The organism is Actinophytocola sp. (assembly GCF_050699935.1).
Classification (GTDB): domain Bacteria; phylum Actinomycetota; class Actinomycetes; order Mycobacteriales; family Pseudonocardiaceae; genus Actinophytocola.
The window spans coordinates 1-51,144 of the sequence record NZ_JBOHGB010000036.1 but is presented as its reverse complement, the minus strand read 5'-3'; the positions used below and the strand labels follow the sequence as shown (position 1 = coordinate 51,144).

Here is a 51,144-nt window from a genome sequence, read left to right as displayed (position 1 = left end):
ACCTGGACCAGCACCGGCCAGCCGGCCGCGAGCGACGCGCGGGCCGCCTCGAACGCCACCGACGGGATCCGGGCCGCCCGCGCGGCCGGGTCCCTCGCCAGCTGGAAGTCCGACTCCCCCAGCGCCACGATCCGCGGCGCCGCGGCACGCAGCTCCTCGCGGGACGCGACGATCTCGGGCGCCCACCCCGAGTCCACGAGCAGCTGCGCCTCCGCCGTCCGCGCGAAGCCCGCCACCACCAGCGACGCACCGGCCGCGTGCGCGCGCTGGATCAGCACATCGCGCACGTGCGGGTAGGGCGCGTGCGGATCGGCGTGCAGGTCGTCGCCGTCGTCCCAGACCACGAACACAGCCGCGCGGTGCACGGGCGCGAACACGCTCGCCCGCGTGCCGACGACGATCCGCGCGCCACCTCGCAGCACCGACAGCCACCGCCGGTACCGGCGCGCGGGTCCGGCGTCCGCGGACAGCGCCACCACCGCGTCCGCCCCGGCCAGTGCCACGCACGCGGCGTGCAGCCGGGCCACGTCCCGGTAGTCCGGCACCACCAGGACCGCGCCCCGCTCACCCGCCGCGGCGGTCACCGCCAGCTCGGCGAGCCGCGCCGGCCAGTCCTCACCGGGCAGCGCCTGCCACACCGCGTGCGCCTGGCGACCGGCCCGGACCGCCTCCAGGAACGCCGGCCCGCGCGGGTACCGTCGCCAGTCCTGTGTGGACGGTGCGGCAGGGACCGGAGCCGGCGACGGCGGCGGCTCGGCCTCGACCTTGGCGTGCCGCGGCGGGATGGCCAGGCGCAGCACGTCGGTCACCGTGCCGGCGTAGCGGTCGGCCACGGCCCGGGCGAGCGCCGCGATCTCCGGAGTGAGAACGGGCTCCGGCGACACCACCTTGGCGAGGAACCCGAGCCGGCCGCCGAAGTCGGACTCCGCGACCCGCTCGGCGAGGAAGCCGTCCACCAGCTGGCCGGCGAACCGCACGCGCACGCGGCAGCCCGGCACCGCGGACTCGTCCAGCGAAGTCGGGACGAGGTAGTCGAACGGCCGGTCCAGGTGCGCGAGCGGGACGTCCACCAGCACCCGGGCGACCGGAAGCGTGGCCGCCGGCCGCTGCTCCCCCTTGCGCGCGGTCATGGGCGGTGTCTATCACGGCCCACCGACCCCCGCTCAGACCAGCCAGCTGCCGTCGCGCATGAGGTCACGCCCGGCGAGCTCGTTCGACTCGCGCCAGGCCTGGATCCGCTGTGGACGGATCCGGAAGTACGCGTGCGGCGTGCTCAGGGTCCGCGGGTCGAAGCCGGTCGCCGCCGCGAACGCGTCGCCGAGGATCGCCGGCACGTCGGCCGCGGCGATGACGACCTCGACCACGCCGTCGATCATGACGACGTCCCGGGTGTGCCCGAGGCCGACGCGGACCCGCCCGGCGCGCAGGTTGCGACCGGTCGGGCTCGCGGCCGGCGTGGCGACCACGAGGGTCGTGCCGTCCCAGCGGAACGACAGCGGCACCAGGTACGGGCCGCCCTCGCCGGCCGTCGCGAGCCAGGCGTCGACGTCGTTCTCGAGCCGCGCGAGCGTGTCGGTCCTGCGCTGCTCGCGGGTGCGTGCGGGAGGCGGGGTCATCCGGTCAGTCCTGGAGCGGGCCGACGACGTTGCCGTCGGCGTCCTTGACCGGGCCGGTCATGCCCTTGCGGTGGCCGTTCGGGTCGAGCCCGACGCCCTGACCGGCCAGCTTGTAGCCGACGTAGTAGGGCTGGTCCCGCTCCGGCTCGACGCCCAGCAGCGCGGAGAAGACGGCCTTCGCCTTCCCGAGGTCGCTCACCGGGAAGATGATCGTCTGGTAGCCGTGGGTCATGAGATCCTCCACTTCTCGCCTCTACTCGTCACATCGACGGGACTCCGTCGATCAGTTACCTGACAGGCCCCGGTCGGGAAATGTGACGAAGGACGTGACCGATGGACGACCAGGCGGAGGACGCCGTGCAGGAGGCCTGGCCGCGGGTCGCCGCGCCGGCGCCGACGACGTGGACAACCTGGGCGGCTGGCTGACGACGATCGTCGGGCGGATCTGCCTGAACCTGCTCCAGTCGCGCAAGTCCCGGCGCGAGGAGTCGCTCGAGAACCACGAGCGGCACGAGCCGGCGAGCCCGGCGGACCCGGAGCGCGACGCGGTGCTGTCGGACTCGGTCGGGCTGGCGCTGCTCGTCGTCCTCGACACGCTCGCGCCGGCCGAGCGGCTCGCGTTCGTCCCGCACGACATGTTCGGCATGCCGTTCGACGAGATCGCCCCCATCGTGGGGCGGACGCCGGCGGCGGCCCGCCAGCTCGCGAGCCGGGCCCGGCGCCGCGTCCATGGGGCGGACACGGCGCCGGACACGACCCGGCAGCGCGAGGTCGTCGACGCGTTTCTCGCGGCGTCCCGCGGCGGCGACTTCCAGGCGCTGCTGTCCCTCCTCGATCCGGACATCGTGCTTCGGGCGGGCTCCGCGACCGTCCGGATGGGCGCGGACGCCGAGGTGCGTGGCGCGGACGCGGTGGCCAGGACGTTCGCCGGCCGGGCGCGGGGCGCGCGGACGGCGCTCGTCGACGGGGAGCCCGGGGCGGTGTGGGCGGTGGGAGGCACACCGCGCGTGGTGTTCACCGTCCCGATCGCGCGGCACCGGATCATCGCGATCGAGACGCACGCCGACCCCGAGTTACTGGCCGAGCTGGAGCTCAGCCGCTGACGTGCACGTGGCCGGCGCCCCACACCGACCCCAGCACGGCGAGCGGCCAGATCACCAGCAGCGGCACGAACCCCGCCCCGGCGACGAGCAGCGTGACAGCGGTCAGCGCGGTGGCGACGAGCCCGGCGTTCGTCGAGACGTAACACATGCCGACCGGCCCGAACAGGACGCTGAGCACGAACGCGAGACCGACCGACCTCGTTGCCGGCTCGGCCGGTGGGACGCGACCGGGACCGGGCGCCTCGGCAGCGTGCCCGCGGTACCAGCCGCCGGAGAGCAGCGGCGGGTGCGGCGGGATGGCGACCGGAACCATGGCGGAGCTGCGCGTCCACTCCGCGTCGAAAACCGGGCTCAAGGTCGGGTTCGTGGCCATGTTCCGTCCCCTCGTCGTTCCGCATTCCGCTGCATTGCCATATTCGCGGCCCACGGGAACGGGTAACGTGTCAAATGGAACACCCGGGACGGGCTACTGGGGAGACCAAATCATGGTGCCGCTGGAAGTCAGCAGCGACGAACGCCGCGCGTGGCAGCGCCTGACCGACGAGGAGCAGGCCGCGCTCACCGCGTGCGGGCACGTTCGCACCTGGCAGCCTGGGGAAATCCTTGCCATGCAAGGCAGCCCGGCCAGCAGCATGTTCGTGATCCAGCGCGGCTGGGCGAAGATCACCGCGACGAACTACCGGGGCGACAACGCACCGCTGGCCGCCCGCGGCCCCGGCGAGATCGTCGGCGAGCTCGCGCCCATCAGCGGCCTTCCCCGCACGGCGACGATCCAGGCCATCGACGAGGTCCGCGCGCTCGTCATTCCAGGCGCCCGGCTCCGCGGCGTGCTGCAGCGTCGCCCACGCATCTCCGAGGAGCTGCTGCGCACCGCCGCGATCCGCCTCCAGCAGTCCGACCGGATGCGCCTGGAGTCCGGCGGCTCCGACTTCACCCAGCGGCTCGCGGCCGTGCTGCTCGAGCTGGCCCTGCAGTACGACCCGGACTGGCAGGCCCGCACGAGCGTCGACCTCAACGTCACCCAGGACGACCTGGCCAGCTATGCGCGGGTGTCCCGCAGCACCCTCATCCGTGGGCTGGACGAGCTGAAGCGCCGCCAGGTGGTCGGCACCGCCCGCCACCGGGTCACGATCCTCCGCCCCGCCGCGCTCCGCGACCTCGCCGCGGGCACTCCGCCGACCGAACCCCCGTAGTTCGGCCCTTTCGAAACGCCGTGCCGTAGGTCATCATGGAATTGAACGCGCGCACGGGCGGAGGGAAATCGACACATGAATTCGGCCGACATCGACCCCGGCATCAGATCCGAATTGCTCGACCTCGGCGCCGTCGGACTCCGCGAGCTCCGCACCCTCGACAGCACCCCCTTCCAGGACGCCCTCCAACACGTGGTCAACCGCACCCGCCGCGTCCGCATCCTCTCCCGCAGCGGCGGAGCTGGCGGCGGAGGAGGAGAGCGAGTCGACTGACCGGCCATGGTCGACAGCGAGATGACCGCAGCCGGCGACAATCCGGTGTTCCACCGGATCCCCTGGACGGATCTCGACGCGGTCGCCCGGGGTGAGGCGAGCCCGGAGACCATCCGGCGTCTCCGACGTGCGGAACGCAGTAGGCGCCTGCTGTTGCTGCGGGCCTTACTCGACGCGGTGGCGAAGTCACCGACGTTGTCCGGCCCGCTCCCCTCTCCGGAGGATGCCTGGGACCTGCTCGACCGTGTTCAGGTGCGCGCGCCAGCCGCTTTCGACGAAATACTCGCGCACCCGTACACCGGAAGTTGGGCCGGGTACACCATCAGGCTGCTCCGCAACGAGATCACCGGCACGTGGCCATTGTGGTTCCAGATAGGCCATATGCACGCCATAGCCACGGCCGCCGCCATTCGCGCGGGAATTCCTTTCCAGACGACGATTCCAGTATGGCACGGTGTGGCGACGCTCCCATCGCTCGGCGCGATACGACTTCCAGTCGACGGCACCTGGTCAACGGCCGAAATCCGCGGCGACGGAGAACAAGTGGAGGTGTCAGCGACAACCGGCCGGGTTCGGCTACCCATTGCCCTCGACGCTTCCTCGCCGGGATGGTTGCCGCTGCGCCGGGTCTCGACGACGGTCGGTGACCACACCTTCTCGGTGCGACTCGACGACCTGGACCCTTTCCGCAGCCTGTACGAGCCGGTCGCGCCGGAACGAATCGACGCCGTGGAAGTCGAGGCGTGGCAACGGCTTCTCGACCAGGCATGGCGTCTCATCACCGATCAGCTGCCCCACATCGCCGCAGCACTGGCGCTGGGTCTCGACTCGATCGTACCCAGGCCCGTGGTGCTGTTCCGCAACGCGAGTGCGTCGACCGGCGAGGCGTTCGGCAGCGCGATCATCGCGCGGCACTCGGACCCGGCGTCCCTGGCCGCCATCCTCGTGCACGAGTTCAACCACATCGTGCTCGGCGGTGTCCTGCACCTGATCCGGCTGCACGACGATGATCCGCGGATGCGCTTCTACGCGCCATGGCGAGACGACCCGCGCCCACTTGATCGAGTGCTGCAGGGCGTCTACGCGCACGTCGGCGTGGCCGAGTTCTGGCGCGCCATGTCCCATGTGGATGGTCGACCGGATCAACGGCGCGCCGCGACCGAGTTCGCCTTCTGGCGTGGTCAGACATGGCGCGCCCTCACCGCGATCCGAGGTGACGCCACGCTCACCGAGGCAGGACACCGATTCGTCGACGGGATCGCCGCACGCATCGGGCCGTGGCAGCACGAGCCGGTCCCGAAGCACGTCGCCGAGGCCGCCGACGCCTTGGCCACGGACCACTACGCCGGCTGGCGGATTCGTCACCTCCGTCCCCGACCCGAGCTGGTCGAGACGGTGGTCGAAGCCTGGCGCGCCGGGCGCCGCCAACCGCCCGTCATCGACGCGATGTCAGACCCCTTGCCCACTCCAGTGCCGGACGGGGACTGGTCGCACGCCCGCGCTGACCTCATTCGCTATCAACTCGGCACCGAGCCGACGATCGATCCGCTCGGTGCGGTGCCAGATGCGACCGCCGCCGACCTCGCCTACGCTGCCGGGCAACACGCCAGTGCCGCAGCCGGTTACCGCGCGGAACTGAGTGTCGATCCCGATCGACCCGACTCGCTCGTCGGGTTGGGCCTCGCCCTGACTGCTCGAGGCGTCAACCCGGCCGCTCGAGCGCTGCTGGGCCGCCCCGAACTGGTGCGAGCCGTCCACCGCAGACTCAGGGAGCACGCGGAATCAGTACCCTCACCGGAGCAACTGGCCAGCTGGATCGGCGCGATGGCCAACTGATTCCGTCATCCTGCGCCGATCACAGCAGGATCGGGTCGATGTCACAGTTGGCCCTGGCGTTGCCGGCCGCGGCGGCCGTCGCCGGATGCGCTTCACCGAAGGCTCTGCGGTACCGGTCCACCACGTCGGCGCACAGCGAGTCCGCTTCGTCGGCGCGGTCGTCGGCGCGCAGGTCATAGCCGAGATTCAGCATAGCGGCGAGGGTAGTCGGATGTTCCGCCCCCAACACGCTACGCGAACGCTCAAGCGTCTCGGTCCCCAACTCCAGGGCGGCGTGCCGGTCATCGTATGCGGCGTGATCACTCGCGAGGTTGACCGCCGTGACAAGGGAATAGGGATTGTCAGCGCCAACGGTCGCACGGAACTGTTCGAGAGCACGCTCATTCAGCTCCCGCGCCCCGGCTACGTCGCCGAGCAACCGGAGGGTCACCGCGAGGTCGACCGTCGTGGCGATCGTGTGCGGATGCTGCTCCCCGAGCACCTGGCGATAGCGCTCGAACACGAGTTCGCCTTGTTTGCGTGCCGCGACGAGATCCCCCTCGTGCCGGAGATCGATGGAATACGCCAGCAGGCACGCCATCGTATCCAAACTGGATTCCCCGGCATGTGTACGGAAGTAGTCGAAGGCGTTCTTCGAAAGCTCCAGGGCGCCCGCGTGATCGCCGTCCTTGCGCCTGGCCACCGCCAACTGGAACATCGACAACCAGCTGTCGGCCGCGTCCTCACCAAAACGTTCCCACCACGTCGCGGTGAGCTTTTCCTGCTCGACCCTTGCCCAGCTGTACTGACCGGCCTCGCGCCGGTCGATGATGCGCGCGACATTGGCGGCATAGGCACGCGGGTGATCCGGGCCGAGCACCTCGACCGACCTGCGGAAGGTGTCCTCGTCCAGTTCCGCGGCCGCGTGATAGTCGCCGGCGAGCCGAAGGCTGAGCGCATGGTGGTACGCCGCGTTGATCGTCACCGGATCGTCATCGCCGAACAGCTTCCGCGATTTCTGCAGAATCTCCTCGCTGAGCTTCCGACCAGCCGCGAACTCACCGCGTGACCGGTGATCGATCACGACGTTCGTTTGCACCGTGAGCGTCTGCTCGGCGTTCTCCCCGGACACCTCCAGCCGCAACCGCAGAGTGCGCTGGTTGAGTTCGGCCGCCTCGTCGAACCGGCCGAGCGACCAGAGGTAGCGCCCCAGACGGCCCGCTACCTCGAGGGCCTGGGGATCGCGCTCGCCGAGCATCTCCGTCCACCGGTCGAGCGCGCGCCGCGCGAGTTCCGCAGCCTCCTGGTTGTCGCCCCACTGCGACAGGAAGCCCATCAGGTTGATCACCAGTTGACGCACCCAAGCGTCATGGCAGTCCACTACGTCCGCCGAGTAGATATGGGGCAGAAGTTCTCGGTACTGACGCCAGGCCTTGCCGGAATCCGGATCGTTCGGATCCACCGCGGCAAGTAGCTGATGGGCGCCGTGGCGCATCTGCTGGGCGACCTGCTTCGGCATCAGACGAGTGCGCAGGACCAATTGCACCAGGCGGTGGAGTTGGATCGTGTTGTTGGCGTGGTCGATTTTGGCCAAACTGTACCGGTTGATGTCTCGAATCGCACGCGCAAGCTGAATTGGATCACGCAGTGCCACATCTATTTCGGGTTGAATAGAAACGCCACGAACACCCGAGAAAATGTCACGCGAGATTGGCTCTGGGGAGAAGAAAGCGCAGATCTGGAGGATCTGGTGGGCGGCCGCGTTCCTGTTTCGGAGCTCGTCGAAGGAGACGTTCCAGGCGGCGGTGACGGACACCTCGTCCGGGTTGGCCGGGGCGGACGCCTCGAGCATCTCGTTGACCTTTTCGTCAAGCAGGCGAAGGTACTCCGCCGGCGGCATGCCGGTCTCGGCGAGCCAGGCCGATGCCTGGGAGATCGCGAGCGGAAGGTCGCCGAGGCGCTCGGCGACCTCGTCGGCGGCCGCGTCGGCGATGTCCGGGCTGCGCCTGCGCATGAGCTCGCGGCTCTCCTCTCGTTTGAAGAGGGCTACTTCTAGTGGCCGGGCCACGCCTGCCCAGTCCGGGTTACGCGAGGTAATGAGAATCTCTCCTGGGCCATTGGTGGGGAAGAACGGTCGCACCTGGTCGGGGCTCTCGGCCGCGTCGAATACCAGCAGCCACCGACGATAGGGGCGGCCGGTCCGCAGCGCCTCTCGAACCGCTGGAATCGCGACTGAGGCGTCGTTTCCACCGGGAAGGTGCAGTTGCCGGGCCAGCTCGGTGAGCGCGGCCCTGATCTGTGTCGGGCGACCCGCCTCGATCCACCAGATCACGTCGTAGTCCTGCAGATGGCGATAGATGTATTCCATCGCCATCTGTGTTTTTCCGATCCCACCCATCCCGTGCAGGGCAGCGGGGAGAACGGCTGTCGTGCCACCCGCGGTGAGTCGTTGGTCCAGCTGATCGAGCAGGTCCGACCGGCCGGTGAAGCTCAGGTTCCGCTGCGGGACGTTTCCCCAGATCGGCGGCGCCTCGTCCGGCTGCCGTTCCCGAGATGTCCCGGTCGAATACAGCGGGGGATGGGTCAGCAGAGTGGTGACGGGTTGACGCGCATCGGGATCGTGGTGCCGAGCAGTCGTCGGCTCGGGGGCGGTGGACGGGATCCCCGTCCGCTCGTCCGTGTCGTTCGCGGAGAGGTCGTGTGGCTCAGGCCTGGGTGGCATGGTCTCACTCTCGTGGTCGACGGACGGTGTTTCAATATCGAGTTGGGCCAAACGGTTCGCGCGTACCAGGTACGGCCCGTTCAGCGCCCGGAGGACCACACGTTCCAGTGCGATCTCGTCGGCTGTTTCGGGTGTGGGTCGAGGGTCCGCCGCCGTATGGGGATTGTCCAGTGCGTCGCGCATTCGTTCAAGTACGCTCATGGACCGGCCGAAATGGTGGGCGACCGTTCGCACGACGCGCGCTGTTTCCGAGCGCCGCGCACCATCCAAAAGCGACTCGCGGACCGGAATCGGCAACTCGAACAGGGTCGTGTCCGAATCGGACTCCGCGTCCGCGCGGGGAGCGTACCGCAGTAACCCGGTCGCGATCAGTTCCCCCACGAATTCCGGGTGTCGCCCCTGCTGAAAGGCTTCTTGGACCAGTTGGGCGACCTGGAGGTCGACCGGGACGGCGGCGAGGAGTTGGGCGAGGTGCTGGGCCTGCGGAGAGGCGACGCTGCGGAAGGCGGCGACCCGTTGTGCGGCGGAGCCGGCGGCGCTGTCGTAGGTAGCGACGGTGGGGCGGGGTTTGTCGGTGGCGAGCAGGGCGGTGGCGTCGACGTCGTGCTGCCGGCCGCTGATCAGCCGGCTCCACCACCGTAGCCAGCGGGGCCCGAGTTCGAGGACGGGGATCGGGACGGCGTCGTCGGGCAGTATGGCGTCCGGGTCCGGCTCGGTCCACGCGTCCGGCAGTTCGACCCTCCATCGCCGGTTCGGCCGCAGGTCTGCCGGCGTGGTCAGCCTGGCGTGCCGCACGGCCAGCCCGGCACGGCTCCACAGCCACTGTGGCAACAGGTTGATCACCGCCAGCGGCATCACCCGGCCCCACCGCGCGAGCACCGGCCCGGTCAGGTCCGCCCGCCACGCGGGCGCCAGGCCGTCGGTCAGCACGAGCACGACCCGCCGACCGGAGTGGTCGAGGATCTCCGCCGGATCCCTCGGCAACGTGCCCCCGGTGCCGCCACGCAACACCGGTGCCAACGGGACACCGCCGCGCACACCGTCGGTCACCAGCCGCCGGACGCGAACGGTGCCGAACACACCCGACTTCTCGACCAGCGTCACGAACGCGGCGACCCGGGACCGCCACAACGCCATCGACGGCCCGTCGTCGACCACGACCGTCAGATCCAGCCAGCGCTCCCGGCGGCGCCGCACCACCGGCAACCACAACCCGTCCTGCGCCACCCGCTCCGCGGTCGCCTCCTCGTCGACCACGACGTCACCGTCCCGTGCGGACCGGACATACCGCTTGAGCGGACGCAGCGCGCGCAGCGCCTCCAGTGCCCGCGGCAGACTGGCGTGGGCGGAGGCCACCCGGCCGGTCGGCGGTTCACGCACCGGTGCCTCGATGTCGAAGGGCTCCGGCACGGCGGGTCCCGGCCCAACCATCGGATCGACCATTGGCTCGACCAGTAGCTCCGCCGGTAGCTCCGCCGATGGCTCCGCCCGTGACTCGGCCCGTGACTCGACCGGCTCGACCGGTTTCTCCGATGGCTCCCGACCGGCGGGCGGCGGGCGCACGACCGGCTCGACCGGGGCCGGCTCATCGACTTCGTCGACGCGGCCGGCCGGAGGTGGTTCGGTTGAGCCAGCACACGGCGACGGGCTCGCCGCGTCGATGGCCGACGCGAGCCAGACCGAGTCGGCGAGCTCCGACCACGTCAGGTCCGCCACCCCGAGCACCGAATCCGGCACGGCGTCAACCGGTCCCGCGGGCTCAGCGGGATCGGCGTCGAGTCGGGCGGCCGGCCCGCTCATATCAGGGATCCACACTCAAGCGCCGCCACAGCGCGTCCACCAGCCGGGGCCACGCCGGATCACCGTCCCGGTACGCCCCGGACGTCGCCAGATACACCGCCTCCAGCAACCGGTCCACCGGCAAGCCATCCGCCTCCGCCCGCCGCGCCACGAACTCCTCGATCAACCGGTCCCGATGCTCACCGTCCGCATCCAGCGTATGATTGGCCACGATCGCTGCCAGCTGGTCGACATCCGGATCCGGCATCTCCAAACGCATACACCGACGCAGGAACGCCGGCGGAAACTCCCGCTCCCCGTTCGACGTGATCACCACGACCGGGAACGCCCGGCACGCGACCCGACCATCCACCACCGTCGCCCGCCCGAGCGGATCATCCGTGTGCACCGACACCTCACGCGCACCGGCCAAAGCCCGCGCCAACTCCGGAACCGGGAAATCGCCGTCCTCGAAGATCCCCAACAAGTCATTGGGCAAATCCGCCTCGGACTTGTCCAACTCATCGATCAACAACACCCGCGGCAACCGCGTCGGCAGAAACGCCGTGCCCAACGGACCCAGCCGGACGAACTCACCGATCGACGGCTCCTCCGACGCCTCCGCTCGCTGCGCCGCGTTACGCGCCGCGGCCGCCTGCACCCGACCGATCGCGTCGTAGCGGTACAACCCCGTCGCGAGCGTCGTATGACTGGTGATCGCCCACCGCAACACCCGCCCCAACCGCAACTCACGCGCGATTCGATACGCGAGCGCCGACTTCCCCACGCCCGGCCGACCCGTCACCAGCAGCGGCCGACGCAGATACAGCGACGCGTTGACCATGTCCAACTCGGCCGCGCTCACATCACGCTCGGCCAGATGGAACTCCGAACCAAGCCGGCGCTCGGCGTCACCATCACCCGGCGGCGGCACGTCTGGCTCCGGCAGCGGACCCCCGTCGAATCGTCGCCACGGCGGCGGATCCGGCAACAACTCGCCGACGTCGATATCCGACAGCGGGCGGCCGGTACCGCGATAGATCCACCATGCAGGAGCGTCCGGGCCTGGTGTCCGCGCGTCGCGGGACCCGCCGGAGCCGTTCGTGGTCGTGTTCACCGCAAGCCCTTACATCGGTCGCGCGTCGAGTTCGACAAGACGCGTCGGATCGTCCCAGAGAATCACCACGTCCTTGGCGACACCGAGATCGATGGGAAGCTCGGTCGCTCCCAGTGCCGCCCGGCGGGACACCTGCGCACGCTGTGGCACCTCGATCAGTCCACCGCTTTCGGCCAACCAGTCGACGATCTCCCGCAGTTCCTCCGGCGGCAGATCAGGGTGCCAGATCAGTACCGGCAGACCCGACCGCAGCGCCGCGGTCAACTCGTCAGTCCCCGCACTCGCCGGCCGATCACCCGGCGCCTCCAGCACCATCGATACCCAATGCGGCTCACTCAACACCGCATCGACCCGCCGGCCATCCTCGCCCGACGCGAAATGAATCCGTGTCGGCGACGGGTCCTCGAGCATCGAATGCCAGCGATCCCGCCACACCCGATGCCAGTGCGCGGCCCGCATCCGCTCGAGCGAGCGCACCCGAATCTGATAGTCCAGGCACAACGGCCGCGGATCACCTGTGTCATGCTCCTTACGCCAGCGATGCACCGGCAGGCCCAGCAACCCACGCGGCAACAGGAACTCCAGCACCACCGCCGCGCGCTGGTCCGCCCACGCCCGCTCGGCCTCGACCACCACCGCGTCGACCACGCGTTCCAGCTCGGCGGAGCGAACCTCGCCGACCGCACCCCGCGCCGGCGGCCACTCGTCCACGATGTCCTGACGCCAGAACGACACCACGTACCGATCCCGGTCGACCGCATCCCGGTCCACCATGATCACCAGATGCAACCGCGGTTCGGCGACGGTTCGCGCCATGGCCGCCCGGCGCGCACGCAGCGCCGGCCCAATCGTCAAATGGCGTGCGCGAGCCTCGATCCAGTCGATCACCGTGCGGCCCATCTCGCCACCGATCTGGCGCGCCAAAACGTCGAGGAACAGCAAACTCGGTGGTACCGCATCCGGGCCGGCGTTGAAATCCGCCAGATGAGTGAAGGCGTGCCAGGGGTCGCGTAGTCGAGGAAGAGGAATGGCCGGTCCGGCCGCGCGCCGCGCGAGTTCCGCAAGGTTGGGGACCTCGATGTCGGTGAGCCAGTCGCGCACCCGCTTCCACTCCTGTTCCGGCAACACGTCATGCACGAACTCGTCGGTTTCCACAGGTTTCTCGCCGGTTCGCACCGGTCCGGGCGGAGCCGCCGGTGTCGCACCAATGCCCGGTATACGTAACCACACCTCGCTCGAGAACCCCTTGACCTGCGCCGAGATTACCTGGTAAGAATCCGGCTCCGCCGCCGGTTCATGTTTGATCACGTCACGGTAGAACTCCGTGGACGCGATCACCGCGAGCATTTCCCCCGAATCCTTCAACTCGGTTTTCGCGTCCTTGGTCTCCAGCATGCGGAACGCGTTGTTCAGCGCCTCCCCGTCCGCTTTCGGCGAATTCCGAGTGATTTCACCGAAATGCAGCACGACACGCATGGCGATCGACGCCTCGGCCACCCTGGTCGCGTTGTACCGGCGCAGGGCGGCCAGCAGTCGCGTCACGAACAGATCGGCCAGGACCTTCTTCGACACGTTCGCAGGCACCAGGACCATGGCGCCGTCGCCGCGGTCCTCGTGCTCACAGCTCGCCCAGCCGACACCGGACTCGTCGAACGCCTCCCGCAGGACGGTGTACATGCCGTGCTGGATCTCCTGGCGGTGGACGGCCGTCCGGCCAGGGTTGGTGAAGTCGGCGACGTCGACCAGGACGATCGACCAGTGCAACGTCGGTGCCCCGAGCGTCACGAGGCATCCCTCCCCAGAGTATGAGCCTCTCAAGTTATCCGGCAGCTCGGACCAGGGGAAGTGTCATATGGAACAGAGGGGAAGATCAACTCTTCTGGTAGTAGGCCGCGTACATGACCGCGAGGTCCGCCCGTTCCTCCACAGAGGACTCTTCACGGATGGTCCGGTTCAGTCCCGCCGGGAAGCCGTGCTTGACCAGGCGGCGCTCGCAGGCGTCCTCCATGAACGACAGCGAGAAGTAGACCGACAGCAGGTAGCCCAGGACCACCATCGAGATGCGCAGGGACCACGGGCCGGGCACGAGCAGGGCGAGCCACCACGCGGCGAACATCACCTGGACGCGGGCGAGGTGGCGGAACACCCAGGTGCGACAGGTCAGGTCGTAGAGGACCCAGCCGTGGTGCGCGGCCGGCAGCGTGCCGCCGACCGCGTACCACAGCCATCGTATGGGGCCGGGTCGCATCAGGCCCCGGCGAGGGCCTTCAGCTGCTCGGCGCGGTCGGTGCGCTCCCATGGCAGGTCCAGCTCAGGACGGCCGAAGTGGCCGTACGCGGCGGTTTGAGCATAGATCGGGCGCAGCAGGTCGAGGTCACGGATGATGGCGGCCGGCCGCAGGTCGAACACCTGGGTGATCGCCTGCTGGATCTTGATCGGGTCGACCGTCTCGGTGCCGAAGGTCTCGACGAACAGGCCCACCGGCGCCGCCTTGCCGATCGCGTACGCGACCTGGACCTCAATGCGCGACGCGAGCCCCGCGGCCACCGCGTTCTTCGCCACCCAGCGCATCGCGTAGGCAGCCGAGCGGTCCACCTTCGACGGGTCCTTGCCGGAGAACGCGCCGCCGCCGTGGCGGGCCATGCCGCCGTAGGTGTCGACGATGATCTTGCGCCCGGTCAGGCCGGCATCACCCATCGGCCCGCCGACCACGAACCGGCCGGTCGGGTTCACCAGCAGCTGCACGCCGTCCGAGTCCAGGTCGAGCGGCGCCAGCTCCGGCTTGACGACCTGCTCGAGCACGTCGACGGTGAGCAGCTTCTCGAGGTCGACGCCGTCGGCGTGCTGCGAGGAGACGACCACGGTGTCCAGCCGCACGGCCTGGTCGCCCGCGTACTCGATGGTCACCTGGGTCTTGCCGTCCGGGCGGAGGTAGGGCAGCGTGCCGCTCTTGCGCACTTCGGTGAGCCGCCGGGCCAGCCGGTGCGCCAGCGCGATGGGCAGCGGCATCAGCTCGGGCGTGTCGGTGCAGGCGTAGCCGAACATCAGGCCCTGGTCGCCGGCGCCCTGCTTGGCGATCTCGTCCTCTTCGTGCTCCACCCGCGACTCGTACGCGGTGTCCACGCCCTGCGCGATGTCCGGCGACTGCGAGCCGATCGCGATGTTCACCCCACAGGAGTTCCCGTCGAAGCCCTTGGCCGACGAGTCGTAGCCGATCCGCAGGATCGTCTCCCGCACGATGTTCGGGATGTCCGCGTACGCCTCGGTTGTCACCTCGCCCGCGACGTGCACCTGGCCCGTGGTGACCATGGTCTCCACCGCGACACGGGACCGTGGGTCCTTCGCGAGCAGCGCGTCCAGGATGGAGTCGCTGATCGCGTCACAGATCTTGTCCGGGTGCCCCTCCGTCACCGACTCGCTGGTGAACAGCCTGCTCGCGGAATCCGTCACGACGTGTACCTACCCAATTCTTCGCCTGGTTGTTGCGTGAGAGCGTACTGATGGCTTTGGAGAACGCGTCTCGACCGGATGAACCCCACCACGGCGTCCCATATATCGGACGCCATGCGCGATTTGCTACCGAGAGCGATCGTCCGCTCGGAGCCGTCCGCGGACAGCATCCACCCGGCGTTGTCCTCCATCTCGAACGCCTTGCCCTCGCCCACGGCGTTGACCACGAGCAGGTCGCAGCCCTTGCGCTTGAGCTTGGCGCGCGCGTGCTCGAGCACGTCGCCGGAGCTGTCGCCCGTCTCGGCGGCGAAGCCCACGATGACCTGCTCGTGCCTGCGCGCCGCGACCAGCTCGGCCAGCACGTCCGGGGTGCGGGTCAGCGCTACCGGGTCCGGGTCGCGGTCGGTCTTCTTGATCTTGTGCGTGGCTCTGTCGACGGGCCGGAAGTCTGCCACGGCGGCGGCCATGACCACGACGTCGGCGTCCTCGGCGGCCGCGTGCATGGCGTCCCGCAGCTCGTCGGTCGTGCCGACCCGGACGAACTCGGCGCCCGCGGGCTCGGCCAGCGCCACGGTGTGCGCGGAGACCAGCGTGACCCGGGCACCGCGCTGCACGGCGGTGCGGGCGAGCGCGTAGCCCTGCTTGCCCGAGGATCGGTTGCCGAGGTAGCGGACGGGGTCCAGCGGCTCGCGCGTGCCGCCCGCGGACACGACGACCCGCACGCCCTCGAGGTCGCGCGGGAGGGCGTCGGGCCGGGCGAGCAGCAGGCGGGCCAGATCGGTGATCTCGGCCGGGTCGGCGAGCCTGCCCTTGCCGGTGTCGGCGCCGGTGAGCCGACCACTCGCGGGCTCGGTGACGACGACCCCGCGGCGGCGCAACGTGGCGACGTTCTCGCGGGTCGCGGCGTGCTCCCACATCTCGGTGTGCATCGCGGGCGCCATGAGCACCGGGCAGCGGGCCGTGAGCAGCGTGTTGGTCAGCAGGTCGTCGGCCAGACCGTGCGCGGCCCGGGCGAGCAGGTCGGCCGTGGCGGGCACGACGAGCACGAGGTCCGCGGTCTGCCCGATGCGCACGTGCGGCACCTCGGGAACGTCGGTGAAGACGCCGGTGCGCACGGGGTTGCCGGACAGCGCCTCGAAGGTCGCGGTGCCGACGAACCGCAGCGCCGCCTCGGTGGGGATCACCCGGACGTCGTGCCCGGACTCGGTCAGCAGGCGCAGGACCTCACATGCCTTGTAGGCCGCCACTCCGCCGCCCACGCCGAGCACGACACGGAGGCGGCGATCGGCCCCGGACACGTCGGCCCCGTCACTCCCCTTCGGTGTGTTCGAGCAGGCCGGCGTGGATCTCGCGGAGTGCGATCGACAGCGGCTTCTCGCGCGGGCCCGGCTCGACCAGCGGACCGACGTACTCCAGCAGGCCCTCACCGAGCTGCGCGTAGTAGTCGTTGATCTGCCGAGCGCGCTTGGCCGCGTAGATCACCAGGGCGTACTTCGAGCTGACCTTGTCGAGCAAGTCGTCGATCGGGGGGTTGGTGATGCCTTCGAGCTGCGGGCTCGTCGGGTCACCCAGTGCGCCCAACTCGGTGGGGGTGATCACTCGTTTTTCTCCTGCTGGTCAGACGATTAGTCGAGTACCAAGGTTAGCAACTCGGCCGCGGCGGACTTCACGTCGGTGTTGACCACCACAGCGTCGAACTCGTCCTGAGCGGCCAACTCCTCGCGAGCGGTCCGCAATCGGCGCTCGACGATCCGCGGTGGCTCGGTGCCCCGGCCGACCAGGCGCTCGACCAGCGACTCCCAGCTCGGCGGGGCGAGGAAGACGAGGTAGGCCTCGGGCATCGTGCGGCGCAGCGTCCGGGCGCCCTGCAAGTCGACCTCGACGAGGGCGTGGCGACCGGCCGCCAGGCGCTCCTCGATGGGCGCGCGCGGGGTACCGGAGCGGTGCGTGCCGCGGTGGATGTCCGCCCACTCCAGCAGCTCGCCGTTCTCGATCATGCGGTCGAACTCGGCGGGCGTCACGAAGCGGTAGTCCACGCCGTCCCGCTCCCCCGGCCGCTGCTCCCGCGTCGTCGCCGAGACGCTGAACCACAGGTCGGGGTACTGAGCGCGGACCTCGCGCACCACGCTCGACTTACCGACGCCGGAGGGGCCGGCCAATACCACCAGCCGGCCCCTCCGGGTCTCATTCTGAGCGCGACTCACTCGCCGCTGAACTCGGCGAGCAACGCCTTGCGCTGGCGCTCACCGAGACCGCGCAGTCGGCGACTCGGGGCGATCTCCAGACGCTCGATGATCTGCTGGGCACGCACTTTGCCGACGCCCGGTAGGGCCTCGAGCAGTGCGGTGACCTTCATCTTGCCCAGGACCTCGTCTTTGTCAGCTTGGGCGAGCACCTCCTTGAGGGTGGTGCCACCTCGCTTCAGGCGCTCCTTGAGCTCAGCTCGGGCGCGACGGGCGGCAGCCGCCTTCTCCAGCGCTGCGGCCCGCTGCTCCTCGGTCAGCTGGGGAAGGGCCACGATTTCCTCCGGGGGGTGGGGTGTTTTCTGCGGATCGGTGCCGCGACGTTACCGAGGTCGGGGCGGTCACGACAACGCGGGTCCTCCTTAGTGCGCAACGTAGCGCTAATCAGAGCATAGATCTACTCTGTGTAGCGACCAAAGCCCGGACCTGCGGTAACCAGGCGCGTGATCTTGATCATTTCGATGTCGTGCGGTAAAAGGAGGGGCGAATTCGGACCTGCTGCGATGTATCGTCCCGACGACGGCAAATTGCCCCGCCGGGCTTTCGTGATGCGAAAATCCTCAATTCCAACCGCACGAACTTTGTCCGTTTCCCGCGCACAAGTGGAGCGCTGCCCCCACCCTCTCCGGGGGCACCCCATGGGCCAAGTCTATCAATAAATGGCCTGGTCAACGGGGGTGCCGCCAGGCTGTGGACAGCTTCGGGTCGCGAATGGCGGATCCGGTCGACCGAACGCCACGGATCGGCTACAGCGGGTGGACGACCGCGGGCGGCGCACCACGATCGACGTGTGCGTGGACGGCGGCCGGAGGCGCCGCGAGGGCGGGTTGGGGTGCGGTTGCCCGATACGCACAGGCTCGGTGGGTGAGAGCCGTGGTGCGCGGGGCGAGCGGCGCGCGGACTCAGAGCGGGTGGGCGACCGCCAGTGAGTCGCGTACTCGCAGAGCCGCGTCGCGTAGGGCTGTCACGTCCGGGCCGTGTCGCAGGATCTCCCGGGACGAGGACGGCAACACGTGCCGCAGGCTCGCGCCGAACACCGTGCGCAGATCGGCGAGCGTGCCGCCCTGTGCGCCGAAGCCCGGGGCCAGGATCGTTCCGTTGAGGTTCGACAGGTCCAGCTCGGTCGCGCCCACGGTGGCGCCGATGACCAGCCCCACCGGGCCGAGCGGACTCGCGCCGGCGTTGCGGGCGGCGGCCTCGTCGACGATCTCCTGCGCCACCGAGCGACCGTCGGGGCCGGTGGCGCGCTGGACCGACGCGCCCTCCTCGTTCGAGGTCAGCGCCAGCACGAACCCGCCCCGCCCCGTCTCGGCGGCGAGGCTCAGCGCCGGGTCGAGGGAGCCGAAGCCCAGGAACGGCGAGAGCGTCATCGCGTCGGCCGCCAGCGGCGCGCCCTCGGCGAGGTAGGCCGCCGCGTACGCGGCCATCGTCGAGCCGATGTCGCCGCGTTTGACGTCCAGCAGTACCAGCGCGCCGGCCCGCCGGGTGTCCGTGATCAGCCGCTCCAGCACCGCCGTGCCGGCCGACCCGTGGAGCTCGAAGAACGCCGACTGCGGCTTGAGCACCGCGATCTCACCCGCGAACGCCTCGACGCACGTCGCCGCGAAGCGCTCCAGGCCCTGGGCGTTCACCGGCAGGCCCCACGCCTCCAGCAGCGACGGGTGGGGGTCCACCCCGACGCACAGCGGCCCGCGCAGCGACACGGCCGTGGTGACCCGCGCGCCGAACGGCGCCCTCACCGCACCCCCCGAACGTCGCGCCCGGCGTCCGGCCGCGCCGACCGCCGGCCCCACACCGCCCCGAGGCGAGGCGAGCACCCCGCGGCGCGGAACCGATTGAACGGTCCATTCAATCGGCCCGGGGGGCCCCCGATTTCAACGCTACGCGAGGGGGCTGACAGTTCTGGGGCGGTCATCGGGTGCTCCGCAGCGTCGCCTGGAGGGACTGGAGGGACTCGACGCCGATGTCCTGGCGGATCAGCGCCTCGATGCCGTGCACCGCCGCCGCCGCGCCCTGGATCGTCGTCACGCACGGGATGTCGCGGGACACCGCCGCCGTACGGATCTCGTAGCCGTCCACGCGCGGTCCGGGGTTGCCGTACGGCGTGTTGATCACCATGTCCACGCCCCCGTCCTTGATGATCTCCACGATGTTGGGCTCGGCGTCACGCGGCGTCTCGAAGTGCTTGCGCACCTCCGTGCACGGGATTCCGTTGCGCCGCAACACCTCCGCCGTCCCAGCCGTCGCCAGTACCTCGAAGCCGAGGTCGGCCAGCCGCTTCACCGGGAACACCATTGCGCGCTTGTCCCGGTTCGCCACCGACACGAACACCCGCCCGGACGTCGGCAGCGAGCCGTAGGACGCCGTCTGCGACTTGGCGAACGCCTTGCCGAACGACGCGTCGATGCCCATCACCTCGCCGGTCGACTTCATCTCCGGGCCCAGCAGCGAGTCCACCCCGTGCCCCTCGGGCGTGCGGAACCGGTGGAACGGCAGCACCGCCTCCTTCACCGCGACCGGTGAGGTCGGCGGCAGGTCGGCACCGTCACCCGACGGCGGCAGCAGGCCCTCCGCTCGCAAGTCCGAAATGGACGCTCCCAGCATGATCCGCGCGGCCGCCTTCGCGAGGGGCACGGCGGTCGCCTTCGATACGAACGGCACGGTCCGCGACGCCCGCGGGTTCGCCTCCAGCACGTACAGCACGTCGTCCTTCAACGCGTACTGCACGTTCAGCAGCCCACGCACGCCGATGCCGTGCGCGATTGCGGCCGTGGAGCGGCGGATGGCGGTGAGGTCGGTGCGGCCCAGCGTGATCGGCGGCAGCGCGCAGGACGAGTCGCCGGAGTGGATGCCGGCCTCCTCGATGTGCTCCATCACGCCACCGAGGAACACGTCCGACCCGTCGCACAGCGCGTCCACGTCGATCTCGATCGCGTCGTCGAGGAACCGGTCGACCAGCACCGGGTGCTCGGGCGTCACCTCGGTGGCGCGGGCGATGTAGCCGGCCAGCGAGTCCTCGTCGTAGACGATCTCCATGCCGCGGCCACCGAGCACATAGGACGGCCGGACGAGGACCGGGTAGCCGATCTCGTCCGCGATCCGCTTGGCACCGGCGAACGACGTCGCCGTCCCGTACTTCGGCGCCGGCAGCCCCGCGCCCTGCAGCACCTCGCCGAACGCGCCACGGTCCTCCGCGAGGTGGATGGCCTCCGGCGGGGTGCCGACCACCGGCACACCGGCGTCCGCGAGCCGTTGGGCGAGACCGAGCGGGGTCTGGCCGCCCAGCTGGACGATCACCCCCGCCAGCGTCCCGGACCGCTGCTCCGCGTGCACCACCTCGAGCACGTCCTCGAACGTCAGCGGCTCGAAGTACAGCCGGTCGGACGTGTCGTAGTCGGTCGACACCGTCTCCGGGTTGCAGTTGACCATCACGGTCTCGAACCCGCCGGCGGGAGTCGGCGCGGTGCGCAGCGCCATCGCGGCGTGCACGCACGAGTAGTCGAACTCGATGCCCTGCCCGATCCGGTTCGGCCCCGAGCCGAGGATCAGCACCTTCGGCCGGTCGCGCTGCTCGGCCACCTCCGACTCCGAGGATTGCCAGTCGAGCTCGTAGGCCGAGTAGTGGTACGGCGTGCGCGCGGCGAACTCGGCCGCGCAGGTGTCGACGGTCTTGAACACCGGCCGGATACCGAGTCGGTGGCGCAGCGTCCGCACTCCGTCCTCGCCGGCCAGCTCCGGGCGCAGCGCGGCGACCTGCCGGTCGGAGAAACCGGCCCGCTTCGCCCGGCGCAGCAACGGCTCGACGAGCACGGGTGCCGAGCCGACCTCGGCCCGCAGCTCCACCAGCGAGGCGATCTGGTCGACGAACCACGGATCGATCCCCGACGCCTCGCTCACCTCCGCCACGCTCACGCCGAGCCTCAGCGCGCGCTCCACGGTGTAGAGCCGGCCGTCGTGCGGGACCCGCAGCGCCTCGGTCGCCGACTCGGCCGTGACCGCCGGCGGGTCGGCGACCGTCCAGAAGCCGCCGGCCTTGGTCTCCATCGAACGCAACGCCTTGCCGAGTGCCTCGACGAAGTTGCGGCCGATCGACATGGCCTCGCCGACCGACTTCATCGTGGTCGTCAGCGTCGGGTCGGCGCCGGGGAACTTCTCGAAGGCGAACCGCGGCACCTTCACGACCACGTAGTCGAGCGTGGGCTCGAACGAGGCCGGGGTCTCGCCGGTGATGTCGTTGCGGATCTCGTCGAGCGTGTAGCCGATCGCGAGCTTCGCGGCGATCTTGGCGATCGGGAACCCCGTGGCCTTCGAGGCGAGCGCGCTCGACCGGGACACCCGAGGGTTCATCTCGATCACGACCAGGCGGCCGGTCCGCGGGTGCACCGCGAACTGGATGTTGCAGCCGCCGGTGTCGACACCCACCGCGCGAAGCACGTCGATGCCCACGTCGCGCATGTGCTGGTACTCGCAGTCGGTCAGCGTCATCGACGGCGCGACGGTCACCGAGTCGCCGGTGTGCACGCCCATCGGGTCGATGTTCTCGATCGAGCAGACGACCACCACGTTGTCGTGGCGGTCGCGCATCAGCTCGAGCTCGTACTCCTTCCAGCCCAGCACGCTCTCCTCGATCAGCACCTCGTGCACCGGGCTCTCCGACAGGCCCGCCGAGGCCATCCGCTCGAGATCCTCCTTGGTGTGGGCCAGGCCCGAGCCGAGCCCGCCCATGGTGAACGAGGGCCGGATGACCACCGGCAGCCCCAGCTCGTCCACAGTGGACCGCACCTCGTCCATCGTGTGGCACACCGCGCTGCGCGGGGTCTCCGCGCCGACGGAGGCGCAGATGTCCTTGAACCGCTGGCGGTCCTCGCCGCGCTGGATCGCGTCGATGTCCGCGCCGATCAGCTCGACGCCGTACTTCTCGAGGACGCCACGCTCGTGCAGGGCGACCGCCGTGTTCAGCGCCGTCTGCCCGCCGAGCGTGGCGAGCAGCGCGTCCGGCCGCTCCTTCGCGATCACCTTCGCCACGAAGTCCGCGGTGATCGGCTCGATGTAGGTGGCGTCGGCGAACTCGGGGTCGGTCATGATCGTCGCCGGGTTCGAGTTGACCAGGCTGACGCGTAAGCCCTCCGCGCGCAGCACTCGGCAGGCCTGGGTACCGGAGTAGTCGAACTCGCAGGCCTGGCCGATGACGATCGGGCCGGACCCGATCACCAGGACGTGCCCGATGTCATCGCGTCTCGGCATCGGCGTCCTCCATCAGCCTGGTGAACTCGTCGAACAGCGGCGCGGCGTCGTGCGGGCCGGCCGCGGCCTCCGGGTGGTACTGCACCGAGAACGCGGGCACGTCCAGCGCGCGCACGCCCTCCACACAGCCGTCGTTGGGGCAGTAGTGGCTGATCCGCGCGGCGCCGAACGCGGTGTCGAACCGCTCCCCCGGCTCGCCCTCGAGCGCGAACCCGTGGTTCTGCGCGGTGATCGCCACCCGCCCGGTGTCCACGTCGATCACCGGGATGTTGATGCCGCGGTGGCCGTAGCGCAGCTTGTACGTGCCGCGGCCGAGCGCGCGGCCGAGGATCTGATGGCCGAAGCAGATGCCGAACAGCGGGATCCGACGTTCCAGCACGTCCCGGGTGAGCGCGACCGGACCGTCCGCGGTGGCCGGGTCGCCCGGGCCGTTGGCGAGGAACACGCCGTCCGGCTCGACCTCGAGCACGTCCTCGATCGTCGCGCCGACCGGCAGCACGTGGGTCTCGATCCCGCGGGCGGCCATCATCCGCGGCGTGTTGGTCTTGATGCCGAGGTCCAGCGCGGCCACCCGGAACCGGCGCTCGCCGTCGGCGGGGATGACGTAGGTCGCCTCCGTGGTGACCTGGCCGGCGAGGTCCGCGCCGGTCATCGGCGGGCTCGCGAGCACCCGGTCGACGAGCGTCTCGGTGTCCGCCAGTTCCGGACCGGAGAACACCCCGCCGCGCATCGCGCCGCGCTCGCGGATGTGCCGGGTCAGCGAGCGGGTGTCGACCCCGCTGATGCCCACCACGCCCTGCTCGGCGAGCACCTCGTCGAGCGGGCGGCGGGAGCGCCAGCTGGACGGCACGCGCGCCGGGTCGCGCACCACGTAGCCGGCGACCCAGATCCGGCGGGACTCGTCGTCCTCGTCGTTCCAGCCCGTGTTGCCGATCTGCGGGGCGGTCGCCACCACGATCTGGCGGTGGTAGGACGGGTCGGTCAAGGTCTCCTGGTAACCGGTCATGCCGGTGCAGAACACCACCTCGCCGAGGCTGGCCCCGGTCGCGCCGAACGCCTCGCCGCGGAACACCCGACCGTCCTCCAGGACCAGTGCGGCCGGCTCAGCCATGAAACACCTCACCATCGTGCGCGGTGACCCTGCCACGCAGCAGGGTCGTGACGACCCGCCCGGGCAGCTCCATGCCCTCGTACGGGGTGTTGGCGGCGATGCTGGCCAACTCCGTGCCACGCACCGTCCAGGTGGCGTCCGGGTCGACCAGCGTGAGCGTCGCCGGCTCGCCGGCCTCCAGCGGCCGGCCCTGGTCGGGCAGGCCGGCGATCTCGGCCGGCCGCTCGCTGAGTACCCGCGCCACACCGCGCCAGTCCAGCAGACCCGGTTCGACCATCGTGCGCACCACCACCGACAGCGCGGTCTGCAGCCCCAGCATGCCAGGCCGGGCGGCGGACCACTCGCAGTCCTTCTCCTGCACGGCGTGCGGCGCGTGGTCGGTGGCCACGCAGTCGAGCACGCCCGCCGCGAGCGCCTCGGCCAGCACCTTCGCGTCCGCGGCCGTGCGCAGCGGCGGATTGACCTTGTTGACCGGGTCGTAGGTGGCCAGCCGCTCGTCGTCGAGCAGCAGGTGGTGCGGGGCGACCTCGGCGGACACCTCGATGCCCTGCTGCTTCGCCCAGCCCAACAGCTCCGCGGAGCCGGCGGTGGAGACGTGGCAGACGTGCAGCCGCCCGCCGGTCTGTCGGGCCAGCAGACAGTCCCGGGCGATGATCGACTCCTCGGCCACCGCGGGCCAGCCGGCGAGGCCCAGCCGCGCGGCCAGCTCGCCCTCGTGGGCCTGGGCGCCCTCGGTCAGCCGCGGCTCCTCGGCGTGCTGGGCGATCACCGCGCCCAGCGCGGTGGAGTACTCCAGCGCGCGGCGCATCAGCAGCGGGTCGGCCACGCACTGACCGTCGTCGGAGAAGATCCGGACCCGGGCCAGCGAGCCGGCCATCGTGCCCAGCTCGGCCAGCTTCTCGCCGGCCAGCCCGACGGTGACCGCGCCGACCGGGTGCACGTCGACCAGGCCGACCTCGCGGCCGCGCCGCCACACGTGCTCGACGACAACCGCGTTGTCGGCCACCGGGTCGGTGTTGGCCATGGCGAACACCGCCGTGTAGCCGCCGAGCGCGGCGGCCGCGGAGCCGGTGGCGACGGTCTCGGTGTCCTCCCGGCCGGGCTCGCGCAGGTGCGTGTGCAGGTCGACGAACCCGGGCAGGGCCACCAGCCCACCCGCGTCGCGAACCTCCGCGCCGTCGGTGTCCACATCGGACCCGACGGCGGCGATCAGGCCGTCCCGGATCTCGACGTCGACCGGGTCCTCGCCATAGAGCCGGACCCCGCGCAGCACCAACGCGTTCACGGAGTCTCTGGTTCGCTTCGCTCGGTCGCTTGACCGCCGTCTTCCCTCCTCACGTGCTCGGCGCTGACGCGCCTGCGCGCGCTCGTCAGTCCAGACGGCGGACGCTCCCTCACTCCCGCTCACGTCACCCCCTCCTCGTGCGCGAGCAGGTGGTAGAGCACGGCCATCCGGACGTGCACCCCGTTCGCGACCTGCTGGGTAATCGCGGCGCGCGGCGAGTCGGCGACCGAGGACGCGATCTCCATGCCGCGCAGCATCGGGCCGGGGTGCAGCACGACCGCATGCTCTGGCAGCGCGGCGAGGCGGGCCTCGCTCATGCCGTAGGCGATCGAGTACTCGCGGGTGGACGGGAAGAACCCGCCGTGCATCCGCTCGGCCTGGACACGCAGCATCATCACGGCGTCGACGCCGGGCAGTTCGGCGTCGAACGTGTGCGACACGGTCACGGGCCAGCGGTCGACCTGGGCGGGCAGCAACGTCGGCGGGGCGACCAGCACGACATCGGCGCCGAGCGTGGTGAGCAGGTGCACGTTGGACCGGGCGACCCGGCTGTGCAGCACGTCGCCGACGATCGCGATCCGCCTGCCGTTCAGCTCGCCCAGGCGTTCCCGCAGGGTGGCGGCGTCGAGCAGGGCCTGTGTGGGGTGCTCGTGCATGCCGTCGCCGGCGTTGACCACCGACGTGCCGGCGTCGGCGAGCCAGCCGGCGATCCGGTGCGCGGCGCCGGACGCGGGGTGGCGGACGATCACGCAGTCGGCGCCGGCCGCGGCGAGCGTCAGCGCGGTGTCCCGCAGCGACTCGCCCTTGCCCACGCTGCTGCCCGTGCTCGACACGTTGACCACGTCGGCGCTCATCCACTTGCCGGCGATCTCGAAGGACACCCGGGTCCGCGTGGACGCCTCGTAGAACATCGTGATCACGGTGCGGCCGCGCAGGGTCGGGAGCTTGCGGACCTCCCGGCCGAGCAGGGTCCGCTTGAGCTCGTCGGCGGTGTCGAGGACGGCGGTGGCGGTGGCCGCGTCGAGCCCCTCGGTGGCGAGCAGGTGCCTCATGCGGGCGCTCCCTTCCACAGCAGCACCGCGTCGCGGCCGTCGGTCTCCGACAGCTGGACGTGCACCTCCTCGGCGCGGGAGGTGGGCACGTTCTTGCCGACGTAGTCCGCGCGAATCGGCAGCTCCCGGTGCCCGCGGTCGACCAGGACGGCGAGCTGCACGGCACGTGGGCGGCCGGCGTCGCGCAGGGCGTCGAGGGCGGCGCGGACGGTGCGGCCGGAGAACAGCACGTCGTCGACGAGGACCACCAGCCGGTCGTCGACCCCGCCCGCGGGTAGCTCGGTGGCGCCGAGCGGTCGCGTCGGCCGGCGGCGGAGGTCGTCGCGGTACAGCGTGACATCGAGCACACCGGTGGCGACCTCGGTGCCGGAGAACTCGGCGATCCGGTCGGCCAGCCTCGCGGCCAGCGGCGCGCCACGGGTCCGGATGCCCAGCAGGACCACGGGAGCGGCGTCGGTTGCGCCGAGCGAGGTCCGTTCGATGACCTGATGGGCCATTCGGGCGACGGTGCGCGCGACGTCCCCGGCGCTGAGCAGCTCCCGCTCGGCCGGTTCCGCCGCACCGCGGTTGCGCGGTGCCACGGGCTGACCTCCTTCCCCGCCTCGCTGGACGGGTCCTTAAAGGACGTCTGAACTGCGCCTATGCTGGGCGCGGTAGCACCGTACCAGGCGCAATGGATCCACCAGACGGGTGGTAATCCCGCAAATCAACCAACTATGTTCACAGATCAGCTTGACCTGGTGACAACTGTGGGTAACCATTACTCTGCGTGTTGACATGCGGCTACCCGCGGCAGCGAGTGATCGGCCAGCGGGGCGAATGAATGGAGAATCGCCATATGGGCGACTACGCCAAGGCGCTGGGGAGCAAGCTCCGCGGCATCCGCCAGCAGCAGGGCCTGTCCCTGCACGGCGTTGAGCAGAAGTCCGGCGGCCGGTGGAAGGCCGTCGTGGTCGGCTCGTACGAGCGGGGCGACCGGGCCGTTACCGTGCAGAAGCTGGCCGAACTGGCCGACTTCTACGGGGTACCGGTGGTCGAGCTGCTGCCCGAGGGCCGCGTGCCCTCCGGTGCCGAGCCGGCTACCAAGATCGTGATCAACCTGGAACGTCTGCAACAGCTGCCGGCAGAGAAGGTCGGACCGCTGGCCAGGTACGCGGCCACGATCCAGAGCCAGCGCGGTGACTACAACGGCAAGGTCCTGTCCATCCGTACCGAGGACCTGCGCTCGCTGGCGATCATCTACGACATGACCCCGGGCGAGCTCACCGAGCAGCTCATCGACTGGGGCGTCCTACCACCGGAGGCGCGCCCGTCCAAAGAAGACTGAGCCCAGGGCTCGACGGAGAAGGACGCCGGGATCGGAGCGATGCTCCCGCTCCGATCCCCTTCCATGTCAGGTCGCCGCCGAGGCGGTTGGCTCCGCCGGGGTGGCCGGGTCGGGCGCCGGAGTCCGCCTCCGGGAGCGCGCCCGGGTGATCGCGACACCGGCGAGGCACAAGGCGCCGCCCGCGAGCGTGAGCCAGCCCGGGACCTCGGACAGCAGCAACCACGACATCGCGATCACGATGGCCGGGACCACGTAGGTCGTCGCGCCCATCTTCGCCGCCGTCGTGCGCGCCAGCGCGTAGGCCCAGGTGACGAACGCGAGCGCGGTGGGGAACACGCCCAGGTAGATGACGTCCAGCGTCGCCGCCACCGGGGCCGTCGCCATCTCCGACACGAGCTGCCCGGCGAACGGCAGGCACGCGACGGCGCCCACCAGGCAGCCGAACGTCGTGACCTGCACGGCGGAGGCGTGGCGCAGGGCGGGCTTCTGGCAGGTCACGCCGATCGCGTAGGACGCCGCCGCGACCACGCACAGCAGGACGCCCAGCGCCGACGCCGACCCGCCGCCGGACGTCGAGAAGCCGACCACCACCGCGCCGGCGAACGACACTGCGATCCCGGCGAGCACCCGCCGCGGGAAGCCCTCCGCCAGCAGCCAGCCGGACAGCAGCGCGATCAGCACGGGTCCGACGTTCACCACCATCGCCGCCGTGCCCGCGTCGACCTCCCGCTCACCCCAGTTGAGCGCGACCATGTAGAGGCCGAACCAGAGCACTCCGGACGCGACGATGCCCGGCCACGCCGCGCGCGCCGGCCAGCCCTCGCGGCGGATCAGCAGCACGACCACGAGCACCACGGAGCCGGACAGCAGCCGCCCGAGCGCCAGCGCACCCGGCGAGTAGGCCGCCCCGGCATGCCGGATCGCGACGAACGCGGAGGCCCAGAACAGCACCGTGACCCCGACCGCGACCAGGCTGCGGCGATCAACCATGTCCATGGCCGCCAAGCTACGTCGCGGCACCGACATTCTCTCGCGAGTTTCGGACCGTGAGACGAGGCATTCGGTCTCCTCCGGCCTGCCGTGCCCGATATGTTCCCGACGGGAGGTCGACCGAGGGGGATCAGATGCTCACGCAGGGAAGCCGTCCCACGACCACCACCTCGGTGCCGACGGCGCCGCCCGTGGCCGACCCGCTGGAAGCCCGCCCGAGCCAACGGCGGACCCTCGGGATCACGAGCGCCGAACGAGTCAACATCGCCCGGGAAGGCGAGGAATGCCACTTCATACGCCGTCCGCAGACACCATCCTCGTGGTCTTCGCGTCCAATGTCGACAGTGGCCTTAGCCATGTGTACGCGCAGAACTCCGCGAACACGCCGACTCGAACCGCACAACCTCGAAACAGGTGGCATCCGGCGTATTGGCGACGATCAAGGCGACCAACTGGCTGTCGAGGTCACGCGATCCGAACGCCTTCTGCGTAGCGGCTGATGTGCTGGGCGGTGTCCTGCACACGTGGGTGGCTGTCCAGCACGAGGTTGGTTTCCTTGCCTGTCTTCACCGCCTCGCCAAGTGCCCCGATCGCCGCTGCCACCAGGGTGCGCGCAGTGGTCACTCCGCCCGTGATCACCGTCGTCGTCACGGCGACCACGGCGACGACCACGTACACACCGTTCTCTGTGTAGACCTCAACCAGTTCACGCCGGCCGGGTGCACCTCCGGGTGGCGGTGACCGGCGCCCGCGCCGGCAGCTCCTGCTCGGGTTGGGGAATGCCGTCGCTCGGCGCGGTGTCTGCGCACTCCTTGTTCCAGGTGAGGCAGCCCGTGGTGAGCTTGCCGTAGGTGGCCTGGATGATCGACGGAACGATGCCGCTGACGGCCTGCGCCGGACGGAGGAACACGTCGGGGTCCGCCGCGAGGCGGTCGAGGACGGACACGGTGTCGTAGAGGTGTCCTGCGCGTCCATGCCGTCCACGTGGCCAGCTCCCCGGCCGCGTCTCGTGGGTGGGCGAGATGCCGGGCACGGCTCGTTGCGGGTGAAGCCAGGGGGAAGCACCATGCCTACCGCCCCCGCTCGGCGAGCCGCTGAAGCTGCCAGGTCACCTCGTTGAGGAACGAGCTGCTGGCCGGCCGCACCTCGCCGTTCCCCTCCCCGCCGAACCAGCCGGCCGACGCGCCCGACCATGAGGCCAGGACCGGACGCGGTGCGTGGTGGGTTCGCCACACAACGAGCAAGCGCTACAGGGTGGCGCGAAGCTGCTCGGCGATCGTAGCCAGGCGGCCGAGGACGCCGTTGACGAAGCGTGGTGAGTCCTCTGTAGACAGAGTTCGGGCCAGCTGCACGGCCTCGTCGACCGCCACCGCGTCCGGGACGTCCGTGGCCCACAGCAGCTCGAACACGCCGAGCCGCAGGACCGCCAGGTCGACGAACGGCATGCGGTCGAGCGTCCAGCCCTCGGCGTGCTCGGTCAGCAGCTCGTCGATCCGTTCGCGGTGTGCCACCACACCCTCGACGAGCACCGTGGCGTAGTCGTTCGGGGGCGGGTGCTCGGCGGCCTCGGTGCGCTCGGCGTGCAGGGCCAACGGGTCGGCGTCACGCACCGCCGCCGCATACAGAACATCGACCGCGCGCTTGCGGGCCCTGCTGCGTGCGCCCATCCAGCGCTCCCGGTCGGCGGGCACTAGGAGCTGACGCGGCCGAGGTAGCGGCCGTCACGGGTGTCGACCTTGACCTTCTCACCGGTCGACAGGAACAGCGGCACCTGGATCTCGGCGCCGGTCTCCAGCGTGGCCGGCTTCGTGCCGCCGGTGGACCGGTCGCCCTGCAGGCCCGGGTCGGTCTGCCTGATCACCAGCTCGACCGACACCGGCAGCTCGACGAACAGCGGCGTGCCCTCGTGCGTGGCGACGACCGCGTTCCGGTTCTCCAGCAGGAACCGGGAGGAGTCGCCGACGACGTCGCCGTCGATGTGGATCTGCTCGTAGGTGTCGCCGTCCATGAAGACGAACTGGTTGCCGTCCTGGTACAGGTAGGTCATCTCGCGCCGGTCGACCGTGGCGGTGTCCACCTTGATGCCGGCGTTGAAGGTCTTGTCGACGACCTTGCCGGACAGCACGTGCTTGAGCTTCGTGCGCACGAACGCCGGCCCCTTGCCCGGCTTCACGTGCTGGAACTCGACGACGGCCCACAGCTGGCCGTCGAGGTTGAGCACCAGGCCGTTCTTCAGGTCGTTGGTGGAAGCCACGGGGTAGGTCTCTCCTGTACTCGCTGGCGGGGTCACACGACGACAAGCTGTTTGGTCGTCAGCGTGAGAAGCTCCGGATCGCCGTCCCGCACGACGAGCGTGTCCTCGATGCGGACCCCGCCCCTGCCGGACAGGTACACGCCCGGCTCCACGGTGACTGCCATACCGGCGGAGAGTCTACCTTCACCGGTCTTGGCCAGGGCCGGGGCCTCGTGGATCTCCAGCCCGACCCCGTGCCCGAGACCGTGCAGGAACTCCTCGCCCCACCCGGCACGCTCCACGACGTCGCGGGCCGCCGCGTCCACGCCGCGCACGTCCGCGTCCACGACCAGTGCCGCGCGGCCGGCCGCCTGCGCGGTGGCCACCAGGTCGTAGATCTCGCGCTGCCAGTCCGCCGGCTTGCCGAGCACGAACGTGCGCGTCATGTCCGAGTGGTACCCGTCGACCAGCGCGCCGAAGTCGAGCTTCACGAGGTCGCCGGCGTGCAGCACGGCGCCGGTCGGCCGGTGGTGCGGGACCGCGGAGTTCGCGCCGGCGGCCACGATCGTCTCGAACGACGGACCGGCCGCGCCGTGGTCGAGCATCCGGTTCTCCAGGTCCCGGGCGACCTCGCGCTCGGTGCGGCCGGCGCTCAGCCCGCCGTGCTCGATCAGGTCCGCGAGCGCCCGGTCCGCGGCCGCGCACGCCATCCGCAGCGCCTCGATCTCCGTGTCGTCCTTGACCATCCGGAGCTCCTCGACCAGTCCGGGCGCGCGGACCAGCTCGACGCCACTCGCGACACCGGTCAGGGTGTCCAGCTCCTCGACGGTGACGCGGTGGCTCTCGTAACCCGTGCGGCGGTAGGCCGTGCCGGCCGCGGCCCGCACGACGAGGGCGGGCGGGCACGGGCGGTCGATCAGCCGCTCGAGGTCGGGCACCTGCTGCGCGGACTGGGTCAGATAGCGGCCGTCGGTGCAGAACACCGTGCGCGCCTCGTCACCCGGTTCGTCGTGTGCGTGCACCAGAAGCGCGGCGTTGGAACCGGTGAAGCCGGTCAGATAACGCACGTTGCGCTGATCGACCACCAGCAGGGCATCAAGGCTGCGCTCCCGCAGGCGGGAACGCAGTGCCGCGCGGCGGCGAACGTGCGTGTCGGCCATGCGTGCGAGCTTAGTAGGCGTGCGCCTACGCTGTGGCGGTGCGAAGGGACGGGCGAACCTGGTTGCTGCGCGGTGTCGTGCTGGCCGTCGTGCACGCCGCGGCCGAGACGGTTCGGGCCGACTTCGGGGTACACCACCCGACCTCCCGCACGGTCTTCGAGGCGATCATGCTCGGCGTGCTCGTCGGCGTGGCCGCGGTATGGGGCGCGGTCGACACGTGGCGGGACGTGCCCGAACGCGGCAGGGTCTGGCTCATCGCCGCGCTGATCACCGGCTGGGGCGCCGCGATCCTGGGCCTCGTCGGCAAGTCGATCTTCGTGGACCAGACCGGGGTGGCCGAGCTCGGCGGCGCGCTGACCGGTGGTGCCGCGTTCACCGCGCTGCTCGTGCTGGTGCCGGCGTGCATCGGTTTCCTTGCCGGGCGGTGGATCCGGGTACCGCGCGGCGCCGACGAGCGCACCGAGTCCGATGAGCCCGACGAGTCCGGGCGCGACGAGCGTCAGCGCGGCGGGTCGAGGTCCGGGCCGCGCTCGTAGCCGTCCCAGCTCTCGTCGGACATCTGGTACAACGACGACGAGTTCAGCGTGGCGACCTCGGCCGAGGCGAACCGCCACAGCTTGTCGTCGAGCACGAACCCCGTCCCCCGGCCGGGCGCCGCGATCGCCTCGATGCCCGGCCTCAGCCGCGCGACGACCTCGACGTCGTCGAGTGCTGGCACGCGCCGGTCGAGGACGCGCACCGCGAGCTTCTCCGCGACAGACCGCCGGTCGATTCGCACGAGCGCACCCTTGACCACGAGGTCGATCGTGCGCTGCGGGGAGGGCATGGCGAACCCGTCCAGCGCGAGCAGCGCCCGGCCCTTGTCCGAGCAGGCGTCGAACCCGCTGACGTCGAGGCCGAAGTACCGCAGGTCCGACGGCCCGAAGCGGCCCTGCCGGGTGGCACGGACGAGGTCGATGGCCACGGTGCCGCACGGGTCCGCGGTGGAGACGACCGCGTGCCCGTCCGGCCGGCGGACCAGGCCCGGACCCTCGCGCCACACGCCCGGGACGACCACCGGCTCGTAGGGGTTGGTGCGGAACTCGATGTCCCAGAAGGTAATCGTCGTGCCCTCGCGGGTCTCGTGGGCGACGGCGAACGCGGCCAGCGAGTCCACCCACATCCAGTCCGCGCTGAACGCGTCGACGATCACGCGCTCGCGCGCGCTCGTGTCCGACACCGGCTCGAAGCCGTCCGGTCCGAGCACCTCGACGTCCTCGGCGAACGTGGCATCGGGCGAGCGGAGCACGAACTGACCCGCACCGTTGTGCCCGGTGCCGCGGCCGGTCGTGTCGGTGAACATCAGGTAGAACTTGCCGCCGAGGTACAGCGCGGAGGGCTGGCCGGCGCCGTAGGTGTTGCCGTTGGACACCTGCCGTGCGGACCTGACGATCGGCTTGCCGTCGTTGACCCGCGTCCACGACCGGCCGTCGTGGCTGGTGGCGAGGCCGATCGCGTTGCCGTGGTCGTGATCGCCGGCGGCCCCCGTGTAGTACATGTAGTAAAGCCCGGCCACGCGTATCACGGACGGGTCGCACGTGTGCATGGCGTCGAAGCCGCCCCGGCGGCCGGAGAAGATCGGGGTGCCCCGCCTGCCGTCGGGGCCGGCGAAGGGGCCACGGATCGAACGGGCCTCGGCCAGCAGGATGTCGTCGCCGGCGGGTCTCGCGACGCCGAGCTGGCTGCACCACCACATCCGGTAGCGGCCGTCATCGAGCAGGACCGAGGGTGCGTAGTTGTAGGGGGCGTCGTCGCCGCCCGCCGCGACGGTGCCGGAGCTCTTGCGGCCGCGGCTCGTGGTGAGGCGAAGCGCGACCGGCTCGCCCTCCTCGGGCTTGGCGGAGGGTGACGGGGTCTTGCCGGGCACGACTTCGATCTCCGGGCCGTCGTCCGCCTGTGGCGACGCCTCGCTGGTCGTGCAGGCGGCGAGGACTGTCAGTCCCAGCAGCGTGGCGGACAGGGCGGCCGGTCTTCGACGGTGCGTGCTGCGCATCGCGGAAGTGCCTCCGAAAGGTTCGCCCGTGGATTCCTCCGAATAGTGTAGTGATCACAGCCCGTGTTCGCCCGCGACAACCTCGGCCTCGAAGCCGTCGTCGTTTTCCAGGTACGCCGCGACGTGGTCCGGGCCGCCCGCGTACGGGTGCCGGTCGGCGAACATCAGCCGCCAGCCGTGCCCGGGCGCGGCCGCGGTGATCCGGTCCAGCTCGGCGCGATCCCGCACGTGCAGGGCCAGGTGGTTCAGCCCCGGACGGGTTCGCTCGTGCCGGTCGCCGCGACGGTCCGGCGAGTCCTCGACGACCACGTAGGAGCCGCCGTGGCGCCAGCTCACGCCGCGTGGCCAGCGCTGGTACTCGCGCCAGCCGAGCTCGGTGAGCAGCCAGCCGAGGGACTTCTCGGCGCTCGGGAGGTCGGCCACCCACAGCTCGACGTGGTGCACGCCGCCCGGCTCGGGGAGGCTGACCAGCACGCGGTGGACGGCGCCGCAGTGGTGGCCGGAGCCGATGTCGTGGAAGCCGAGCCGCTCGACGAACCGGCGCCCGCGCGGGTTGTCCTCGTGCACGAGGGCGAACACGGCCGGCGCGCCGAGCGCGTGGTGGGCATGGTCGACGATCGCCCGCGCGGCCTCCTCGCCGAGGCCGCTCCCCCAGTGCACGCGGGCCAGGTACCAGCCGCACTCCAGCACGCCGCCCGGGAGTTCCGTGGAGGGGCGCAGGTGGCCGATGCCGACCAGCTCGCCGTCGAGCTCGAAGACCCAGTCGCCGGTGCCAGCCGGACCGCGATCGTCGAGCCGGCGCCGGACGAGGCGCCGGACCGCATCGGGGTCGGTGAGGTCGTCCTGGTGGTGGCGGCCCAGCTCGGGGTCGGCGAACAGCTCGATGAGCGGGCCGGCGTCCGCGGCGCGGATCGGGCGCAGGGTGAGGCGTCCTGTGTGGAGGGTCGTCATGCGCGGGTCGTGCGGCCGTAGATCTCCGGCTCGCGGGTGCCCAGCCTGCCCAGGTCGGGTCCGTTGAGCACGAACGCCTTCATGTTCCGCTCCCGTTCACGAGGACCGACCGCCATGTCGTTCGGACTCTAGTCCGGGTTCCCCTCTCGCCGACGACGTCGACGGAGCTCACCCTCTGCTGATCGACGCGTATGCGGCGGTCAGCAGGCGCGGCTCGGGATCCTCGAGGCGGCCGGGCGCGGCGAGCCCGTCTAGGACCACGAACCGGAGCACGCCGGCGCGGGTCTTCTTGTCACCGCGCATGCTCTGGACGAGATCCGGCAGCGCGTCGGCCTCGTAGCGGGTCGGCAGGCCGATCGACTCGAGGACGGCACGGTGCCGGTCCGCGGTGGCGTCGTCGAGCCGACCGGCGCGGCGGGCCAGCTCGGCGGCGAACACCAGGCCGACGCTCACCGCCGCGCCGTGCCGCCAGCGATAGCCCTCGCGGCGCTCGATCGCATGGCCGAGCGTGTGCCCGTAGTTGAGGATCTCCCGCAGGCTGGACTCGCGGAGATCGGCGGCCACGACGTCGGCCTTGACCTGGATCTTGCGGCGGACCAGCTCCGCCAGCACGTCACCGTCCGGGTCGAGCGCGGCCTTCGGGTCGCTCTCGACGAGCTCGAGGATCCGCGGGTCGGCGATGAACCCGCCCTTGATCACCTCGGCCATGCCGGCGGCGAGGTCGTCGGCCGGCAGCGTGCGTAGCGTGTCTAGGTCGGCGAGTACCGCGGCCGGCTCGTGAAATGCGCCGACGAGGTTCTTGCCCGCGTCGATGTTGATACCTGTCTTGCCGCCGACCGCGGCGTCCACCATGCCGAGCAGCGTGGTCGGCACGTTGACCAGGCGTACGCCACGCATCCAGGTGGCCGCGACGAACCCACCCACGTCGGTCACCGCTCCCCCGCCGTACGCGACGACCGTGCCGCCCCGGTCCATGCCGAGCGCAGCGAACTCGTCCCAGCACGAGCCGGCGACCTGGAGGGTCTTACCCTCCTCCGCGTCCGGAATCGCGATCAGGTGCGCGTCGGCATCCGCGTCACGCAGCCGCTGGCGCATGGTCGCCGCGCCGCTCGCGAGCGTCGGCGGGTGGATGATCGCCACCTTCGGCGCGCCGGCCACCCGCGCGACGAGCTCGTCGGTCAGGTCGCGCCCGACCACAACCTCGTATGGCCGCTCGGTGGCCACCCTGATACGCACCGGCTCCGCCGCCCGGTCCACGGTCACTGGCTCACTCCCTCACACCGTTCTGTCTGGTGTGGTTGAGCATCGCACCGGAGCTTCGGCGATATTCAGTTGGGGATCAGTCCAGTTCCACCTCCGTCTTTCCGTCGTGCCCACGGGCGACGGCCACGACCTCGCCCTGTTCCTCCACTTTCGCGCGTTGTTTCGCCGTGAGCCGGCCGCCGACGCTGACCGTCAGCCGCAGCACGCGGCCAGCCATGCGGGCGCGCCACGTGCCGGCGATGTCGCCGTCGAGCAGCACCGTGCCCGGGCTCCCGATCGGACGCCACACGGACTTGGCGATCGCCCGGTCCGGTACCAGCCAGCCGCGGTTGCCGAGCGCGATGGCGTCCCTCGGCGGGAGGAACAGCACCGGTGGCGGGACAGGCGCTTCACCAACGGCGGCCACCATGTCCCGGTGCGCCCACAGCGTGCGGCCGTCGATCGTCACCTCCTCCAGCTCACCGGCGAGCTCGTCGAAGCTCGGCCGCAGCCAGCCGGGCGGCGCGGTGACCGACCGGGTGTCCAACCACTGGACGAGGTCGCCGAGTGTCGCCGGGCCGGCGAGCCGCAGGTAGGTCCGCAGCAGGTCGGCTGTCTTGTCGCCCTTGGCGATCGCCGGCTTGCCCGGCCCCAGCCGGAACCGCAACCGGCGACCGTCGTGGGGAACCAGCTCGATACCGGCGTACAGCGTGCCGAGCCGGAAGAGCCCGTCGGCCACGTGTGCGACACCGCAGCCCTCGCACCAGGGCCGCGCGATCTCCGGTAATCGCGGGCTGACGGCGCCGGAGAGTTCTCCTTTCGACGCCACGTCACCCGGGAACACGGCACGCATCTCGGTGGCGACCCGCTCGACCAGCTCCGGTCCGTCCACACCGGAGGCGATCAGCTGGTCGCCGTAGCCGCCGAGGTATGCCCGGAGAGCGTCGTTGTCGCTCGGCCACAACGCGGCGCGAACGAACGGCAGGTCGGCCCGCCGGTGCAGGTGCGGCGAACCGCGCACGGTCAGGGCGAGCACCAGCTCCGGACGATCGAGCTCACGCACCTCGCCCGTCCGCTGCCGTAAGCCCAGCGCGGCGGAGCCGGCCGGCGTGTCCGGCAGGCCGACGGCGAGGACGGCCAGCTCGTCGGTGGTTGCGGTGCCGTGCAAGCCCTGCACCCACGCCCGGTGGGCGAGGACGGCTTCGCGGAGGAGTTCGACTGCCATGTGCCATGCCTATCAGCGGGCACCGACAATTCGCCTCAGTCCTTCGTGACGGGCATGCTGGCGAGGACGTCGGCGAGGATGTCCTCGGGGGTACGGGCGCTCGTCGGTACCGTGGCGGCCGCGACCTTGGCGTAGATCGGCCGGCGGGTGTTCAGGAGCTCCTTGAGGTGCGCGCGCGGGTTGGGCAGCAGCCACGGGTGCAGCGGCACGAGCCCTTCGCGGCGGAGCAGGTGCTCGAGGTCGACGTCGAGGAAGACGACGTGGAACGGTTCGAGCAGCTCCGCCACGCCGGGCGCGGTCGGCGTGCCGCCGCCGAGCGCGAGAACGCCGGTGAACTCTGGGAGGAGCGTGGTGAGCAGCTCCCGCTCGGACTCCTGGAACCTCTCCCGACCGAGCTGGACCACGAGCTCGCCGGCCGGTATGCCGTGCGTGCGCTCGAGGTCGTCGTCGAAGTCGCGGAAGTCGACGCCCAGCCGTTCGGCGGCCAGGCGGCCGACGGTGCTCTTGCCGGAGCCGGGCGGGCCGACGAGGATCAGTACGGGACCGCGTGCGGTCACTGTCACCACCGTTCCTGGAGTGCCTTGAGGTAGCCCTCGGCGTTGCGCCGCGTCTCGGCGAGCGAGTCGCCACCGAACTTCTCCAGCGCCGCCTCGGCAAGTACGAGTCCCATCACCGACTCCAGCACGACGCCCGCCCGCGGCACGGCGCACACGTCGGACCGCTGGTGGATCGCCACGGCCGGCTCACCCGTCGCGACGTCGACTGTGGACAGTGCACGCGGGACGGTCGAGATCGGCTTCATGGCGACGCGCGCGACGAGCGGCTCGCCGTTGGTGATGCCGCCCTCGAGGCCGCCCGCGCGGTTGGACCGCCGGGTGACCCCGGTGACGCCGTCCGCGGGGTCGAGCTCGTCGTGGGCCTTGCTGCCCCAGCGGCGGGCCGTCTCGAACCCGTCACCGATCGCGACGCCCTTCATCGCCTGCACGCCCATCAGCGCGCCGGCGAGCCGGGCGTCGAGGCGCCGGTCCCAGTGCACGTGCGAGCCGAGGCCGGGCGGTAGCCCGTAGGCGATCACCTCGATGACGCCGCCGACCGTGTCGCCGGCCTCCTTGACGGCTTCGACCTCGGCGACCATCGCCTCGGTGGCCTTCGGGTCGAAGGCGCGGACCGGGCTCTCGTCGATCGCCGCGAGGTCCGACGGCTGCGGCGCCGGGCCGTCGGGGGCGTCCGCCGTGCCGATAGAGATGACGTGGCTGATCACCTCGGCGCCGAGCAGCTGGCGCAGGAAGGCGCGGGCGACGGTGCCGAGCGCGGTGCGGGCGGCGGTCTCGCGGGCGCTGGCGCGCTCGAGGACCGGGCGGGCCTCGTCGAAGCCGTACTTCTGCATGCCGGCGAGGTCGGCGTGGCCGGGGCGCGGCCGGGTGAGGGGCTCGTTGCGGGCGAGTCCGGCCAGTTCCTCGGCGTCGACGGGGTCGGCGGCCATCACCTTCTCCCACTTGGGCCACTCGGTGTTGTCGATGCGGACCGCGACCGGCCCGCCCTGGGTGACGCCGTGGCGCACCCCACCGAGGAACTCGACGCGGTCGGTCTCGAAGCCCATGCGCGGACTGCGCCCGAACCCGAGACGGCGGCGAGCGAGCTGCTCGCCGAGCTCGACAGTGGTGACCTCGACCCCGGCCACCATGCCCTCCAGCACGGCGACGAGAGCCGGGCCGTGCGATTCCCCAGCGGTGATCCAACGCAACACCCGCTGATCCTGTCATGCCGCTCTCACAGTGCTCTGGACTGGCATGGGGTTGGGGTTGGGAGGCTGAGCGGAGTGCGGCGGTCGGCTGGGCCGCGCGAGGCGGTCGGCAGGGCCGCACGAAGCGACCGGCAGCGCGACACGAAACGACCGGCAGCGCCGCACGAAACGACCCGCTGCGCGACACGAAACGACCGGCAAAGCCGCACGAAACGACCCGCTGCGCGACACGAAACGACCGGCAAAGCCGCACGAAACGACCCGCTGCGCGACACGAAACGACCGGCAAAGCCGCGCGAAGCGACCGGTGGGGCGGTCGTTCGGCGCGGCAAGCCCGAGCGGGGCTGGGAGCCATCGAGATGGACGATGCATGCAACGCCGAGGCGGTGGGTGGGGAGGTGGCCGGTGCGGGGCGGGCTTCGGTGCCTGGAGCGGCGGTCATGGCGTGGTTACCGCCGCTGTTGGGAAGGTCGTGAACAGGCAGGTGGCCGCCAGCAGGCCAGGGCCGTGTGGGATGCCGTCCCCTCTGGGTGGGCGGGTCAGTGCGCCCAGGAGCAGCGTCACGAGCGCGGCCAGCACCGCCGCGAGCACCAGGGCCGGCCAGCCCGACGCGGCCAGCGCCGCGCCCACGCTGCCCGACAGCTTCACGTCGCCCGCGCCCAGGGACCGCGGGCGCACGACGTGGACCGCGGCGTGCAGGGTGCCGAAGAGCAGAGCACCCGACGCCGCGCGGAGGGCGATCGACCAGTCGTCGCCGAGGATTGCGGACAGTGCCGTCGCGGCTGCCATGGCGGGGTACGCCGGGAGGGTCAGGGCGTCGGGCAGGCGGCGGTGACGCAGATCGACCACCGTGAGCAGGGTGGCGAACCAGGTCAGCGCGAGCGGAACGGGGAGCCACCAGGCCGGCACGTGTCCACTTGCGACTCGTGAGGCCACGGCGGCCCAGAGGAGCGCCACGGCGCCGGCTAACCATCCACTGTGGACCACGGTGCCTCGGCGGAGGTGGGCGAGCAACGAGCGGCCGGCGAAACCTGCGGTGGCACCGCCTGCGGCGCCGAGGAGAACGAGGTCCATGAACTCCACGGTGGCCTCGGTCGACCCGGGCCGGCAAGGACGAACCCGTGCGAATGGTCCATTCGCTCGGGTTCGCTCGCGGAGTATGGGAAATCAGACCAGCCGCGCCTTCGCGAGGATCTCCTCGATGATCTCCGTCTTCGCGTCGGCGTAGTTCTGGACGTACTTCCACGTCCGCTTCACCAGCTCGCGCTTCACCGCCTCGTACCGGCCCCGGTCCTCGTCGTGAGCGCGCAGCCAGTCCCGGAAACCGATCACCCGCACGATCTCGGACCCCGCGTGCCGAGGCGAGAACACGTGCAGGTTGACGTCGTGGTGATCGCCGTTCTCAACACGGCGGCGCAGCACGCGGTGCTCCATCCACGCCGCATCGCGGATACGCAGCCGGTACCCGGCCGCCTCCAGTGCGGGAATGTAGCTCTGCTCGTCGGCCGAGTCCTCGACCTGCAGCAGGATGTCGATGATCGGCTTCGCCGCCAGGCCGGGCACCGACGTGGAGCCCGTGTGCTCGATCGACAAGGCCCGCGCCCGCAGCGCCGCGGCGATCTCCGCCCGGTCCCGCTCGAACCAGGACGGCCAGGCCGGGTCGTAGTCCACGACCACGACCGGCACCGCGTACGGCTTCAGCTCTCCGATGGTGGCGGCGCGCATGCTCTCCTCGTCCATGCCGCGACCTTAGAGCGGCAGGGGCATCCGGTTTCCCGTAGCGTCCCGGAGGGCATCCCGCATCGCCGAGCGTGGCGCACGGCGGCCCGTGAACTGCTCGACCTGCCCGAACGCCTGGTGCAGCAGCATGTCCAGGCCCGTCGCGAGCCGGCCGCCGCGCGCGCCGACGGCGGTGGCCAGGGCGGTCGGCCACGGATGGTAGATCACGTCCAGCACGCACGGGGCGAGCGCGAGCGCGGGCACCTGCTGCTCGACGGCTTCCGCGGGCCCGGTGTTCACCAGGACGGCGGCACCGCCGGCGAGTTCCTCCCACGGCGCGGACGCCCAGCGGACCACCTCGACCGCCAGGCCGAACTTCGACGCGCACCGCACGGCCGGCTCCGCTCGCGCCGGCTCGCGCGCGACCACGTACGCGTCCGCGAAACCGAGGTCGGCCAGCCCGGCGAGCGCCGCGCACGCCGTGCCGCCCGCGCCGAGCACGACGCCGTAGCCGGAGCCGGAGCACCCGACCGCGCGCAGCGCGCCGACCACACCGTCGACGTCCGTGCAGTCGGCGCGCCAGCCGGAGTCGATGTGCACCAGAGTGTTCGCCGCGCCCACGGCCACCGCACGCTCGGTCGCGTCGGTGGCGACGGACAGCGCCGCCTGCTTGCCCGGCATCGTCACCGACAACCCCACCCACGAAGAGTCCAAAGAGGACACCAGGTCGGGCAGTGCGGCGGCGTCGGCCTCCACCCGCTCGTAGGTCCAGCCGGTCAGGCCGAGCGCGCGGTACGCGGCACCGTGCAGCACCGGCGACAGCGAATGCGCCACCGGTGAGCCGAGCACGGCGGCGCGCCGAACGTTAGTAGGCACCGCGTTCCTGAGCGTCCGCCACGTTCTGGTCGTGCTGCGCCTGGTTCGTGGCGAAGCAGGACGTCCCGTCGGTCTGGCAGCGCACGAAGTACAGCCAGGTCCCCTTGGCGGGCGTTGCGGCGGCCTTGAACGCCTCCGGGCTCGGCGCCGAGATCGGCGTCGGCGGCAGGCCGGTGTTCTGGTACGTGTTGTACGGGCCGGCCTTGTTCCGGTCCGCGTCGTTCGTTCGGATCGTCGGCCGGTCCAGCACGTAGTTGATCGTCGAGTCGTACTGCAGCTGCATTCGTTCGGCGAGCCGGTTGTAGGTCACCCGGGATACCTTCGGGAAGTCCTTCTCGATGGCCTCGCGCTCGATCAGCGACGCCATGATCGTCACCTGGTACGGGGTGAACCCGGTGTCCTGCGCGATGTTCGGCATGCCGACCGCCTGCAGCTGCGTCGCCGAGTTGCTCACCAGCTGCCGCCACAGCTCTTCGGGGGTCGAGCCCGGCTTCACGTCGTACACGCCGGGCATGATCAGGCCCTCGAGCCGGCGGGTCGGCTCGGCCTTGCTCGCGTACGGCAACGCCCAGTCGGGCACGCCGAGCTTGGCCAGGTCGGCCTTCTCCACGCTCGCCCGCAGTTGTTCGGGCTCGACGCAGGTGCTCTCGCCGTTCAGGTCCGCGCACGACGCCTGTGCCAGCAACGAGACGATGCCCGGCGTCACCTTGTCGCCGTTCTTGACGTCGTCCAGCTGCGTGCCGGCCTTGATCTGCAGGTTCCCGACCTTCGCCTCCTCGGCGACGATCTGGCTCACCGCCGCCGCGCCGGAGGACTTCGTCTTCACCACGTAGTAGCCGGGCTGGATGGCCCGCACCCGCTCGTCGGACTCGGCCGCGTTGACGAACGCCCGTGAGCTCGCCACGACGTCGGCCTCGGCGAGCGTGGCGGCGATGTCACCGGTCGACTCGCCGTTCTTGACCTGGATGACGACCTGGGTCCCGCCCTCGCCCGGGTAGTCGTCGTAGCTGCCGATGTCCAGGATCTGCCGTAGCCCGTAGTACCCGCCCGCGGCGATGAGCCCGAGCACGACGACCATGCTCACCCACAACACGATCCGCCGACGCCTGCGCTTGCGGGGCTTGCGCACCGGGCGGGCTCGCTCGGTGCGGGTCTCGGAGAACAGGTCGAGCTCTTCGTGGGTCATGGTTGCGGCGCCTCCGGAGGCATGTGCCGGGCCCGGCCGTCCAGCCAGGCCTGCAAGATCTCGACGGCCGCGGCCTGGTCGACCACCGCCCGCTGCTTCTTGCCGCGCACCCCCCGATCGCTGAGCATTCTGGTCGCGCTGACCGTGGTGAGCCGTTCGTCGGCCAACCGAACCGGCACCGGACGCACCCGCTTCGCGAGCCGCCTGGCGTATGCGACGGCCCCGGCCGCCGCCTTGCCGTGCCGGGCCGCGAGCGTTCTCGGTAATCCGACCACCACTTCGACCACCTCGTGCTCGACGACGAGCTCGGCCAACCGGTCGAGATCGCTCCCCGAGCGTTCGTCGCGAGACAGCGTAACGAGTGGCGTCGCGAGCACGGGACCGGGATCGCTCAGCGCGACCCCGACCCGCACGGATCCGACGTCGACGCCGAGCCTGCGGCCGGGTCCCGGATCGTCGAGACCCGGCCGGTCAGGCACAGTTCCGCCTCCCCGCATTTCTACTCTGTCGGTCGCGTCGAGCAGGACACGTTCGGCTCGGTCACGTACCGGTGGCTGGTTTGCGTCACGGTCCCCTGAGGTGACGGATCGCGAGGGCTCATGTGCCTTTGGCCAGGGCTCGCCGCAGCGCCGAGACGGCATCCGGGATGCCGGTCGCGTTGGCGCCGCCGCCCTGCGCGAGGTCCGGCTTGCCGCCGCCACGGCCGCCGATGGCCGGCGCGAAGGCCGGCACCAGCTTGCCGGCGGCGAGCCCCTGGTCGCGCGCCGCGGCGGTGGTCGCGACGACGAAGCTGACCTTGTCACCGTCCGCCGAGAACAGCGCCACCACGCCCGGCCGTGCGCCGAGCCGGTTGCGGACCTCGCCCGCGAGCGAGCGCAGGTCGTTGCCGCCGATGCCGTCCGGCGTGGCGACCGCGACCAGCGCCGTGCCGTGCACGTCCTCGGCCTGCTCGGCGAGCGTGCTCGCGGACGACAGCAGCTGGGCGCCACGCAGCTTCTCGAGCTCCTTCTCCGCCGCACGCAACCGCTCGACGGTCTGCCCGATCCGCTCCGGCAGCTCCTCCGCCGGCACCTTGAACTGCTCCGCGAGCTGACCGACCAGCACGTGCTCGCGCGCGAGGAACCGGAACGCGTCCAACCCGACCAGCGCCTCGACGCGGCGCACGCCGGCCCCGATCGACGCCTCGGACAGCAGCTTCACCACGCCGATCTCGCCGGATCGGTGCACGTGCGTGCCGCCGCACAGCTCCTTGGAGTAGTCGCCGATCGTGATGACGCGGACCTTCTCGCCGTACTTCTCCCCGAAGAACGCGATCGCGCCGGACCTGCGCGCCTCGTCCAGCGTGGTGATCTCGGCCCGCACGTCGTAGTCGTTGAGCAGCACGTCGTTGACCTCGTCCTCGACGTCCGCCAGCACGCTGCCCGGCACCGCGCCGCCGGGGGAGGTGAAGTCGAACCGCAGCCGGCCCGGCGCGTTGAGCGAGCCCGCCTGCGCGGCCTGGGTGCCCAGGGCCCGCCGCACGCCCGCATGCACCAGGTGGGTAGCCGAGTGCGACCGGGACACCGCCCGCCGCCGGGTCGGGTCGACGTCCGCGCTGACCGTGGCATCGAGGGTGACCTCGCCGGATACGACCTTGCCACGGTGCACGTTCAGGCCGGCGACCGGCGACTGCACATCGTGGACCTCGACCTCGAAGCCGTCGCCGATGATCCGGCCGGTGTCGGCGAGCTGGCCGCCACCCTCGGCGTAGAACGGCGTGCGGTTCAGCACGACCTCGACGTCGGAGCCCGCGCCCACCGCGATGGCCGGCTCGCCACGCGCGATGAGCCCGACGACGGTCGCCTCCGCGGCGAGCTCCCGGTAGCCGAGGAAGTCGGTGACGCCGTGCTTGTCCAGCACCGAGCGGTACGCGCCACCGTCACCGTGCCCGACCCTGCGCGACGCCGCGTCCTGCTTGGACCGCTGGCGCTGCTCGGCCATCAGCCGGCGGAAGCCCTCCTCGTCGACAGTCAGCCCCTGCTCGGAGGCCATCTCCAGGGTCAGGTCGATCGGGAAACCGTAGGTGTCGTGCAGCTGGAACGCCCTGTCGCCGGCGAGCACCGTGCCGCCGGACCGCTTGGTCTCCGACGCCGCCAGGTCGAAGATCCTCGAGCCGCTGGTGAGCGTCGCGAGGAAGGTGTCCTCTTCGTTGCGCACCACCGAGGAGATGCGGTCGAACTGGCTGACCAGCTCGGGGTAGGCAGGGCCCATCGTGTCCCGCACGACGGCCGCGAACTCCCCCAGCACGGGCTCGTTGACGCCGAGCAGCCGCACGGAGCGGACGATCCGGCGCAGCAGCCGGCGCAGCACGTAGCCCCGCGCCTCGTTGCCCGGGGTCACGCCGTCGCCGATCAGCATCACGCCGCTGCGCGCGTGGTCGGCGATGACGCGGAAGCGCACGTCGTCGACCGGGTTGGCGCCGTAGCGGCGGCCGGACATCTCCTCCGCCTTGGTGATCACCGGGCGGACCAGGTCGGTCTCGTAGACGTTGTGCACGTCCTGGAGCAGGAACGCCACGCGCTCTATCCCCAGCCCGGTGTCGATGTTCTTGGCGGGCAGCTCGCCGATCGGCGGGTGGTCGTCCTTCGGGGACAGCTCGCCGCGCTCGTCCTGCATGAAGACGAGGTTCCAGATCTCCAGGTACCGGTCCTCATCGACGACCGGGCCGCCCTCCCTGCCGAACTCCGGGCCGCGGTCGTAGTAGATCTCCGAGCACGGGCCGCCGGGGCCGGGCACGCCCATGTCCCAGTAGTTGTCCTTGCCACCGCGGCGCTGGATGCGCTCGTCGGGCAGACCGGCGATCTTGCGCCACAGCTCGATGGCCTCGTCGTCGGTCTGGTAGACGGTGACCCAGATGCGGTCGGGGTCGAAGCCGTAGCCGCCGTCGGACTGGCTGCCGGTGACCAGCTGCCAGGCGTGTTCGATCGCGCCGGCCTTGAAGTAGTCGCCGAAGGAGAAGTTCCCGGCCATCTGGAAGAACGTGTTGTGCCGGGTCGTCTTGCCGACCTCGTCGATGTCGCCGGTCCGCACGCATTTCTGCACGCTCGTCGCGCGCGGGTACGGCGGCGGTTCCTCGCCGAGGAAGTATGGCTTGAACTGCACCATCCCCGCGTTGACGAACAGCAGGTTCGGGTCGTCGAGGATGAGGGAGGCGCTGGGCACGATCGTGTGCCCGGAGTTCTTGAAGTGATCGAGGAATCGCTTGCTGATCTCGTGTGTCTGCACGGTGACGTCCTAGGAGGGTGTGGAACCGACGGTTGTCCGGGTCACGGCGGACAGCCGCGCGCCGCGCGTGCGCGGCTCAGCTGCCCGCCCGGCGAGCTCGCGCGTCGCGGGGCGCGGGCGCCCGCCGCGCCGGCCGCTCGGCGCTCATGTCGCGCGCACCCAACGCGTGGCGAGCCACGGGACTGACGCCCGATCGCTGCTCCACCACTTCGGACAACTCCTCCTCGCGTTCGACCATCCCGGCCCGGACGTCCGCGCCGAACGAGCCGATCGCGCCGGCCAACTCGCGCATCGCCTCGCCCAGATTCCCGGCGATACCGGCGGGGGTGGCCTGACGTGCGGTTTCCTTCGCCTTGCGAGACAAGGCTACGCCGGTGGCAATTCCCACCCCAAGCCAAAATATGCGCTTCACGGCGCCCCCTCGCAGGCTCGGTCGCGCCGCTCGCGGTCGCCCTGTATTGAATGGTTCGCTCCGCAAGCTCCGCGAACAAACGCCCCCTCGCAGACTCGGTCACGCCACTCACGGCCGCCCCGTATCGAACGGCCCGCTCCGCAAGCTCCGCGAACAAACGCCCCCTCGCAGACTCGGTCACGCCACTCACGGCCGCCCCGTATCGAACGGCCCGCTCCGCAAGCTCCGCGAACAAACGCCCCCTCGCAGACTCGGTCACGCCACTCACGGCCGCCCCGTATCGAACGGCCCGCTCCGCAAGCTCCGCTCACGACCGCGCTCCCTTGCGCTTGCGGCGCCGCGCGTGCTTGCCGTCGCCGGCCTCCTTGGCCTTGCGCCGGGCCTTCAACGCCTTGCTGACGCCGTAGGAGAACGCGGCCATCTTCACCAGCGGGCCGCCGAGCGTGGCGGTGAACACCGAGGTCAGCGCCGACACGTTGCCCGTCACGGCCTGCGTGTTGGCGGTGATGCCGTCGACGCGCTCAAGCTGGGTGTTGACGTGGGTCAGCGTGGTGTTGGCCCCGTCGAACAGCGGGTCGGTGTTGGTGTGCGCCTTGCGGATCGCGATGGTGGCCTCGTCGAGCGTGCGCCCGAGCTTGATCAACGGGATCGCGAGCAGCAGCACGAGCAGTACGAACGCGCCGGCCGCGATCAGCGCGGCGAGCTGCCCTGCCGACACGAGTCCTCCTAGGTGCCATACACGTTGCTGGGATCGCCGGTCAGGTTACCGCGCGCCGCAGTACCGCCTCCCCGGGGTTTCATACTTCTGGTCACGTTTCGTAGCGAGGGTCTGCTTTGGTCACGCACTTGTGGCTGGGTTGCACCACGGTCCCCTGAGGTGCGGTTGGCTGGAACTCATTTTGGACCACGGATGGCGCGGCGGAGCTTGGGCAGCCGCTCGGCGAGGGCGCGCTCGGCGCCGCGGCCGGTTGGCTCGTAGTAGTCGCACCCGACGAGCTCGTCGGGTGGGTACTGCTGCTCCAGCACGCCCTCGGGAACGTCGTGCGGGTAGCCGTAACCGGTCGCGTTGCCGAGCTTCTTGGCGCCCGCGTAGTGGCCGTCGCGCAGGTGCGCGGGCACCGTTCCGGCGGCGCCCTGCCGGACGTCCTCCATCGCCCGCGAGATCGCCGTGGTCACGGCGTTGGACTTGGGCGCGGTGGCCAGGTGCACGGTGGCGTGGGCGAGGTTGAGCGTGCACTCGGGCAGGCCGATCAGCTGGACGGCCTGGGCCGCGACGGTCGCCGTCTGCAGCGCGGTCGGGTCGGCCATGCCGATGTCCTCGCTCGCGAGGATCACCAGCCGGCGCGCGATGAACCGAGGGTCCTCCCCCGCCTCGATCATGCGGGCGAGGTAGTGCAGCGACGCGTCCACGTCGGAGCCGCGCAGGGACTTGATGAACGCGCTGATGACGTCGTAGTGCTGGTCGCCCTGACGGTCGTAGCGGACCGCTGCCTTGTCCACGGTGGACTCGACGGTGGCGAGGTCGATCGCGCCCTCGCGCGTGGCGAGCGCGGAGTCGGCGGCGGCCTCGAGTGCGGTGAGCGCGCGGCGGGCGTCTCCGCCGGCGAGCCGGACGATGTGGTCCTCGGCGTCCTGATCGAGGGTCACCGTGTCGTCGAGACCGCGCTCGTCGGTCAGCGCACGGCGGACCAGTGTCCGCACGTCGTCGTCGGTGAGCGAGCGCAGCTGCTGCACGAGCGAGCGGGACAGCAGCGGGGAGACGACCGAGAAGAACGGGTTCTCCGTGGTCGCGGCGACGAGCAGCACGATGCGGTCCTCGACGGCGCCGAGCAGCGCGTCCTGCTGGGTGCGGGAGAAGCGGTGGACCTCGTCGATGAACAGGACGGTCGACTGGCCGGAGTGGGTCAGCCGCCGGCGGGCCTCCTCGATGACCCCGCGAACCTCCTTCACCCCGGCGGACAGCGCGGACAGGGCCACGAACCGCCGGCCGATCGCGCTCGACACGAGCATGGCGAGCGTCGTCTTGCCCGTGCCGGGCGGGCCGTACAGCAGCAGCGACGCCGGCGCGGCGCCCTCGACGAGGCGGCGCAGCGGTGCGCCGGGACCGAGCAGGTGGTCCTGGCCGAGCACCTCGTCGAGGCCGGCCGGCCGCATGCGCACGGCGAGCGGCGCGTTCGCGGCGATCCGCGCACTGCCGCCCGGATGCTCCTCCTGGGGCGGGCTGTCGAACAGCTGCAGGTCGTCCACGAGCGCGACGCTACTCGGCGGGACCGACAGTGGTTACGATCGGCTCGCGCGGCCCGGGGCCGCGTCCCGTCCGCGGACAGGGCCGAGCCCACCCCGGTTGCTCACGTGTGCCCGCACCTTCTGCCCCGCCCGGTGCCAGCGGACCTCGAGCGATTCGGGTAAGGAGGTCGCCGTGTCACTGAGCCTCGAGCAGTTGCGCAAGCAGGCGAAGGACCTGCGCAGGGACCGCTCGCTGAAGCTCTCCGAGGCGCAGCTGCTGATCGCCCGCCGGTACGGGTTCGGAAGCTGGCCCCGGCTACGCGCCTACGTCGACCGCGTGACGACGACCGGGCCGTCGCTGCAGCACGCCTTCTCCGACGACCCGTCCTACTACGCGGACCGGGCCGGCGGCCTGCTGGCCTCCGCCACGGACGGCACGCCTGACACGGTGGCCGCGTTCGAACGCTGGGCGGCGCCGCTGACTCCGGCCGGGGCGCGGCTGGTGGTCGCCCGCAACCACGGGTTCACCTCGTGGACCGCGCTGCGCCGGCACCTGACCGGGCTGGCCGCCGAGCCGTTCGCGCGAGCGTTCCAGGCCTTGCGACACCAGGATCTGGACGCGCTGCGCGAGCTGCTGACGCGGTTCCCGGAGCTGGTGACGGCGAGCGGCACGAACGGCAACGACCTGCTCGGGCTCGCGTCGGCGACATGCGACGAACGGCTGGTGGCGGTGCTGCTGGACGCCGGTGCGGACGTCGCGCACCGCAACGCGCACGGGTGGACGGCACTGCACCAGGCCGGGTACTCGAACCTGCCGCACATGGCGCGGCTGCTGCTGTCGGCCCGGGCGCCGGTGGACGTCTCGGCACGCGGGGACGGTGGAACGCCGCTGGCGGTGGCGCTGTTCTGGGGCAACCGGGAGGTCGCGGCGCTGCTCGCCGGGCACGGGGTGGTGCCGCGCAACCTGCGGGTCGCGGCCGGGCTGAACGACGTCGCGCTCGTGGCGGAGCTGTGGCCGTCGCCGGCGGCGGGCTCGCACCGGGGCTTCTACCGCCCGCACGGCGGATTCCCGGCCTGGCGGCCGTCCTCGTCGGTCACCGAGGTCCGCGACGAGGCGATGAGCTGGGCCGCGCGGTCCGACGCGGTCGACGCGATCACGGAGCTGCACCGGCTGGGCGCGTCGCTGGACGCGAACGTGTACCAGGGCACGCCGCTGACCTGGGCCGCGGCCCAGGGCCGGCTACGCGCGGTCCGCCGGCTTCTGGAGCTGGGCGCGGCTCCGTCCGCCGTGGGCACGTTCGGCGGGCCGCGGCACGGTGTCGGCACGACCGCCCTGCACCACGCGGCGGAGGGCGGTCACCTCGAGGTGACCGAGGCGCTGCTCGACGCCGGTGCGGACCCGACGATCACGGACGAGCTCTACGGCGGGACGCCGGCGAGCTGGGCGCGCCACGGCGGTCACGAGGACGCCCGCGCGTTGCTGCTGCGGCGGGGCGGCACCGAGCGGAGCTGAGGCGGAGCTAGGCGAGCGGGCCGAGCGGGCCGAGGTCGGGGCGCTTCGCCGCTCGGCCGGTGCCCGACGAGACGCCGCGGATCCGCCGGCCCACCCACGGGCCGAGGAAGCTCACGAGCCAGCGCAGCTCGGTGGTCGCGGCACGCAGCGCACCCGGTCGCGACAGTGTGGGCAGCGGGTGGGTCCACGAGTCGTCGCTGCCCGGGAGCTCGAGAACGTGGGCCATCGAGGCGGCGATGAGCTCGTGGCCGAGCGGGCTGGCGTGGATGCGGTCGACCGACCAGATCCGGGGGTCGGTGGTGACCGCGACGGGGAACGCGTCCACGACGCGGACGTCGTGGCGGGCCGCGGCCCGGCGGATGGCGGCGTTGAGCGCGAGCACGCGGGGCACCAGCGGGCGGGCCAGTGGGGCGATCCGGCCGACGTTCGGGAAGGTGACCGTCGCGACCCGGGCGTCGGCGCCGGTCAGCGCGGCGAACATCGCCTCCAGGTGCCCGGCGACGACGGCACCGTCGAACCGAGGGCGGAGCACGTCGTTCAGGCCGGCGACCACGGTGGCGAGGTCCGGTTCCAGTGCGAGCGCGGGCGCCAGCTGCTCGGCGTGCACCTCGGCGGCGAGCTTGCCCCGGACCGCGAGGTTGGCGTAGCGCAGGTCCGGGTCGAGCTCGGCGAGGCGGGCCGCGAGCCGGTCGGCCCAACCTCGGTAGCCGCGGATCTCGTCGCCGTCGCCGATGCCCTCGGTCTGGCTGTCACCGATCGCGACGTAGCGCGAGTACACGTGCGGGCTCCCCTCGGACGTGATCATTCGCAGGATATCCCCGGCGATACGCTGCGGGCGTGGAGCGAGGAGCGCGCATCCCGGCCGACGTCAAGGTGGTGGCCCACCCGAGCCGGTCGAGTGTGGTGCGCGAGCGGCTGCCCTCGATCGTGGTCTTCACGCTGACCGCCGTCGCCGCCGGCTTCGGTGTGGCGGCGACCGGGACGGCCCTCGGTGTGTGGGCGGTCGTCGGGCTGCTGTGCGTGCTGGCCGTGGTGCTGGAG

Annotated in this window: 49 protein-coding genes and 2 pseudogenes; 8 read left to right on the top strand and 43 right to left on the bottom strand. The window is 71.2% G+C overall.

Annotated elements, in window-relative coordinates; all coding sequences use genetic code 11:
- The 3 genes and pseudogenes from ACRDTB_RS14730 to ACRDTB_RS14720 all read right to left on the bottom strand — a co-directional run.
- Positions 1 to 1,130 (bottom strand): annotated as a pseudogene (locus ACRDTB_RS14730) (primosome assembly protein PriA); the annotation flags it as partial.
- Between the two features lie 33 nt (positions 1,131 to 1,163).
- The gene (locus tag ACRDTB_RS14725; protein WP_431430802.1) at positions 1,164 to 1,616 is read right to left on the bottom strand and encodes a pyridoxamine 5'-phosphate oxidase family protein; all 453 of its coding nucleotides are present in this window, start codon (positions 1,614 to 1,616) and stop codon (positions 1,164 to 1,166) included.
- Between the two features lie 4 nt (positions 1,617 to 1,620).
- Positions 1,621 to 1,848, bottom strand: coding sequence for a VOC family protein (locus ACRDTB_RS14720; RefSeq protein WP_431430801.1), 228 nt, complete (start codon positions 1,846 to 1,848; stop codon positions 1,621 to 1,623).
- Between the two features lie 169 nt (positions 1,849 to 2,017).
- Here ACRDTB_RS14720 and ACRDTB_RS14715 point away from each other — a divergent pair, with 169 nt between their 5' ends.
- Positions 2,018 to 2,719, top strand: a complete 702-nt coding sequence (locus ACRDTB_RS14715; protein ID WP_431430800.1) for a sigma factor-like helix-turn-helix DNA-binding protein — start codon at positions 2,018 to 2,020, stop codon at positions 2,717 to 2,719.
- On the opposite strand, the gene ACRDTB_RS14710 is transcribed toward ACRDTB_RS14715, so the two are convergent.
- On the bottom strand, positions 2,709 to 3,092 hold the full coding sequence (locus tag ACRDTB_RS14710; protein ID WP_431430798.1) for a hypothetical protein: 384 nt from the start codon (positions 3,090 to 3,092) through the stop codon (positions 2,709 to 2,711). The two genes, ACRDTB_RS14715 and ACRDTB_RS14710, sit on opposite strands and share 11 nt — an antisense overlap.
- A gap of 112 nt (positions 3,093 to 3,204) precedes the next feature.
- Between ACRDTB_RS14710 and ACRDTB_RS14705 the strand changes: the two genes are divergently transcribed.
- From ACRDTB_RS14705 to ACRDTB_RS14695, 3 genes are all read left to right on the top strand, one after another.
- Complete coding sequence (locus ACRDTB_RS14705; protein ID WP_431430797.1) at positions 3,205 to 3,912, top strand: Crp/Fnr family transcriptional regulator; 708 nt, start codon at positions 3,205 to 3,207, stop codon at positions 3,910 to 3,912.
- Between the two features lie 75 nt (positions 3,913 to 3,987).
- Complete coding sequence (locus tag ACRDTB_RS14700) at positions 3,988 to 4,185, top strand: hypothetical protein (RefSeq protein WP_431430796.1); 198 nt, start codon at positions 3,988 to 3,990, stop codon at positions 4,183 to 4,185.
- 6 nt (positions 4,186 to 4,191) lie between these two features.
- Positions 4,192 to 6,021, top strand: coding sequence for an HEXXH motif domain-containing protein (locus tag ACRDTB_RS14695; protein WP_431430795.1), 1,830 nt, complete (start codon positions 4,192 to 4,194; stop codon positions 6,019 to 6,021).
- A gap of 19 nt (positions 6,022 to 6,040) precedes the next feature.
- Here ACRDTB_RS14695 and fxsT read toward each other — a convergent pair whose 3' ends face one another.
- The 15 genes from fxsT to pyrR form a co-directional block, all read right to left on the bottom strand.
- Positions 6,041 to 10,522, bottom strand: a complete 4,482-nt coding sequence (fxsT, locus tag ACRDTB_RS14690) for an FxSxx-COOH system tetratricopeptide repeat protein (RefSeq protein ID WP_431430794.1) — start codon at positions 10,520 to 10,522, stop codon at positions 6,041 to 6,043.
- 1 nt (position 10,523) lies between these two features.
- Positions 10,524 to 11,543, bottom strand: coding sequence for an AAA family ATPase (locus ACRDTB_RS14685; protein WP_431430806.1), 1,020 nt, complete (start codon positions 11,541 to 11,543; stop codon positions 10,524 to 10,526).
- An 84-nt stretch (positions 11,544 to 11,627) separates the two neighbouring features.
- On the bottom strand, positions 11,628 to 13,403 hold the full coding sequence (locus ACRDTB_RS14680; protein WP_431430793.1) for a hypothetical protein: 1,776 nt from the start codon (positions 13,401 to 13,403) through the stop codon (positions 11,628 to 11,630).
- An 85-nt stretch (positions 13,404 to 13,488) separates the two neighbouring features.
- The gene (locus ACRDTB_RS14675) at positions 13,489 to 13,866 is read right to left on the bottom strand and encodes a DUF5313 family protein (protein ID WP_431430792.1); all 378 of its coding nucleotides are present in this window, start codon (positions 13,864 to 13,866) and stop codon (positions 13,489 to 13,491) included.
- A complete protein-coding gene (gene metK, locus ACRDTB_RS14670) occupies positions 13,866 to 15,068 on the bottom strand; it encodes a methionine adenosyltransferase (RefSeq protein WP_431430791.1) in 1,203 nt (400 codons plus the stop codon). The genes ACRDTB_RS14675 and metK overlap by 1 nt, the downstream gene beginning before the upstream one ends.
- Positions 15,065 to 16,366 carry a bifunctional phosphopantothenoylcysteine decarboxylase/phosphopantothenate--cysteine ligase CoaBC gene (gene coaBC / locus ACRDTB_RS14665; RefSeq protein WP_431430790.1) on the bottom strand — a complete coding sequence of 434 codons (1,302 nt, stop codon included), beginning with the start codon at positions 16,364 to 16,366 and terminating at the stop codon, positions 15,065 to 15,067. Before coaBC ends, metK begins: the two co-directional genes overlap by 4 nt.
- Before the next feature lie 10 nt (positions 16,367 to 16,376).
- The gene (rpoZ, locus tag ACRDTB_RS14660; protein WP_075123567.1) at positions 16,377 to 16,667 is read right to left on the bottom strand and encodes a DNA-directed RNA polymerase subunit omega; all 291 of its coding nucleotides are present in this window, start codon (positions 16,665 to 16,667) and stop codon (positions 16,377 to 16,379) included.
- Positions 16,668 to 16,693: 26 nt separating this feature from the next.
- A complete protein-coding gene (gmk, locus tag ACRDTB_RS14655; RefSeq protein ID WP_431430804.1) occupies positions 16,694 to 17,236 on the bottom strand; it encodes a guanylate kinase in 543 nt (180 codons plus the stop codon).
- A 32-nt stretch (positions 17,237 to 17,268) separates the two neighbouring features.
- Positions 17,269 to 17,586, bottom strand: coding sequence for an integration host factor MihF (gene mihF, locus ACRDTB_RS14650; protein ID WP_431430789.1), 318 nt, complete (start codon positions 17,584 to 17,586; stop codon positions 17,269 to 17,271).
- 627 nt (positions 17,587 to 18,213) lie between these two features.
- A complete protein-coding gene (gene pyrF / locus ACRDTB_RS14645) occupies positions 18,214 to 19,050 on the bottom strand; it encodes an orotidine-5'-phosphate decarboxylase (RefSeq protein WP_431430787.1) in 837 nt (278 codons plus the stop codon).
- Positions 19,051 to 19,222: 172 nt separating this feature from the next.
- Positions 19,223 to 22,555, bottom strand: a complete 3,333-nt coding sequence (carB, locus tag ACRDTB_RS14640; protein WP_431430786.1) for a carbamoyl-phosphate synthase large subunit — start codon at positions 22,553 to 22,555, stop codon at positions 19,223 to 19,225.
- On the bottom strand, positions 22,539 to 23,666 hold the full coding sequence (gene carA, locus ACRDTB_RS14635; protein ID WP_431430785.1) for a glutamine-hydrolyzing carbamoyl-phosphate synthase small subunit: 1,128 nt from the start codon (positions 23,664 to 23,666) through the stop codon (positions 22,539 to 22,541). Before carA ends, carB begins: the two co-directional genes overlap by 17 nt.
- On the bottom strand, positions 23,659 to 24,951 hold the full coding sequence (locus ACRDTB_RS14630) for a dihydroorotase (RefSeq protein WP_431430784.1): 1,293 nt from the start codon (positions 24,949 to 24,951) through the stop codon (positions 23,659 to 23,661). Before ACRDTB_RS14630 ends, carA begins: the two co-directional genes overlap by 8 nt.
- 119 nt (positions 24,952 to 25,070) lie before the next feature.
- Positions 25,071 to 26,003 carry an aspartate carbamoyltransferase catalytic subunit gene (locus tag ACRDTB_RS14625; protein WP_431430783.1) on the bottom strand — a complete coding sequence of 311 codons (933 nt, stop codon included), beginning with the start codon at positions 26,001 to 26,003 and terminating at the stop codon, positions 25,071 to 25,073.
- A complete protein-coding gene (gene pyrR, locus ACRDTB_RS14620) occupies positions 26,000 to 26,584 on the bottom strand; it encodes a bifunctional pyr operon transcriptional regulator/uracil phosphoribosyltransferase PyrR (RefSeq protein ID WP_431430782.1) in 585 nt (194 codons plus the stop codon). The genes ACRDTB_RS14625 and pyrR overlap by 4 nt, the downstream gene beginning before the upstream one ends.
- 257 nt (positions 26,585 to 26,841) lie before the next feature.
- Between pyrR and bldD the strand changes: the two genes are divergently transcribed.
- Complete coding sequence (gene bldD / locus ACRDTB_RS14615; protein ID WP_075123575.1) at positions 26,842 to 27,330, top strand: transcriptional regulator BldD; 489 nt, start codon at positions 26,842 to 26,844, stop codon at positions 27,328 to 27,330.
- 66 nt (positions 27,331 to 27,396) lie between these two features.
- Here the strand turns inward: bldD and ACRDTB_RS14610 are convergent, their stop codons facing one another.
- The 7 genes from ACRDTB_RS14610 to ACRDTB_RS14580 all read right to left on the bottom strand — a co-directional run bounded on the left by ACRDTB_RS14610 (position 27,397) and on the right by ACRDTB_RS14580 (position 31,713).
- Positions 27,397 to 28,326 (bottom strand): DMT family transporter, encoded by a 930-nt coding sequence (locus ACRDTB_RS14610; RefSeq protein WP_431430781.1) that lies wholly within the window; start codon positions 28,324 to 28,326, stop codon positions 27,397 to 27,399.
- A gap of 459 nt (positions 28,327 to 28,785) precedes the next feature.
- Positions 28,786 to 28,992 carry a hypothetical protein gene (locus ACRDTB_RS14605; protein ID WP_431430780.1) on the bottom strand — a complete coding sequence of 69 codons (207 nt, stop codon included), beginning with the start codon at positions 28,990 to 28,992 and terminating at the stop codon, positions 28,786 to 28,788.
- A gap of 34 nt (positions 28,993 to 29,026) precedes the next feature.
- A complete protein-coding gene (locus ACRDTB_RS14600; protein ID WP_431430779.1) occupies positions 29,027 to 29,266 on the bottom strand; it encodes a hypothetical protein in 240 nt (79 codons plus the stop codon).
- 124 nt (positions 29,267 to 29,390) lie between these two features.
- Positions 29,391 to 29,564: a hypothetical protein gene (locus tag ACRDTB_RS14595; RefSeq protein ID WP_431430778.1), complete on the bottom strand. Its 174-nt coding sequence runs from the start codon at positions 29,562 to 29,564 to the stop codon at positions 29,391 to 29,393.
- 3 nt (positions 29,565 to 29,567) lie between these two features.
- Positions 29,568 to 29,987 carry a transcription antitermination factor NusB gene (gene nusB / locus ACRDTB_RS14590; protein WP_431430777.1) on the bottom strand — a complete coding sequence of 140 codons (420 nt, stop codon included), beginning with the start codon at positions 29,985 to 29,987 and terminating at the stop codon, positions 29,568 to 29,570.
- A 23-nt stretch (positions 29,988 to 30,010) separates the two neighbouring features.
- The gene (gene efp / locus ACRDTB_RS14585) at positions 30,011 to 30,574 is read right to left on the bottom strand and encodes an elongation factor P (RefSeq protein ID WP_431430775.1); all 564 of its coding nucleotides are present in this window, start codon (positions 30,572 to 30,574) and stop codon (positions 30,011 to 30,013) included.
- Positions 30,575 to 30,606: 32 nt separating this feature from the next.
- Positions 30,607 to 31,713, bottom strand: coding sequence for a M24 family metallopeptidase (locus ACRDTB_RS14580; protein ID WP_431430774.1), 1,107 nt, complete (start codon positions 31,711 to 31,713; stop codon positions 30,607 to 30,609).
- 38 nt (positions 31,714 to 31,751) lie between these two features.
- On the opposite strand from ACRDTB_RS14580, the gene ACRDTB_RS14575 reads away from it, so the two are divergent.
- On the top strand, positions 31,752 to 32,249 hold the full coding sequence (locus tag ACRDTB_RS14575; RefSeq protein ID WP_431430772.1) for a B-4DMT family transporter: 498 nt from the start codon (positions 31,752 to 31,754) through the stop codon (positions 32,247 to 32,249).
- On the opposite strand, the gene ACRDTB_RS14570 is transcribed toward ACRDTB_RS14575, so the two are convergent.
- The 16 genes and pseudogenes from ACRDTB_RS14570 to ACRDTB_RS14495 all read right to left on the bottom strand — a co-directional run bounded on the left by ACRDTB_RS14570 (position 32,213) and on the right by ACRDTB_RS14495 (position 48,596).
- Positions 32,213 to 33,745, bottom strand: coding sequence for a beta-xylosidase (locus ACRDTB_RS14570; protein ID WP_431430771.1), 1,533 nt, complete (start codon positions 33,743 to 33,745; stop codon positions 32,213 to 32,215). The genes ACRDTB_RS14575 and ACRDTB_RS14570 overlap by 37 nt on opposite strands.
- A 54-nt stretch (positions 33,746 to 33,799) precedes the next feature.
- Complete coding sequence (locus ACRDTB_RS14565; protein WP_431430770.1) at positions 33,800 to 34,696, bottom strand: GNAT family N-acetyltransferase; 897 nt, start codon at positions 34,694 to 34,696, stop codon at positions 33,800 to 33,802.
- Positions 34,696 to 34,779, bottom strand: a pseudogene (locus tag ACRDTB_RS14560) (type II 3-dehydroquinate dehydratase); the annotation flags it as partial. The pseudogene ACRDTB_RS14560 and the gene ACRDTB_RS14565, both read right to left, overlap by 1 nt.
- Positions 34,780 to 34,864: 85 nt before the next feature.
- Positions 34,865 to 35,959, bottom strand: a complete 1,095-nt coding sequence (aroB, locus tag ACRDTB_RS14555; protein WP_431430769.1) for a 3-dehydroquinate synthase — start codon at positions 35,957 to 35,959, stop codon at positions 34,865 to 34,867.
- 76 nt (positions 35,960 to 36,035) lie between these two features.
- On the bottom strand, positions 36,036 to 37,163 hold the full coding sequence (locus tag ACRDTB_RS14550) for a DNA glycosylase AlkZ-like family protein (RefSeq protein ID WP_431430768.1): 1,128 nt from the start codon (positions 37,161 to 37,163) through the stop codon (positions 36,036 to 36,038).
- A gap of 35 nt (positions 37,164 to 37,198) precedes the next feature.
- Positions 37,199 to 37,720 (bottom strand): shikimate kinase, encoded by a 522-nt coding sequence (locus ACRDTB_RS14545; protein ID WP_431430767.1) that lies wholly within the window; start codon positions 37,718 to 37,720, stop codon positions 37,199 to 37,201.
- 2 nt (positions 37,721 to 37,722) lie between these two features.
- Positions 37,723 to 38,910: a chorismate synthase gene (gene aroC, locus ACRDTB_RS14540; RefSeq protein WP_431430766.1), complete on the bottom strand. Its 1,188-nt coding sequence runs from the start codon at positions 38,908 to 38,910 to the stop codon at positions 37,723 to 37,725.
- A 435-nt stretch (positions 38,911 to 39,345) separates the two neighbouring features.
- A complete protein-coding gene (locus ACRDTB_RS14535) occupies positions 39,346 to 39,981 on the bottom strand; it encodes a prepilin peptidase (protein ID WP_431430765.1) in 636 nt (211 codons plus the stop codon).
- 93 nt (positions 39,982 to 40,074) lie between these two features.
- Complete coding sequence (locus ACRDTB_RS14530; protein ID WP_431430763.1) at positions 40,075 to 40,647, bottom strand: GrpB family protein; 573 nt, start codon at positions 40,645 to 40,647, stop codon at positions 40,075 to 40,077.
- Positions 40,648 to 40,656: 9 nt separating this feature from the next.
- Entirely contained in the window at positions 40,657 to 41,502 is an 846-nt protein-coding gene (locus ACRDTB_RS14525; protein WP_431430762.1) for a shikimate dehydrogenase, read from the bottom strand.
- Positions 41,492 to 42,688: an endolytic transglycosylase MltG gene (mltG, locus tag ACRDTB_RS14520; protein ID WP_431430761.1), complete on the bottom strand. Its 1,197-nt coding sequence runs from the start codon at positions 42,686 to 42,688 to the stop codon at positions 41,492 to 41,494. The genes ACRDTB_RS14525 and mltG overlap by 11 nt, the downstream gene beginning before the upstream one ends.
- A complete protein-coding gene (gene ruvX, locus ACRDTB_RS14515) occupies positions 42,685 to 43,185 on the bottom strand; it encodes a Holliday junction resolvase RuvX (RefSeq protein ID WP_431430760.1) in 501 nt (166 codons plus the stop codon). Before ruvX ends, mltG begins: the two co-directional genes overlap by 4 nt.
- A gap of 100 nt (positions 43,186 to 43,285) precedes the next feature.
- A complete protein-coding gene (gene alaS / locus ACRDTB_RS14510) occupies positions 43,286 to 45,952 on the bottom strand; it encodes an alanine--tRNA ligase (RefSeq protein WP_431430759.1) in 2,667 nt (888 codons plus the stop codon).
- 76 nt (positions 45,953 to 46,028) lie between these two features.
- Positions 46,029 to 46,364, bottom strand: a complete 336-nt coding sequence (locus tag ACRDTB_RS14505) for a hypothetical protein (protein WP_431430758.1) — start codon at positions 46,362 to 46,364, stop codon at positions 46,029 to 46,031.
- A 307-nt stretch (positions 46,365 to 46,671) separates the two neighbouring features.
- Positions 46,672 to 47,082, bottom strand: coding sequence for a DUF948 domain-containing protein (locus tag ACRDTB_RS14500; protein WP_431430757.1), 411 nt, complete (start codon positions 47,080 to 47,082; stop codon positions 46,672 to 46,674).
- A 176-nt stretch (positions 47,083 to 47,258) separates the two neighbouring features.
- The gene (locus tag ACRDTB_RS14495; protein WP_431430803.1) at positions 47,259 to 48,596 is read right to left on the bottom strand and encodes a replication-associated recombination protein A; all 1,338 of its coding nucleotides are present in this window, start codon (positions 48,594 to 48,596) and stop codon (positions 47,259 to 47,261) included.
- 187 nt (positions 48,597 to 48,783) lie between these two features.
- Here ACRDTB_RS14495 and ACRDTB_RS14490 point away from each other — a divergent pair, with 187 nt between their 5' ends.
- On the top strand, positions 48,784 to 50,103 hold the full coding sequence (locus ACRDTB_RS14490) for an ankyrin repeat domain-containing protein (protein ID WP_431430756.1): 1,320 nt from the start codon (positions 48,784 to 48,786) through the stop codon (positions 50,101 to 50,103).
- A 7-nt stretch (positions 50,104 to 50,110) separates the two neighbouring features.
- On the opposite strand, the gene ACRDTB_RS14485 is transcribed toward ACRDTB_RS14490, so the two are convergent.
- Positions 50,111 to 50,908, bottom strand: coding sequence for an SGNH/GDSL hydrolase family protein (locus tag ACRDTB_RS14485; RefSeq protein WP_431430754.1), 798 nt, complete (start codon positions 50,906 to 50,908; stop codon positions 50,111 to 50,113).
- 32 nt (positions 50,909 to 50,940) lie between these two features.
- Between ACRDTB_RS14485 and ACRDTB_RS14480 the strand changes: the two genes are divergently transcribed.
- On the top strand, positions 50,941 to 51,144 hold a 204-nt coding region (locus ACRDTB_RS14480), incomplete at its 3' end, for a hypothetical protein (RefSeq protein WP_431430752.1).

What these genes read in the sequence shown, in the direction of transcription:
- ACRDTB_RS14710 (WP_431430798.1), bottom strand. Translation starts at nt 3,092, where the DNA reads ATGGCCACGAACCCGACCTTGAGCCCGGTTTTCGACGCGGAGTGGACG.
- ACRDTB_RS14530 (WP_431430763.1), bottom strand. Translation starts at nt 40,647, where the DNA reads ATGGACGAGGAGAGCATGCGCGCCGCCACCATCGGAGAGCTGAAGCCG.
- ACRDTB_RS14625 (WP_431430783.1), bottom strand. Translation starts at nt 26,003, where the DNA reads ATGAGGCACCTGCTCGCCACCGAGGGGCTCGACGCGGCCACCGCCACC.
- ACRDTB_RS14550 (WP_431430768.1), bottom strand. Translation starts at nt 37,163, where the DNA reads ATGGCAGTCGAACTCCTCCGCGAAGCCGTCCTCGCCCACCGGGCGTGG.
- ACRDTB_RS14565 (WP_431430770.1), bottom strand. Translation starts at nt 34,696, where the DNA reads ATGACGACCCTCCACACAGGACGCCTCACCCTGCGCCCGATCCGCGCC.
- mltG (WP_431430761.1), bottom strand. Translation starts at nt 42,688, where the DNA reads ATGACCCACGAAGAGCTCGACCTGTTCTCCGAGACCCGCACCGAGCGA.
- ACRDTB_RS14570 (WP_431430771.1), bottom strand. Translation starts at nt 33,745, where the DNA reads ATGCGCAGCACGCACCGTCGAAGACCGGCCGCCCTGTCCGCCACGCTG.
- nusB (WP_431430777.1), bottom strand. Translation starts at nt 29,987, where the DNA reads ATGGGCGCACGCAGCAGGGCCCGCAAGCGCGCGGTCGATGTTCTGTAT.
- carA (WP_431430785.1), bottom strand. Translation starts at nt 23,666, where the DNA reads ATGGCTGAGCCGGCCGCACTGGTCCTGGAGGACGGTCGGGTGTTCCGC.
- ACRDTB_RS14675 (WP_431430792.1), bottom strand. Translation starts at nt 13,866, where the DNA reads ATGCGACCCGGCCCCATACGATGGCTGTGGTACGCGGTCGGCGGCACG.
- ACRDTB_RS14720 (WP_431430801.1), bottom strand. Translation starts at nt 1,848, where the DNA reads ATGACCCACGGCTACCAGACGATCATCTTCCCGGTGAGCGACCTCGGG.
- ACRDTB_RS14610 (WP_431430781.1), bottom strand. Translation starts at nt 28,326, where the DNA reads ATGGACATGGTTGATCGCCGCAGCCTGGTCGCGGTCGGGGTCACGGTG.
- bldD (WP_075123575.1), top strand. Translation starts at nt 26,842, where the DNA reads ATGGGCGACTACGCCAAGGCGCTGGGGAGCAAGCTCCGCGGCATCCGC.
- ACRDTB_RS14725 (WP_431430802.1), bottom strand. Translation starts at nt 1,616, where the DNA reads ATGACCCCGCCTCCCGCACGCACCCGCGAGCAGCGCAGGACCGACACG.
- ruvX (WP_431430760.1), bottom strand. Translation starts at nt 43,185, where the DNA reads ATGCGGGGAGGCGGAACTGTGCCTGACCGGCCGGGTCTCGACGATCCG.
- ACRDTB_RS14705 (WP_431430797.1), top strand. Translation starts at nt 3,205, where the DNA reads ATGGTGCCGCTGGAAGTCAGCAGCGACGAACGCCGCGCGTGGCAGCGC.
- ACRDTB_RS14580 (WP_431430774.1), bottom strand. Translation starts at nt 31,713, where the DNA reads ATGGCCGACACGCACGTTCGCCGCCGCGCGGCACTGCGTTCCCGCCTG.
- fxsT (WP_431430794.1), bottom strand. Translation starts at nt 10,522, where the DNA reads ATGAGCGGGCCGGCCGCCCGACTCGACGCCGATCCCGCTGAGCCCGCG.
- ACRDTB_RS14535 (WP_431430765.1), bottom strand. Translation starts at nt 39,981, where the DNA reads ATGGACCTCGTTCTCCTCGGCGCCGCAGGCGGTGCCACCGCAGGTTTC.
- ACRDTB_RS14485 (WP_431430754.1), bottom strand. Translation starts at nt 50,908, where the DNA reads ATGATCACGTCCGAGGGGAGCCCGCACGTGTACTCGCGCTACGTCGCG.
- ACRDTB_RS14700 (WP_431430796.1), top strand. Translation starts at nt 3,988, where the DNA reads ATGAATTCGGCCGACATCGACCCCGGCATCAGATCCGAATTGCTCGAC.
- carB (WP_431430786.1), bottom strand. Translation starts at nt 22,555, where the DNA reads ATGCCGAGACGCGATGACATCGGGCACGTCCTGGTGATCGGGTCCGGC.
- ACRDTB_RS14695 (WP_431430795.1), top strand. Translation starts at nt 4,192, where the DNA reads ATGGTCGACAGCGAGATGACCGCAGCCGGCGACAATCCGGTGTTCCAC.